This window comes from Mesorhizobium sp. M0410 (genome assembly GCF_040321435.1).
Taxonomy (GTDB): domain Bacteria; phylum Pseudomonadota; class Alphaproteobacteria; order Rhizobiales; family Rhizobiaceae; genus Mesorhizobium.
Genome location: NZ_JAMYRN010000017.1, coordinates 1 through 54,318, shown reverse-complemented (window position 1 = coordinate 54,318; position 54,318 = coordinate 1). Strand labels below are relative to the sequence as shown.

Annotated in this window: 63 protein-coding genes (1 of these 63 only partly in view); 11 read left to right on the top strand and 52 right to left on the bottom strand. The window is 62.1% G+C overall.

The window, feature by feature from the left end; genetic code table 11:
* From NKI63_RS22975 to NKI63_RS22905, 15 genes are all read right to left on the bottom strand, one after another.
* Positions 1–986 carry the 5' portion of a DHA2 family efflux MFS transporter permease subunit gene (locus tag NKI63_RS22975; protein WP_352505664.1) on the bottom strand. Its footprint begins 454 nt before the window's first position, so only the first 986 of its 1,440 coding nucleotides appear in the window; it begins with the start codon at positions 984–986; its stop codon lies off the left edge, out of view.
* Between the two features lie 226 nt (positions 987–1,212).
* The gene (locus NKI63_RS22970) at positions 1,213–2,013 is read right to left on the bottom strand and encodes a 3-methyl-2-oxobutanoate hydroxymethyltransferase (protein ID WP_352687462.1); all 801 of its coding nucleotides are present in this window, start codon (positions 2,011–2,013) and stop codon (positions 1,213–1,215) included.
* 37 nt (positions 2,014–2,050) lie between these two features.
* A complete protein-coding gene (locus tag NKI63_RS22965) occupies positions 2,051–2,365 on the bottom strand; it encodes a MocE family 2Fe-2S type ferredoxin (protein WP_352505512.1) in 315 nt (104 codons plus the stop codon).
* Positions 2,366–2,407: 42 nt separating this feature from the next.
* Positions 2,408–3,496: a fatty acid desaturase family protein gene (locus tag NKI63_RS22960; RefSeq protein ID WP_352505511.1), complete on the bottom strand. Its 1,089-nt coding sequence runs from the start codon at positions 3,494–3,496 to the stop codon at positions 2,408–2,410.
* Between the two features lie 91 nt (positions 3,497–3,587).
* Positions 3,588–4,769, bottom strand: coding sequence for an aldose 1-epimerase family protein (locus NKI63_RS22955; RefSeq protein ID WP_352686245.1), 1,182 nt, complete (start codon positions 4,767–4,769; stop codon positions 3,588–3,590).
* A gap of 34 nt (positions 4,770–4,803) precedes the next feature.
* The gene (locus NKI63_RS22950) at positions 4,804–5,586 is read right to left on the bottom strand and encodes an ATP-binding cassette domain-containing protein (protein ID WP_352505663.1); all 783 of its coding nucleotides are present in this window, start codon (positions 5,584–5,586) and stop codon (positions 4,804–4,806) included.
* A complete protein-coding gene (locus NKI63_RS22945; RefSeq protein ID WP_245274659.1) occupies positions 5,583–6,587 on the bottom strand; it encodes an ABC transporter permease in 1,005 nt (334 codons plus the stop codon). The genes NKI63_RS22950 and NKI63_RS22945 overlap by 4 nt, the downstream gene beginning before the upstream one ends.
* A gap of 61 nt (positions 6,588–6,648) precedes the next feature.
* On the bottom strand, positions 6,649–7,590 hold the full coding sequence (locus NKI63_RS22940) for a sugar ABC transporter substrate-binding protein (RefSeq protein ID WP_023675781.1): 942 nt from the start codon (positions 7,588–7,590) through the stop codon (positions 6,649–6,651).
* 37 nt (positions 7,591–7,627) lie between these two features.
* The gene (locus tag NKI63_RS22935) at positions 7,628–8,542 is read right to left on the bottom strand and encodes a sugar phosphate isomerase/epimerase family protein (protein ID WP_352505508.1); all 915 of its coding nucleotides are present in this window, start codon (positions 8,540–8,542) and stop codon (positions 7,628–7,630) included.
* A gap of 26 nt (positions 8,543–8,568) precedes the next feature.
* Positions 8,569–9,657, bottom strand: a complete 1,089-nt coding sequence (locus NKI63_RS22930) for a Gfo/Idh/MocA family protein (protein WP_352687650.1) — start codon at positions 9,655–9,657, stop codon at positions 8,569–8,571.
* A 50-nt stretch (positions 9,658–9,707) separates the two neighbouring features.
* Entirely contained in the window at positions 9,708–10,769 is a 1,062-nt protein-coding gene (locus tag NKI63_RS22925; RefSeq protein WP_352505507.1) for an ABC transporter ATP-binding protein, read from the bottom strand.
* A gap of 1 nt (position 10,770) precedes the next feature.
* On the bottom strand, positions 10,771–11,862 hold the full coding sequence (locus tag NKI63_RS22920) for an ABC transporter ATP-binding protein (RefSeq protein ID WP_352505506.1): 1,092 nt from the start codon (positions 11,860–11,862) through the stop codon (positions 10,771–10,773).
* Positions 11,862–12,821: a carbohydrate ABC transporter permease gene (locus tag NKI63_RS22915; protein WP_352505504.1), complete on the bottom strand. Its 960-nt coding sequence runs from the start codon at positions 12,819–12,821 to the stop codon at positions 11,862–11,864. Before NKI63_RS22915 ends, NKI63_RS22920 begins: the two co-directional genes overlap by 1 nt.
* Positions 12,818–13,678: a carbohydrate ABC transporter permease gene (locus NKI63_RS22910; protein WP_254820511.1), complete on the bottom strand. Its 861-nt coding sequence runs from the start codon at positions 13,676–13,678 to the stop codon at positions 12,818–12,820. The genes NKI63_RS22915 and NKI63_RS22910 overlap by 4 nt, the downstream gene beginning before the upstream one ends.
* A gap of 79 nt (positions 13,679–13,757) precedes the next feature.
* The gene (locus NKI63_RS22905; RefSeq protein WP_352823380.1) at positions 13,758–15,371 is read right to left on the bottom strand and encodes an extracellular solute-binding protein; all 1,614 of its coding nucleotides are present in this window, start codon (positions 15,369–15,371) and stop codon (positions 13,758–13,760) included.
* 124 nt (positions 15,372–15,495) lie between these two features.
* Between NKI63_RS22905 and NKI63_RS22900 the strand changes: the two genes are divergently transcribed.
* The 3 genes from NKI63_RS22900 to NKI63_RS22890 all read left to right on the top strand — a co-directional run bounded on the left by NKI63_RS22900 (position 15,496) and on the right by NKI63_RS22890 (position 17,090).
* Entirely contained in the window at positions 15,496–15,735 is a 240-nt protein-coding gene (locus NKI63_RS22900) for a hypothetical protein (protein ID WP_352505502.1), read from the top strand.
* 6 nt (positions 15,736–15,741) lie between these two features.
* Positions 15,742–16,773, top strand: a complete 1,032-nt coding sequence (locus tag NKI63_RS22895) for a LacI family DNA-binding transcriptional regulator (protein WP_352505501.1) — start codon at positions 15,742–15,744, stop codon at positions 16,771–16,773.
* Between the two features lie 107 nt (positions 16,774–16,880).
* Positions 16,881–17,090 (top strand): hypothetical protein, encoded by a 210-nt coding sequence (locus NKI63_RS22890; protein WP_352752319.1) that lies wholly within the window; start codon positions 16,881–16,883, stop codon positions 17,088–17,090.
* Here the strand turns inward: NKI63_RS22890 and NKI63_RS22885 are convergent.
* The 3 genes from NKI63_RS22885 to NKI63_RS22875 form a co-directional block, all read right to left on the bottom strand.
* On the bottom strand, positions 17,087–17,509 hold the full coding sequence (locus NKI63_RS22885) for an aconitase X swivel domain-containing protein (protein WP_352505499.1): 423 nt from the start codon (positions 17,507–17,509) through the stop codon (positions 17,087–17,089). The genes NKI63_RS22890 and NKI63_RS22885 overlap by 4 nt on opposite strands.
* Positions 17,506–18,753 carry an aconitase X gene (locus NKI63_RS22880; protein ID WP_352505498.1) on the bottom strand — a complete coding sequence of 416 codons (1,248 nt, stop codon included), beginning with the start codon at positions 18,751–18,753 and terminating at the stop codon, positions 17,506–17,508. The genes NKI63_RS22885 and NKI63_RS22880 overlap by 4 nt, the downstream gene beginning before the upstream one ends.
* Positions 18,754–18,938: 185 nt before the next feature.
* Positions 18,939–19,193, bottom strand: coding sequence for a hypothetical protein (locus tag NKI63_RS22875; RefSeq protein WP_352505497.1), 255 nt, complete (start codon positions 19,191–19,193; stop codon positions 18,939–18,941).
* 275 nt (positions 19,194–19,468) lie between these two features.
* Between NKI63_RS22875 and NKI63_RS22870 the strand changes: the two genes are divergently transcribed.
* A complete protein-coding gene (locus tag NKI63_RS22870; RefSeq protein ID WP_352505496.1) occupies positions 19,469–19,801 on the top strand; it encodes a hypothetical protein in 333 nt (110 codons plus the stop codon).
* Positions 19,802–19,944: 143 nt separating this feature from the next.
* Here NKI63_RS22870 and NKI63_RS22865 read toward each other — a convergent pair whose 3' ends face one another.
* From NKI63_RS22865 to NKI63_RS22845, 5 genes are all read right to left on the bottom strand, one after another.
* The gene (locus NKI63_RS22865; protein ID WP_352823374.1) at positions 19,945–20,622 is read right to left on the bottom strand and encodes a hypothetical protein; all 678 of its coding nucleotides are present in this window, start codon (positions 20,620–20,622) and stop codon (positions 19,945–19,947) included.
* A gap of 457 nt (positions 20,623–21,079) precedes the next feature.
* Positions 21,080–21,298 (bottom strand): DUF2934 domain-containing protein, encoded by a 219-nt coding sequence (locus NKI63_RS22860; RefSeq protein WP_352505494.1) that lies wholly within the window; start codon positions 21,296–21,298, stop codon positions 21,080–21,082.
* 81 nt (positions 21,299–21,379) lie between these two features.
* Positions 21,380–21,592, bottom strand: coding sequence for a hypothetical protein (locus NKI63_RS22855; RefSeq protein WP_254820502.1), 213 nt, complete (start codon positions 21,590–21,592; stop codon positions 21,380–21,382).
* A gap of 124 nt (positions 21,593–21,716) precedes the next feature.
* Positions 21,717–22,022 (bottom strand): DUF1236 domain-containing protein, encoded by a 306-nt coding sequence (locus NKI63_RS22850; RefSeq protein WP_352475486.1) that lies wholly within the window; start codon positions 22,020–22,022, stop codon positions 21,717–21,719.
* 364 nt (positions 22,023–22,386) lie between these two features.
* Positions 22,387–22,680 carry a hypothetical protein gene (locus NKI63_RS22845; protein WP_352505493.1) on the bottom strand — a complete coding sequence of 98 codons (294 nt, stop codon included), beginning with the start codon at positions 22,678–22,680 and terminating at the stop codon, positions 22,387–22,389.
* A gap of 168 nt (positions 22,681–22,848) precedes the next feature.
* On the opposite strand from NKI63_RS22845, the gene NKI63_RS22840 reads away from it, so the two are divergent.
* Positions 22,849–23,124 (top strand): hypothetical protein, encoded by a 276-nt coding sequence (locus NKI63_RS22840; RefSeq protein ID WP_352505492.1) that lies wholly within the window; start codon positions 22,849–22,851, stop codon positions 23,122–23,124.
* A gap of 59 nt (positions 23,125–23,183) precedes the next feature.
* Here NKI63_RS22840 and NKI63_RS22835 read toward each other — a convergent pair whose 3' ends face one another.
* From NKI63_RS22835 to NKI63_RS22810, 6 genes are all read right to left on the bottom strand, one after another.
* Positions 23,184–23,483, bottom strand: a complete 300-nt coding sequence (locus NKI63_RS22835; protein WP_254820498.1) for a hypothetical protein — start codon at positions 23,481–23,483, stop codon at positions 23,184–23,186.
* 171 nt (positions 23,484–23,654) lie between these two features.
* Positions 23,655–23,978 carry a hypothetical protein gene (locus tag NKI63_RS22830; protein ID WP_352505661.1) on the bottom strand — a complete coding sequence of 108 codons (324 nt, stop codon included), beginning with the start codon at positions 23,976–23,978 and terminating at the stop codon, positions 23,655–23,657.
* Positions 23,978–24,181 (bottom strand): hypothetical protein, encoded by a 204-nt coding sequence (locus tag NKI63_RS22825; protein ID WP_254820497.1) that lies wholly within the window; start codon positions 24,179–24,181, stop codon positions 23,978–23,980. The genes NKI63_RS22830 and NKI63_RS22825 overlap by 1 nt, the downstream gene beginning before the upstream one ends.
* A complete protein-coding gene (locus tag NKI63_RS22820) occupies positions 24,166–24,435 on the bottom strand; it encodes a hypothetical protein (protein WP_352505491.1) in 270 nt (89 codons plus the stop codon). Before NKI63_RS22820 ends, NKI63_RS22825 begins: the two co-directional genes overlap by 16 nt.
* Entirely contained in the window at positions 24,435–24,647 is a 213-nt protein-coding gene (locus tag NKI63_RS22815) for a hypothetical protein (RefSeq protein ID WP_352823368.1), read from the bottom strand. Before NKI63_RS22815 ends, NKI63_RS22820 begins: the two co-directional genes overlap by 1 nt.
* Position 24,648: 1 nt before the next feature.
* Positions 24,649–25,452, bottom strand: a complete 804-nt coding sequence (locus tag NKI63_RS22810; RefSeq protein WP_352505489.1) for an N-acetylmuramidase family protein — start codon at positions 25,450–25,452, stop codon at positions 24,649–24,651.
* 151 nt (positions 25,453–25,603) lie between these two features.
* On the opposite strand from NKI63_RS22810, the gene NKI63_RS22805 reads away from it, so the two are divergent.
* The 5 genes from NKI63_RS22805 to NKI63_RS22785 all read left to right on the top strand — a co-directional run bounded on the left by NKI63_RS22805 (position 25,604) and on the right by NKI63_RS22785 (position 27,813).
* A complete protein-coding gene (locus NKI63_RS22805; RefSeq protein ID WP_254820493.1) occupies positions 25,604–25,789 on the top strand; it encodes a hypothetical protein in 186 nt (61 codons plus the stop codon).
* Between the two features lie 173 nt (positions 25,790–25,962).
* Entirely contained in the window at positions 25,963–26,112 is a 150-nt protein-coding gene (locus NKI63_RS22800) for a hypothetical protein (protein ID WP_352505488.1), read from the top strand.
* Between the two features lie 176 nt (positions 26,113–26,288).
* The gene (locus tag NKI63_RS22795; RefSeq protein WP_352505487.1) at positions 26,289–26,456 is read left to right on the top strand and encodes a hypothetical protein; all 168 of its coding nucleotides are present in this window, start codon (positions 26,289–26,291) and stop codon (positions 26,454–26,456) included.
* A gap of 167 nt (positions 26,457–26,623) precedes the next feature.
* Positions 26,624–26,797, top strand: coding sequence for a hypothetical protein (locus NKI63_RS22790; RefSeq protein ID WP_352505486.1), 174 nt, complete (start codon positions 26,624–26,626; stop codon positions 26,795–26,797).
* A gap of 269 nt (positions 26,798–27,066) precedes the next feature.
* Complete coding sequence (locus tag NKI63_RS22785; protein WP_352475728.1) at positions 27,067–27,813, top strand: hypothetical protein; 747 nt, start codon at positions 27,067–27,069, stop codon at positions 27,811–27,813.
* A 91-nt stretch (positions 27,814–27,904) separates the two neighbouring features.
* On the opposite strand, the gene NKI63_RS22780 is transcribed toward NKI63_RS22785, so the two are convergent.
* The 13 genes from NKI63_RS22780 to NKI63_RS22720 form a co-directional block, all read right to left on the bottom strand.
* The gene (locus tag NKI63_RS22780) at positions 27,905–28,489 is read right to left on the bottom strand and encodes an acyltransferase (RefSeq protein ID WP_352505485.1); all 585 of its coding nucleotides are present in this window, start codon (positions 28,487–28,489) and stop codon (positions 27,905–27,907) included.
* Between the two features lie 33 nt (positions 28,490–28,522).
* On the bottom strand, positions 28,523–31,264 hold the full coding sequence (locus NKI63_RS22775; protein WP_352752325.1) for an SGNH/GDSL hydrolase family protein: 2,742 nt from the start codon (positions 31,262–31,264) through the stop codon (positions 28,523–28,525).
* Between the two features lie 141 nt (positions 31,265–31,405).
* Positions 31,406–31,756, bottom strand: a complete 351-nt coding sequence (locus NKI63_RS22770) for a hypothetical protein (RefSeq protein ID WP_254820487.1) — start codon at positions 31,754–31,756, stop codon at positions 31,406–31,408.
* 290 nt (positions 31,757–32,046) lie between these two features.
* On the bottom strand, positions 32,047–32,667 hold the full coding sequence (locus tag NKI63_RS22765; RefSeq protein ID WP_352752327.1) for a DUF1851 domain-containing protein: 621 nt from the start codon (positions 32,665–32,667) through the stop codon (positions 32,047–32,049).
* A complete protein-coding gene (locus tag NKI63_RS22760; RefSeq protein WP_352752328.1) occupies positions 32,630–35,338 on the bottom strand; it encodes a hypothetical protein in 2,709 nt (902 codons plus the stop codon). Before NKI63_RS22760 ends, NKI63_RS22765 begins: the two co-directional genes overlap by 38 nt.
* Positions 35,338–35,829, bottom strand: coding sequence for a hypothetical protein (locus NKI63_RS22755; protein ID WP_352752330.1), 492 nt, complete (start codon positions 35,827–35,829; stop codon positions 35,338–35,340). The genes NKI63_RS22760 and NKI63_RS22755 overlap by 1 nt, the downstream gene beginning before the upstream one ends.
* Positions 35,830–35,831: 2 nt before the next feature.
* Positions 35,832–36,491 (bottom strand): hypothetical protein, encoded by a 660-nt coding sequence (locus tag NKI63_RS22750; protein WP_352752332.1) that lies wholly within the window; start codon positions 36,489–36,491, stop codon positions 35,832–35,834.
* Positions 36,492–36,689: 198 nt separating this feature from the next.
* A complete protein-coding gene (locus tag NKI63_RS22745) occupies positions 36,690–39,146 on the bottom strand; it encodes a phage tail protein (protein WP_352754535.1) in 2,457 nt (818 codons plus the stop codon).
* Positions 39,143–39,745 carry a phage connector family protein gene (locus NKI63_RS22740; protein WP_352687431.1) on the bottom strand — a complete coding sequence of 201 codons (603 nt, stop codon included), beginning with the start codon at positions 39,743–39,745 and terminating at the stop codon, positions 39,143–39,145. Before NKI63_RS22740 ends, NKI63_RS22745 begins: the two co-directional genes overlap by 4 nt.
* A gap of 287 nt (positions 39,746–40,032) precedes the next feature.
* Entirely contained in the window at positions 40,033–40,284 is a 252-nt protein-coding gene (locus NKI63_RS22735) for a hypothetical protein (protein WP_352687429.1), read from the bottom strand.
* Between the two features lie 207 nt (positions 40,285–40,491).
* On the bottom strand, positions 40,492–41,481 hold the full coding sequence (locus tag NKI63_RS22730) for a Coat protein (protein ID WP_352687427.1): 990 nt from the start codon (positions 41,479–41,481) through the stop codon (positions 40,492–40,494).
* A gap of 24 nt (positions 41,482–41,505) precedes the next feature.
* The gene (locus NKI63_RS22725; protein WP_352687425.1) at positions 41,506–42,414 is read right to left on the bottom strand and encodes a hypothetical protein; all 909 of its coding nucleotides are present in this window, start codon (positions 42,412–42,414) and stop codon (positions 41,506–41,508) included.
* Between the two features lie 218 nt (positions 42,415–42,632).
* Positions 42,633–43,205: a hypothetical protein gene (locus NKI63_RS22720; protein ID WP_352705229.1), complete on the bottom strand. Its 573-nt coding sequence runs from the start codon at positions 43,203–43,205 to the stop codon at positions 42,633–42,635.
* A gap of 250 nt (positions 43,206–43,455) precedes the next feature.
* Here NKI63_RS22720 and NKI63_RS22715 point away from each other — a divergent pair, with 250 nt between their 5' ends.
* Positions 43,456–43,770 (top strand): YMGG-like glycine zipper-containing protein, encoded by a 315-nt coding sequence (locus tag NKI63_RS22715; RefSeq protein ID WP_352687421.1) that lies wholly within the window; start codon positions 43,456–43,458, stop codon positions 43,768–43,770.
* A gap of 170 nt (positions 43,771–43,940) precedes the next feature.
* On the opposite strand, the gene NKI63_RS22710 is transcribed toward NKI63_RS22715, so the two are convergent.
* The 10 genes from NKI63_RS22710 to NKI63_RS22665 all read right to left on the bottom strand — a co-directional run bounded on the left by NKI63_RS22710 (position 43,941) and on the right by NKI63_RS22665 (position 54,078).
* Positions 43,941–44,198 carry a hypothetical protein gene (locus tag NKI63_RS22710; RefSeq protein ID WP_352691822.1) on the bottom strand — a complete coding sequence of 86 codons (258 nt, stop codon included), beginning with the start codon at positions 44,196–44,198 and terminating at the stop codon, positions 43,941–43,943.
* Between the two features lie 8 nt (positions 44,199–44,206).
* Entirely contained in the window at positions 44,207–44,506 is a 300-nt protein-coding gene (locus tag NKI63_RS22705) for a DUF7716 domain-containing protein (RefSeq protein ID WP_164759187.1), read from the bottom strand.
* Between the two features lie 174 nt (positions 44,507–44,680).
* Positions 44,681–44,869: a hypothetical protein gene (locus tag NKI63_RS22700; RefSeq protein WP_352475512.1), complete on the bottom strand. Its 189-nt coding sequence runs from the start codon at positions 44,867–44,869 to the stop codon at positions 44,681–44,683.
* Positions 44,870–45,664: 795 nt separating this feature from the next.
* Positions 45,665–46,093 carry a hypothetical protein gene (locus NKI63_RS22695; RefSeq protein WP_352823356.1) on the bottom strand — a complete coding sequence of 143 codons (429 nt, stop codon included), beginning with the start codon at positions 46,091–46,093 and terminating at the stop codon, positions 45,665–45,667.
* Positions 46,093–48,582, bottom strand: coding sequence for a hypothetical protein (locus tag NKI63_RS22690; protein WP_352823353.1), 2,490 nt, complete (start codon positions 48,580–48,582; stop codon positions 46,093–46,095). The genes NKI63_RS22695 and NKI63_RS22690 overlap by 1 nt, the downstream gene beginning before the upstream one ends.
* 271 nt (positions 48,583–48,853) lie before the next feature.
* Positions 48,854–49,174: a Bbp19 family protein gene (locus NKI63_RS22685; RefSeq protein WP_352691827.1), complete on the bottom strand. Its 321-nt coding sequence runs from the start codon at positions 49,172–49,174 to the stop codon at positions 48,854–48,856.
* Complete coding sequence (locus tag NKI63_RS22680; protein WP_352823350.1) at positions 49,171–50,922, bottom strand: portal protein; 1,752 nt, start codon at positions 50,920–50,922, stop codon at positions 49,171–49,173. The genes NKI63_RS22685 and NKI63_RS22680 overlap by 4 nt, the downstream gene beginning before the upstream one ends.
* 181 nt (positions 50,923–51,103) lie before the next feature.
* The gene (locus tag NKI63_RS22675) at positions 51,104–52,267 is read right to left on the bottom strand and encodes an acyltransferase family protein (protein ID WP_352691831.1); all 1,164 of its coding nucleotides are present in this window, start codon (positions 52,265–52,267) and stop codon (positions 51,104–51,106) included.
* 465 nt (positions 52,268–52,732) lie between these two features.
* On the bottom strand, positions 52,733–53,326 hold the full coding sequence (locus NKI63_RS22670; protein WP_352752343.1) for a hypothetical protein: 594 nt from the start codon (positions 53,324–53,326) through the stop codon (positions 52,733–52,735).
* Complete coding sequence (locus NKI63_RS22665; RefSeq protein WP_352823347.1) at positions 53,323–54,078, bottom strand: phage terminase large subunit family protein; 756 nt, start codon at positions 54,076–54,078, stop codon at positions 53,323–53,325. Before NKI63_RS22665 ends, NKI63_RS22670 begins: the two co-directional genes overlap by 4 nt.
* Positions 54,079–54,318 lie beyond the last annotated feature (240 nt).

The window sequence follows — 54,318 nt, the reverse complement described above, 5'->3', positions numbered from 1 at the left end:
ACCGCCTTCATGCCGAGATTGCCGAAGAAATAGGCCAGGATCATCACGCCCGCATCGATTGGGCTCAGTCCGAAGCCGACCTGGAACAAAAGCGGCAGCAGGAACGGCGTGGCGTTGATGGCGATCCGGAAAATCGTGCCGGCCGACAGCGTCGAGATGGCGAAGGTCTGCACCTTGAAAGCTGTGAGATCGAGCAGCGGATGGTTGGCGCGTCGCAGATGCCGCACAGCCAGCCAGCCGACCAAAATGCCCGTGCCGAGCAGTGCCACGGTTGGCAAGGCACCGTCTTGCGGATGCGCGATGCGCTCGAGGCCGTAGAGCATCGAGGCGAGCCCCACCGAGGTCAGCAGGAAGCCCGGCCAGTCGAGCGGCTTGGCTCCGGCTTCGCGGTCGCCGGGAATAAAGCGGGCGACCAGCGCCAAACCGGCAACCCCAAGCGGGATGTTGATGAAGAAATTCCAGTGCCAGGAGAAATAAGTGGTGATGAAGCCGCCAAGCACCGGCCCGACCACCGGCGCAAACAGCGCCGGCCAGGTGATCAGCGCCGTGGCGTTGAGAAGCTCGGATTTCGGCGCATTGCGCAGCACCAGGATGCGGCCGACCGGCGTCATCAGCGCGCTGCCCAGGCCCTGCACCGCGCGGGCGGCAACGAACTCGGCCAGGTTCTGCGAGATGCCGCAAACGAGCGAGGCCAATGTAAACAGGGCGATCGCAACGAGGAAGATGTTGCGCGCGCCAAAACGGTCGGCGAGCCAGCCGGACAGCGGCACGAACACCGCCATGGTCAGCATATAGACGGTGATGCCGATGCTCATCGCCACCGCCGCCACGCCGAAGGATTCTCCCATCTGCGGCAGCGAGGTCGAGATGATGGTCGAATCCAGAAGCTGCATGAAAAAGGCGACGGCGACGATCAGCGCCACCCGCCGGGCTTGCCGCGCCGTCGCGGTTTCCGGCAAGGCTTTGTTTTCGGGAATGGCGGTCATGCGCAGAACTGTCCGAAGGGGAATTTTCACCCGCTCCATCAGCAACCGCGCAATTGTCCGGCAAACCGATGACGCACCGGTTTCAACAGCATCTGGCCGGTGCCGTCCAGACCTGGTCCAACAAACTTTCGTGTGGCATCGCAGCCGGCCAAGCGATGACCTGGCCCTGGCGCCGAACCGGCTTTTTACGATCCGCGATGGCGCTTCGCGCCGCAGGCGGCGTGTCTCATGCGGCTTCGATCTTCTCCATAAACAGGCTGAGCTGGTCCGGGTCCATGTGCACGACGTGCCTGTCTTCGGGATAGGCCAGGCTGTTCACATCGGCGACATATTCGGAGAAGGCAGCGACGCGTTCGGCCTGCAGGCGATCGTATTCGGCGGCGAAATTGCGATAGACCTTGGAATGGCGCGGCATGTGGCCACGGTTCTGGCCGAGGATGTCGTCGGCGAACAGGTATTGCGCATCGCAGCCGGTGCCCGCCCCCATCGACAGCATGATCAGCGACGTCCGCTCCGAAATCGCCTTGGCCACCTCGACCGGCACCACCTCGATCTCGGCGCCGATCGCGCCGGCGGCCTCCAGTTGCTTCACCGCGTCGAACACCTGCATGGCGGTATCGGCGGTCTTGCCGACGGCCTTGAAGCCGCCAGTCCAGGTGGCGCGTGACGGGATGAGACCGACATGGCCGATTACCGGAATGGCATCGTCGGCCATCCGCTTGATGGTGGCGTAGCCGGCGCTGCAATAGACCGCATCGGCGCTGGCCTTGTAGAGCCGAAACGCCCAGCGGACGAAATCATCTGCTGTGCCGATCTCGAAGAAATTCTCGCCCGGCATGGTGAACAGGCTGGGTGCCGCATCGCGGTATTGCGGATTGAGCACGAGCTCCGGCGGCACCGAGACGATATCGACGCCGGCGCGTTCGGCGGCCTCGGCCTCGTCCATCGTCAGCACGCGCAGCATCGTCAGCTGCCGCTTGCCCTTCATGGCACGCAGGTCTGCGACGGTCGGTCTTTTCCGGCTCATGGATTCTGGTCCCCTTTGCTACGTGACAGAAGGCCGGTCAGGCGATCTGGATCATCACCTTGCCAGCTTCCACCTTGACGGGATAGGTCTGCAGATTGACACAGACGGGAGCCCCTTTGGCCTGGCCGGTTTTGTAATTGAAGCGGCCATTGTGCTTTGGGCATTCGATGATGTCGTCCATCACAAGCCCGTCGGCCAGATGCGCCTTCTCATGCGTACAAAACCCGTCGGTGGCGAAGAATTGATCGTCCGGCGAACGGTAGATCGCGAAGGTGCGGCCGCCATGGTCGAAGCGGATGACGTCTTCCTCGTCGACATCGTCCACGGCGCACGCTTCGACCCAATCGGCCATCTCTGCTTCTCCCGAAATTTCTGCGTTGCGCTGCTGCGGTGCCTATTCAGCCGCCGCCGACATGTTCACTTCGTGGAACTCGCCACGATAGGGCCTGGCCGTTGGCGGCAGTTCGCGCTTGAGGAAATAATCCTCGTACTTGAGCTGCCTGAGCAGGACAGGCCAGACCTCGCGATAGGCATGCCATATCGACGGGTTCGGCTCCGGCAGATCGTGCTTGATCAGTTCGTGCAGCCTGGGCAGCGCGTGGTAAGGCACCATCGGAAACATGTGATGCTCGACGTGATAATTCATGTTCCAGTAGATAAACCGGCTGATCGGGTTCATGTATACGGTCCTGGTGTTGAGCCGGTGATCGACGACGTTGTCGGCCAGACCGATATGCTGCAGCAGGCCGGTCATCACCATGTGCCAGGTGCCGTAGAGGCGCGGCACGCCGATGAGCACCACCGGTATCCACGACCGCATGAAAAGGGCGAGTGCTATCGTGGCGATGTAGATGGCAATATGCCAGCGCGCCGCGATGACGGCCTTGTGCTGTTCCATCTCGGGAACGTAGCTTTTCTCGTCGGGCGTCAGCTTGCCGAACGCCTGGCGTACCAGTGCCGGAAGCGAATAGCGAAAATCGAGGATGCCGGTGAAAGCCAGCGCCGCACGCAAAAGGTCCGGCGGGCGCATCACGGCGATCTCGGCGTCGCGCCCGACGATGATGGTGTCGGTGTGGTGGCGGGCATGGCTCCAGCGCCAGGTCACCGGGTTGCGCATCAGCATGAAGCTGGCGATCTGGTAGACGACATCGTTCATCCAGCGCGTGCGGAAGGCAGTGCCATGGCCGCATTCGTGCCAGCGCGAGTCGCTGGACGAGCCGTAGAGCACGCCGTAGACGAAGAAGAACGGCACGCACCACCAGGTACCCCAGAAAAAGATGGCGCCAGCTGCGGAGCCGAGGATGGCGACGATCCAGATGATCGTGTCGCGGATCGCCGGGCCGTCCGAGCGCTGCATCAACTCCTTGATCGCCTTGCGGGGGACATCCGTGTGGTACCACTCCGCCGAGGCCAGTCCCGTCTCGATCGCCCTGCGCGTGCTTTCGCCGACCAGGCTGTAATCGCGCTTTACCGTGCCAGCCATTGTGACCTCCAATTCCCGATCGGCCGCCAACCCTCCCCGCTCCGGCCGGAACCAGCCTCCCAACTGGTGTCCCGTATCGTCTTCGCCATTATCACGACCTGCCTCCAAGAACAGGAAAACGGCCCGACGGCTGCGGATAATCCTGCTGCGGCTGCCTGGCGATTGCAGCGATCCGGCTTTCGGCGGCGGCGATCTCGCCGGCGCCGTCGAGGACCCGGAACGCCGCATCGTAGGAGCGGCTCTCGCCATGCTCCAGCCAGATCATCTCGCCGCGTTCGCGCGCCGCCAGATTGCCCAGCACATGATGCGTCGACGGCTCGATGCCCAGCGCGTACTGCCCGGCCTGGAAATTCTGCCATTCATAGGCGCAAGGCAACTGGTCCTTGCGCGTGACCACCTCGAAGCCAAGGCCGAGCCTGTCGTTGACCACCGCCACCGGGACTTCGCCGGTGCTGTCGGCGCCGAGTTCATGCTGCCAGACCTGTTCCTTGAATCCCGGTTGCGGCGCCGGCACCGTGCGGTAGCCGACCTTCTGCGCTTCATAGCGCTCGCCGGCATGCCCGGCCCAGACGACGTCGCGGATCGGCGCCAGGTAGCGCGATCCCTCGTCGAGCACCGGATGACTGACATTGATGTGGTAGAAATACATATGCGGCGTACGGTTGAAACCGTGATTGACGACACGGTCCGAAAGCCGGATCTCGTTGCCGCCGACATCGGCCTCGATCCGCCGCAGCAGGTGCAGATCCTCGCCGAATACAGTCGATTGCTGGACGATGCCTTCGGCCCACAACACGCAGCGGTCGCCGTCCCAGGTCTCGCCATAGCCGGTCAGCCGCGCTGGAATGGTGCTGACACGGCCGTGCAGCGAATGGCGTACCGTCTTCTTCGGCGGGTAGTTGTAGGTGTCGGCGGGTACCTCGTTCATGAACAATATATGGTCGAGGCCGCAGGTCAGCAGAAGGCCGGAAAACGACCGCGCCCACGCCAATCCCTCCTCGCCTTCATATTCGTGCAGGCCGGGATGGCGAAAACCGCTCGGCGAGTGCCAGCCGATCGCCTGGCCCCTGAAGTCGCAATCGGCGATATCGAGCGCCCGGTCGACCAGCGCGGTGAAGCGCAGGCCGGAGCCGGTGCGGAATTCGAGCATGCGGATGCCGCGCTCGACGCCGTCGCCAAGCGTCATCAGCCGCACGCCGGCGAACTGCGACAGCATGCCCGAGCGTTCCGAGACCTGCCGGCGCGACAGCGTCTTGCCGTAAAGCTCTACCATGTGACGGCCAGTTCTTTCACTTTGCTCCGGTCCTTCACTTCGCTCTCGTCTCCTTGAGCAGGGCCGATATGTCGGCACCGGTGATGATGCTTTCCACGGTCAGCAGATCGGTATCGGCGACCGTCTGCTCGGCGACGATCTCGCCGCGGCGCATGACGATGATGCGATCGGCGACCTGGAAGACGTGATGGATGTTGTGGGTGATCAAAAGCACCGAGTGACCGGCGTCGCGCACTTCCTTGACGAAGCGCAGCACGCCGTGCGTTTCCTCGACGCCGAGATTGTTGGTCGGCTCGTCGAGGATGATGACCTTGGCGGCGAACTGCATGGCGCGCGAGATGGCGATCGACTGACGCTCGCCGCCTGACAGCGTGCTGACCAGCGCATCGGCGTCGAGTTTCTTCGAGATGCCGACGCGCTTCAATAGAGCCGACGCAGCATCGCGCAATCGAGCGAGATCGAGCGGCGCGAACACGCCAAGCCATTTGAGATTGACCGGCTCGCGGCCGAGGAAAAGATTGCGCGCAATGCTGAGATCGGGAGCCAGCGAGGTGTCCTGGTGGATGGTCTCGATGCCGAGATCCATCGCATCGCGCGTCGAGCGGATGGAGACCTTCTGGCCGCGCACATAGATCTCGCCGCGATCGACCGGAAACACGCCCGAGATCGCCTTGATCAGCGTCGATTTGCCGGCGCCGTTGTCACCGAGCAAGGCCACCACTTCGCCCTCGTTGAGCGCGAAGGACGCGTTCTTCAGGGCGCGGACGCTGCCGAAGGATTTTTGCAAATTCTGCAGCCGAAGCACTTCCATGGTCAGCTCCTGGCGGCGTTCTTCTGCAGCAAAGCGTGCAGGATGAGCATGGCAAGGATGATGACGCCGACGAAGATGTTGTAGGCGAGCCCGGGCACGCCGATCAGCACGATGCCGTTGCGGATGCTGCGCAGCATCAGCGCGCCGACGATGGTGCCTAAAATGGTGCCGCGTCCACCGGTCAGCGCGGTGCCGCCAACCACCACCATGGCGATCACTTCGAGCTCGTACCCGGTGCCTGCCACCGGCGAGGCGGCAGAGATGCGGAAGGCGCTGATCATGCCGGCGAGACCGGCCAGCACCGAGGTCAGGATGAACAGCCAGATCTTGACCGCATCGGCCGGCACACCGCGCGCTACGGCGGCGTTACGGTTCGAGCCGATAGCGCTGATCCAGTTGCCGAGCTTGGCGTAGTGCAGCACATAGATCGCCAATAGCGACAGGCCGATGAACCACCACAGCGAGGTATAGAAACGGAACGTTCCGATATTGAAGCTGCCGGCCAGCAGCGTCACGAAGAAGCCTGGCTGGTTCCAGGATTTCAGCGGAAAGCCTTGGGTGATGTAAAGCGCTGCCCCACGCACGACGAGCAGCATCGACAGTGTCACCAGGAAGGACGAGATCCCGATCTTGGTGACGATCAGGCCGTTGATCGCACCGATCGCTATGCAGAGCAGCAGGCCGGCCAACAGCGCGACGCCAATATCAAACCCGCCGTTCTGCACCAGCAGCATGACGACGACCGGCGCCAGCCCGAACACGGCACCGACCGAAAGGTCGAACTCGCCCGCCGTCAGAAGCAGCGTCATGCCGAGTGCGATGATGCCGAGCTCGGGCAGGAACGCCATCATGTTGGAGATGTTGAGCGGCGACAGGAAATTCGCGTCGGCGATCGCGAACACCGCCAGCAGGACAATCAGGATGACGAGCGAAGAGAACTGCGGCGAGCGCATCAGGCTCGACCTGCGTTTGGCACGCGGCATTTCCTCTTCTGCGGCAATTGTCATGACAGTTCGAACCATACGCCAGGGTGACGCTCGCCGCCTGCGCGGCGAGCGTCAGTTTCAATCATTTGTTGTAGAGTTTCAGGATCGGTTCGACGCTCGAGGCGTCGTAGAGGCTGAACGTGTGAATGTCGTAGCCGATCGGTTCGCCCGCGGCGGCCAACCCGAGCAGCGCCACCGGCATGAAGCCCTGCGCTGACGGGAACTGCCAGGCAGCCGCGTTGATGAACCCAGACTTCACTGACTCGGCGGTTTCCTTCGAATTGCCCCAGCCGACGACCGGAATCTTGCCGGCCGGCACGCCGGCGCCGTCGAACACCCGCTTGACGCTGGCCGCGACGGAATCGCCGAGCGCGATGATCGCCGGCGGGTTGTTGGCGACCATGTAGTCGGTCATCTTGGCGATGATGCCGGCCGGATCGGTGCCGCAATCGACCACATCATATTTGATGCCGAGCGGATCGAAGACGCTGGCGATGCCTTCGGTCTCGAGCTGCTGGTAGCTGGCGCCCGGCACTTCGACCGGCAGGAACACTTTGTCGCCCTGCTTCACCATCTTGTGGTCGACCAGATATTTCGCCCAGATGACACCGGCTTCCTTAAGGTCGGCGCCGACATAGGCCTGCCGGCCGGTTGCCGGATCGTCGGTATTGAAGAACACGATCGGGATGCCGGCCGCCTTGGCTGCCTTGACCTCCTCGGTCCACAGGCCGGGCTGCGCCGAGGTGGTGGCGATGCCGTCCGGTTTGGCGGCAAGGGCCGAGTTGAAGGCCTCCTTCTGCGCCGCCATGTCGCCGCCGCTGAACGAGATCTTGCAGGTCACCTTGAGCTGGTCGCAGGCCTTGGTCGCGCCGGCATTCCAGTCGATCCAGAAGGCATCCGACGGGCCGCCATGCGACAGCAGGTAGAACGTCTTCTGGGCGTCCTGCGCCAGCGCCGGTGTACCCAGCGCCACACCGGCGAGAACCGTCGCCGCGGCAGCGATTTTCAACGCGAATTTCAACATTTCTCTTCCTCCCTTGTTTCGTAGCCGAACCGCGCCATCACAGTCCGTTGGCGCGGAATTTTCCGTCGAGGAATTTCTTGGCACGGGGCACGTCGTCTTCCGAAAGATGCTCGATGATGACCGGGATGTTTGGATGCTTTTCGGCCAGCCGCTTGAGATAGAGGTCGTAATTCAGCGAACCGAGGCCGGGGGCCGGCAGCTCGATCTCGCCGACGCCGCGGAAGGTGTGGCTCTCCAGCGCGTCCTCGTCGCCGATGTCTGCGTGTTTTTCCGACTTGTCGCCGCCGGAACGCTTGACGTCCTTGGCGTGGGCAATCTTGATCTTGTCGGCCAATGTGTCGAACACCTGGTTCAGGATCTGGTCCATCCTGTCGATGTTGTGCGTTTCGAAATAGTTGGTCGGGTCCATCAGCAGGCCGAGGCCTGGGTGGTCGACCTGCGCGAACATCCTCACCGTCTCTTCGACCGAGCCGACGACATTGTTGACATAGGTTTCGAGCAGGAAGACCGCGCCGTGGTCATAGGCGGTCTGGGCAAGGTCGGCGATGACCTTGCGGCATTCCTCAAAACCTTCCTCGGTCTTGTTCTTCGGGTGATGCACCCAGTCGGACTCGGTGTTGTAGGTACCGGTTTCCGAGATCACGTAAGGGGTGCCGAAATGGCGTGCGTTGCGGATGATCTCCTTCAAATAGCCGACGCGCCTCTCGCGCTCGCCCATATCCGGATGGATGATGTTGGTGTAGCCCGATACGCAGCAGATCGGCAGATTGTGATCGCGAAACGTATCGCGGACGGTCTTGGCCTTGTCCCTGGTGATCTGCCCGGCCGACAGATCTATGTCCTTGAAATGCAGGTCGAGCTGCACGGTGTTGAAATCGAGCGCACGGATCTTCTGCGCGGTTTCCTTGAGGCTATACGGGAAATAACCCGTGAAAATACCTGCCTGCATCATGGTGTGAAGTCCTCCCTGTAAGTAATTCAGTCAGTTGATATTTCGGAAAGTTTGACTGTCCGGCCCTTGTCGATCGAACGATAGCCGGCTTCGACCAGCGCCATAGTCTTGACGTTGTCGGCGACCGACAGCGCCGGCGGCTCGCCCGTCTTGACCGCGTGCTGGAGCTGCTCCATGACGCCGATGAAGGCATGCGGGAACCACATCGTGTCCCAGCTGGGTGTCACCCATTCACCACCGGTGGTCTCGGTCGAGGCGTAGGTCAGCGTCGAGGCAGCGCCAGTCGGCCAGCCGATGGTACCCTTGGCGACGCCCTTGGTGCCGTCGACGCGCCAATTGATGTGCTGGTCGTCCTTGTAGCCCTCCTGGCGCGGCCCGGACCAGACATCCTCCAGCGATACGGCGAGCACGCCGGACGGGAACTTGATCGTCGACACGGTGATGCCGTCCGAATGGTCGAAGCGGGTGCGCGGGTCCCTGCGGGTCAGGGTGGTGATCTCCAGGGGATCGCCGAACAGGAAGCGCAGTACGTCGAGATGATGGACGCTCATATTGGCGAGCGTCAGCCGGTCATAGTCCTCGAGGAAGCTCTGCCAGTGCGGGATCGCATGCATGTCGATCTGGGCGAAAACGATGTCGCCGAGCGCGCCGCTATCGATGACCTGCTTCAAGACGCGCATCGACTGGTCGTAACGCATGTTCTGGTTGACCGAGAGGATCTTGCCTGCCTTGGCCGCCTCGTCGCGAAGTTTGACGGCCTCTTCAAGGGACAGCGCCAATGGCTTCTGCGCCAGGATCGCCTTGATATGTGCCTGCTTCAGAGCATGGCGGATCAGCGCCGGCTGCTGGTCGGGCGGAAAGGCAAGGTCGATGATCTCGACGTTCTTGTCCTCGATGAGCTGTTCCGGCGTGTCATGGACGGTTGGGATATCCCAGCGTTTGGCGACCTTCTCGGCGCTGGCCTTGGTCCGCGAGGCAATCGCCACCACGGGGAAACCGGCTTCCTTGTAGGCGGCAAGGTGACATTCGGCCATGATCATGCCGGCGCCGACGCAGCCGATCCTGTATTCCCTGGTACGGACTTCGACGTCCGGCTCGAAGCCGTTGCCCGCCATTTCTTGGCTTGCCATATGTTCCTCCCGAAGCTCGTTCCTTGCCGCCGCCGTCATCTTGCCAGCGCTCCCCCGCTCTGTCCGAAATAATGCACCCTGCCGGGCTCGCAGGATATCGCCACCATCGCGTCTGGCCTGATGTCTGGCTGGCCGCGCAACAGCGCCCGCAGACGCGCCTGCCCGGCGGCGAGCGTCACAACGGTGTAGCCGCCGAGCGGCTCGACCTCGAACACTCGCGCCGGGCGGCCCGCGCCCCCCTCCGACCAGGCCTTGACCTTGATGTCTTCCGGCCTGAGTCCAATTTCCACGGCATCGGCCGGGGCGCCGGTATCCGCGATGCGGATCGTGCCTTCCGCCGCCTCCACGCCTTCGGCGCCGTGCACCGACTTCAATATGTTCATCATCGGCGACCCGAGCAGCCGCGCCACATAGGTGCTGGCTGGCCGGTCATAGATCTCGGCCGGCGCGCCGATCTGCCTGATCTTGCCGTTCTCCAGAATGGCCATTCGGTCGGCGACCGACATCGCTTCTTCCTGGTCGTGCGTGACATAGATCAGCGTCTTGCCGAGCTCGCGCTGGATGCGCTTCAGCTCGACCCGCGTTTCCTCGCGCAGCCGGGCGTCGAGCGCCGAAATCGGGTCGTCCATCAGATAGGCGGCCGGGTCGCGCACCAGCGCACGGGCGATCGCCACGCGCTGCCGCTCGCCGCCTGAAAGCTGTGCCGGCGGCTTGTGCAGGATATGGCCGATATGCAGCTTGGCCGCGACGTCGGCGACGCGCTTTTCGATCTCGGCTTCGGCGACCCGGCGTTCGACCAGCGGAAAGCGGATGTTGGCGCGCGCGCTCATATGCGGAAACAGCGCCAAATTCTGGAACACCATGGCGACGTTGCGCTCGGCCGGCGACACCGTGTTGACCGGCTTTCCGCCGATCAGGATCTCGCCCGCGTCCGGGGTTTCCAGCCCGAGCACCAGACGCAGTATCGTCGACTTGCCCGACAGCGGCGGCCCGAAGAAGCAGAAGAACTCATTGTCGTTGACAGTGAACGAGGCGTCGTCGACGGCGAGCGTGTTGCCGTAGCGTTTTGTCACATTATGGAAAACGATATCGGCCATCTCAACCTGCTCTCAATGCAAGACCGGTGGCGGCGTCGAAGACGCGCACCGCCTCCGCCGCCGGCGCGACGACAGCTGTCTGCCCGATCGCCAGCCCGACATCATTGTCGAACACCGCCTTCACCGCAGTCTCGCCGTCGCCAAGGTGGATGATGGTGCGCGCGCCGATCCGCTCGACGAAACTCACCGGCATGGACAGGCCACGGCCACCTTCAGCCAGCGTCACCTGCTCCGGTCGAAAGCCATAAAACACCTCGCCGCGCATCCTGCGTACGGCATCGGCGATCTCGACCGGCAGCGGCGGTGTCACGCCGAGCGGGCCGAGATCGATGACCAGACCACGGTCGCTTTCCGCCGGCCTGCCCTTGAGCAGGTTCATGCCCGGCGCGCCGATAAAGCGGGCGACGAAGACATTGGCCGGATTGTTATAGACCTCGAGCGGCGTGCCGACCTGCTGCAGCACGCCGTGGTCCATCACCGCGATGCGGTCGGCCATGGTCATTGCTTCAAGCTGATCGTGGGTGACGTAGACCATGGTCTGCCGGAACTGCCGCTGCAACTGCTTCAGTTCGGTCCGCATCACCGCCCGGAAGGCGGCATCGACATTGGACAGCGGCTCGTCGAGCAGGAAGATCGCCGGCTCCATGATCGCCGAACGGCCGATCGCCACCCGCTGCAATATGTTGACCGACAGTCTGTCCGCCTTGCGGTCGAGCAGCGGCGTCAGTTGCAGCATCTCGGCAATGGCGCCGACACGGCGGCCGATCTCGGCCTTTGGTGCGCCGCGCATTTTCGGCCCGTAGGCGAGGTTCTGCCGCACGCTCATATGAGTGAAGATCGCATAGTTCTGGAAGACGAAGCCGACGCCGCGCCGCCCCATCGGCACGCCGGCCATGTCGCGCTCGCCGAACAGGATCTTGCCGCTGGTAGGCTCTTCCATGCCGGCGATCATGTTCATCGTCGTCGACTTGCCGCAGCCGGACGGCCCCAGCAGCGCCATGAACTCGCCATCGGCAATGGCCAGATCCATCGTCTTCAGCGCGGTGAAATCGCCAAATTTCTTGACCAGGTTCTGCAGATGGATGGTGCTCATCAGGCCGCCACCTCGCGTACCCGAGCCATGCGTTTCATGGCAAACACCGCGGCGATGGACAGCACGATCAATATGGCCAGCGCGATTGCCGCCACATAGCCCCAGATCAGGTCCTGGGTGGTGAGCTTGTAGATGTAAACGGAGATGGTTTCGGTAGCGACGCCAGGACCGCCGCCGGTCATGATGTAGAGCGTGTCGAAGATCTTGAAGTTCTCGATCACCCTGATCGCCAGCGCGATGATGATGATCGTCTTCATCTTCGGCAGCACGATGGTGATGAATCGCTGCCAGGGGTTGGCACCGAGCAGCGTCGCCGCCTTGATCTGGTCCTCAGGCACGCCGACCAGGCCGGCAAGCAGGATCAGGAACATCAGCGGCGTCCACTGCCAGATATCGGCGACCATGACGGCGATGAGCGCCAGCGTCGGGTCCGACAGCCAGGCGATGGTGACGGGAAAGCCTGAGATCGCCGACAGGATGTCGTTGACCGGGCCGCCCGACTGAAACAGCATGAAGAACATGTAGCCGGCCACCGCCGGCACCACCATCATCGGCATCAAGAGGATCGAGTAGAAGATCCGCTTGCCGGGGAACTCGTCCGCAAACAGTGTCGCGAGCGCCAAGCCGAGCAGGAACTCCGCCGGCACGCAGACGATCATGACGATGGCCGTGCGCTTCAGCGCACTCCAGAAGCGCGCATCGGCGGCAAGATCGGTGTAGTTGGCGAAACTGTTCCACATCGACCAGGCGTTCCACCAGCCGGTGCCCGACAGCGGCGACCAGTCGGTCAGGCTGATGTAGAGCTGCATCAGGAGCGGAAAGACGGCGATGAACAGCACCAGGATCTGCGCCGGCAGCGTCAGCCGAAAGCCGAGCTTTGCGCCCTCGTCCGGCAGCACCGACGCCGCTTTGGAGGCTTGCATGTCGCCCTCCGAAATCGTCGCAGTCACCGCGCTCATTGCTTGAGCGCCCCGAAGGTCAGCCCGCGCACCAGATGGCGCTGGATGGCGATGCCCATGATGACAGGCGGCACTGCGGCTATCAGGCCGAGCGCTGCCTTGGCGCCGTAGAGTTGGCCGGTCATCGAGGAGGACAGCGAGGCCATGTAGACGGGGACCGTCACCCATTCGCGCGTCGTCAGAAGCAGCGCAATCAGATAGTCCGACCAGTTGAGGATGAAGACGAACAGCGCGGCACTGGCCAGCGGCGCGCGCATCATCGGCAGCGTGATGCGCGTGAAGACGCGCCACCGCGAACAGCCCTCGACCAGTGCCGCCTCCTCGATCTCGCGCGGCATGTCGTCGAAGAAGGTCTTCATCAGCCAGAAGGCGAAAGGCAGCGTGACGATGCCGTAGATCAACGACAGCCCCCACCAGCTGTCGGTGAAATTGAGGAAGGCCCACATGATCATCACCGGGGTCATGACCGCCATTGGCGGAAACAGGCGAAGCTGGATCAGCGCCAGCGGCAGGTTCTGGCCCGAGCCGAAGCGCGACAGCCCGTAGGCCGCCGCGGTGCCCGCCGACATGGCGATTGCCGTACCGAATGTGGCCGACAGCAGCGACGACAGGATCGGCTTCAAAGCTGTGCGGTCGAGGGCGACGATCAGATTGTTGGTCGACTCACCGAAGACGAAGCGGAAATTGCTGAGTGTCGGGTTCTTCGGCCACCATGTCAGGTCGGCGCCGGTCGCCGACCATTCGGCGATCGGCTTGAACGCCATCGACACCATCCACAGGATCGGCACCAGCGTCACCGCCATCGCCGCAAGGATCGCGGCATAGCGGAATATCTCGAAAGGAACTGAACGCTTCATCTTGCGGCTTTGCTGGGTCCTTCGTTGCCGAGGGGAAGAGCGACCGCTCCTCCCCTTCTTGGTAGGATCCTTGGAAGGATCAGGCGATCGGATCGAGGACGGTCGGCCAGGCCTCCTTGTTGGTCTTGATGGCTTCGAGAAGCTTCTCCTCGCCGGTCCGGCGGGCAATCTTCTTCCACTCGGCCTCGGTGTCGGCCATCGCCTGCTCGGCTGTCTTGGCCTTGGTCAACGCGGCGACGAGGCTCTCGTCCAGCGCGTTGTGGAAGGCGGTGGCGCCGGGATAGTTGATGGTGGGCACGGTGCGGGCGACCGTCTCGCGCACCACGTCCATGTGATAGGCGTGATAGGTCTGGCGAACCAGCGGATCGGAGAAATCCGACAGCCGGAACGGATCGAAATAGCCGCCCGGATTAGCGGTCATCCAGGCGTAGATGCGACTTGAACCCAGCCACTGCAGGAACAGGTAGCAGGCTTCCGGATTCTTGGCTTGCGAGGACACCGACGCCGACAGATTGAGCCACAGCACCGAACGGCTGACCAGTTTTCCGTCGATCTCGCGGCCGGGCGGCAGCATCGAGCCGATCTTTCCAGTGACAGCTGAATCCTTGTTGCCGGCATTGTCGAGGAATTTCGGCAGGTTGGAGAAGGCACAGGTCATGGCCGCACCGCCCTTGGCGAAATTGCCGTACTGCTCCGGCCAACCCCAGGAGATCGCATCCGGCGAATGGTGCGAAAGCGAAGCAATGTACTCGTTGGTCGCCGCGATACCTTGCTCCGAATTGATCAGCGGCTTGCCGGCATCGTCGAACAAAAACTGATTGGGCGAAGCCATTGAGACATAACGCTGATACCAGTTGGTGTAGCCCCAGCCCTGGTTGCGCAGATCGGTCGAGCCGAACAGGCCCTTGTCCGGGCGCTGGAAGAAGGCTGCGATCTCGTCATGCTGCTTCCACGTCTTCGGCGCCGCCAGTTCATACCCGTATTTGTCGGAGAAGGCCTTCTTCTCGGCTGCGTCGCCGAACAGATCGGTGCGGTAGACCCAGGTCTGGAAATCGCCATCCAGCGACACGCCGTAGGTCGAGCCGCGATACTGGTTGAGCAGCGAGACGCCCTTGGCGCCGTTGACGTAGCCACGCTCGGGATCGTCCCATTCCGGCTTATATTGTGCAACGAAGTCGTCGAGCTTGAGGATGCCGCCGGTTTCGGCGAGGTCGCCAAGACGGTTCCATTCGACCGCGTAGATGTCGTAGGCTCCACCCTTGGTGGAGATGTCCTGCATCGTCTTGGTGAATTCCTGGCCGTTGGGCACACCGACGATCTCGAGCGGAATACCGGTTTCCTTCTCCCATAGATCCTTGATCGACGGCGCGCCCGCCGGAAACGGCTGCGTCAGTTGGCCGATCGAACCGTCGGACAGGCCGAGCACGATCTTCGTCGGCGCCTTGCCGGCGCCCTTCATCGCCTTGGCTGCCTCGATGGCGCGGCCCTCGGGTGTGTCGGCGCCATACTGATAGCGCTCCGAGCCGTCGAAGCCGGTCGGGCCACCGATCATGCCGGGCGCCAGGGCATCGGCCGCATAGGCACGGCTTGGGCGAATGAATTTCGGCGCGATACCTGCGGCGGCAACAAGCACTGCCGCCTTTCCACCGGACGCCAGCAAACGGCGCCGCGACACGCGGATCAAATTCGACATTGGAACTCCTCCCTCAGGGCCTTGTTCCTCCACGGCCCTTATGATGGATATTGACGGCACCACACGAAGGCTGTCAACATCATAAATAATCAAGACACATCATAATATCTCAAGGGAGAGGAAAATGGCGTTCATCAAGGCTCTCACACCGAAGCCGGTGCTTGAATTTGAGGGAACCAGGCCTGCCCACCTCGCCGCTTTGGTCCGCTTCGGAATTGATCTAGCGCAGCGACTTGCGGATCGGCCAAGGCCGGTTACATCATTTCCCATCAGAATCGCGAGCGGCGATGCGGCCGCTCTTCGACATCGGACCTATGAAATGCGTAATCTCGATGCGCCTTTGGCACATTTTGGAATGAGGTGATCGACAGTGCGGTCCACCCTGACAGACATAGCTCGGGAAGCCGGCGTTTCCGCCGCTACGGTCGACCGTGTGCTCAACAACCGCGCCGGGGTCAGGGCGCGCACTCGCGAGGTCGTGCTCGAAACGGCACAGCGGCTTGGCTATATCGCTGAAAATTCAAATAATCCGAGCTCGCTCAACGCGCTGCGCGGTGAGATCATACGGCTCGATTTCGCCCTGCCCGCCGGCACCAATTCCTTCATCAAGATGCTGCACCGCCAGATCGAGGCGCAGGCGCAGTCGCGGCCTGACCTCGACGTCCGCGTCGCCACTATCGAAGGCTTCAATCCGGATCGGCTCGCCCGTCTGCTGCAGGAACTGCACGGGCAGACGCAAGGCGTTGGTGTGATCGCGCTCGACCATCCGACGGTGCGCGAGGCGATCCGCTCGCTTTCGGCCAGCGGCGTCAAGGTGGTTACCCTCGCTTCCGACATCCTGCATGTGCCGAGGGTTGCCTATATCGGCATCGACAACCGCGCCGCCGGCCGGCTCGCCGGCTACCTGCTCAACCGCTTCATGGGCGCAGAGCGTCCGGGCAAGGTCGCGCTGTTCGCCGGTTCGCTCTCCTACCGCGGCCACGAAGAGCGCGAGATGGGCTTCCGCCACATACTGACGGAAGAATCGCCCAATCTGCAGATCGTCGAGATGCGCGAAATGCTCGACGATCGGGAAAAAGCCTACTCTGAGGCCTCCGCCCTGCTGGACCGGCACCCGGACCTGGCCGCCGTCTACAATGTCGGCGCTGGCAACACCGGCATCGCCCGCGCGCTGAAGGAACGCGGGCGCGCGCTGTCGACGGTCTTTCTCGGCCATGAGGTGACGGAAGGCACCAAGGAGCTCTTGCTCGACGGCACGCTCGACGCGGTCATCGACCAGAACCCGCGCGTCGAGGCCCGCGAGGCGCTCAACACCTTGATCCACGCGGTCAAGGGCTTGCCTTACGAACTGCACCAGCCGAGGCTGCAAGTGATCTTCAGGGAGAGCATCCCGGAGATCTGAACCCAGGTGAGTGGCTGGGGTTTCGTGAATCTTGCGGGCGCGCTCTATTCCGGCCAGCCGCTGAACAACACGCCGCTCGACCGCTCGCGGCGACCGTCGGCTTCTGGATGCTGGAAGACCAGCTTACCGTTGGCGCGCAATATCTCAGCGTTGGCAAGATCACGCGCACCAACCGCAGCAAACCGGACGAACCGACGCTCGTCGATGACGGCTTCGATCTGGTCAACGTCTTTGCCAACTGGCGCATCAACGGCCACGCCAATCTCGATTTCAGCGTCGACCTGGCGGCGGGGCGCGGCGGGACGATGGCCGGCTAGAGCTTGCTCACCATCGCTTGCGCATCTTCGCCCAGACCGATAGCGATCCGGTCGCCGGAGGCAATGCCTGATATGTCGCAGACGACCAGCGGCATGCTGATTTCGTAGAGGAATTCGGCAACGATGGCGCCGATGGCAAGGATCGGGTCCGGCCGCTCCAGGATAATGCCGGCCGGCCCCGTCCCTCTGCGAATCGCTTCGGCCAGAACCGAAGACGAGGACGACGACCCCCGCCCGCTCGGCATCACCAGGATCCTGCCGGCGATATTGCCGCCCAGGTCCGGATGCGAATGGTCGATGATGTCGCCCGTTTCGACATCGATCCCGCCCCAGAAGCTGAGCGCCTGCGAAAGCACCAGCGCCGGGCCCTGTGCGGAGCCGGCAAGGTGGAATGTACCGGTTCTGGCCGGCGCCTTCATGGCGCGCCTCGCACGACGCGGCCGGCCGCGGCCGAGCGGACGCAGTCTTCCATGTCACCGAAGGCCACCGAGACACCGATATTGCCAGGTGCGTAATGCGCCCATTTGCCGGAATTGGTCATCACCACGCCGTCGAGACGCTCGAGGATCGACGTGACATAGGTGCAGGTGTCGGTGACCGGGACAAGGCCGAAGGCTTCCATGCCGGCCAGTGCGCCTTCGTCCTCCAGTCGCGTCAGCGTGGCACGCCCTGTGTTGACATAGATCGGGACGCCCCTGCCCGGCGCAACTTCGCGCAGCAGCGGCAACAGGCGCATCCACTCTTCATGGGAGAAATGCGGCGTGCCTAACGACACGGCTGCAAGCTGCACGCCGTCGGGGACGCTCGACAGCCTGGCCAGCGCATGGCGGACATCAGCGCTAGAGATCCGGATTTTTTCCTCCGGCACCAGGCCGTGCAACGCCTCATCCAGCGTCGTCGCCTCCGGCGTAATGCCGACCGCATGAAACAGCGCCACAGCGCCCGTCGTTGCCGCCGCCGCCCCCAGCGCCTTCAGTTGGTCCTCGTCGCGCGGCTGCGGCAGGCCTGATATGACAGGAATGCGGTCGCCGCTCTTTTGCCCGACAAGTAGTCCGACACCCACGAACAGGGCGTCGCTGGGCTCGAGACCGCCAGTCAGCTCGAACAGGATCTGGCCTCGTCGATTTTCACTCAGATGCAGCCCCCAGGCCGGCGCGCGTCCGGTCATTGCGCAGCATAAATCGATGAAATCGCCATAACGGTTGGTTCGCGCCCCGATCACCGAATTGGCAAAGACGATGGCGTTGGACTCACCCCAGGCGATCTGCTCGCCGAACCTTGGCCGGAATCGAGTCTGATAGGGTGCGCAGGTGAAGGTCGCCTGGCAGCCGAGGTCCAGATGCGCCATCATCAAGCGACGCGCCGGCGCTTCTTGCGACATCGGCATCTTCACCAATCCGGGATGGATGAGGTCGAACGAACCGACATTCAGCGTCGTCGGCACCCGAACGCGGCCGCCGCCCTCGATCAGCCTTTCGACGAAATCGAGGCTAGCCTGGCCGTGATAGAGGCAGCCGTCGATATGGGCACCGGCAATATTCAACAACTTGCGCGCGCCGACCGCCTTCGCGAAGGCGACCAGGATCTTCATGGCGGCAGCCGCTGCCGAGCCTTGCTCGCCATGCAGCATCGACTGGTCGCCGGCCGTCAATTCCAGCGTCATCGGCAAATTCCCGAGCCCGCACTATGCCGATCAAGCACTCCCTGATTGCGGAGCGTCTGGCAAGACAGAGCTTCGGATCTCTTCTACTTCGCGGCGATCAGCAGACCAGACGTTCACAGCTCATCGCAAAGCGAGAGAGACGCGAAGCACGGTCGGAGAGCGGGCGATCCACGGCGGAAACGGCGCTATTCCTTCTGCGACGGTCGGTCGGCCGTGCTGCGGTCGCCATCTGCAGAATGCGGCAGGATGCCGAAGTCGCGCGACTTGGTCCCATGCGCCGCCGTCAGGAAACCATCGGCTGTGAGACCTCGCCTCAAAAGCTCACGTACCGCGGCCGACCGGCTCGGCATGTGCTTTTCGAAGCGCCAGTTCTCCAACGCCGCCAGTTCATCGACAGTCAGCATGATCTGCAGTCGTTCCGGGCGTTCCAGTTCGGACATCTCGGCCTCCAGTCATACCAGCCTAAGCGCAGCTGAGTTAGTATGTTCCTGATTTTGTGTAGAATTAGGTACGTGAGCAGAGTACGTCAAGACCTTCAGATGTGTGACTCATGCAGAAGTCCGATGAAGCGGATCAAGCATCAAATGGGCAATCAACAAAATACGCTAACTATTTGACACGAAGCGATTTTTCAAGGGTCTTCGCTTGCCAATCACGAGCCCTGGGCGCATGGTAGAACACGAGGGACAAACCGCCCCTGAAAGGAAGGTTTTCCATGCGCTACGGATTTTCGGTTCGCCTGCACGAAGACGTCGGTTCCCGAATTCGAGCTACATTGCGGTCCGGGATTGCCATCAATCTGACTGCTGTCGCCGAAGCCGTGCGACTGCAAAACCTCGCCGAGAATATTGCGCGCGAAGACATCGAATGGCTCGTCATGCAGGCAGCCCAGCTCCAAGGCGCAGCTATCGAGTTCGACGGCTTCGCGGAAGCCGATCTGGCGGAGTTTGCGTGCACTCAGCTGATGCAAAGCAGCCCCGCATTGGGCTGGGACGCCCTGGAAGGCGGGGTGGCCGTTTCGCCGGATCTTGGCCGTCAAACACATTGAAGCGCGTGCTCTTGTGAGCCCAGCCATGCTGCCGCCACGTGCTCGGCAAAAAAGCCCGCCGCAATGGCGGGCTTTGGACTGCTGGAGGTCTGGTGGACGAAGGCCTTTCGGCCCGGTCCGACATTTCATCCGATGTATTCGCCTTAGCGGCGCGCGATAAGCAGGCACAATTGGCGCAGATCGCTATCGTAAGTGCCTTCGCTACTCAGCACGTCGACGCAGCGCTTCTTCATCCTGGCCAACTTGTCGCCCGACATGTCGGCAACGACCTGGGGCAAGTTGGGATTGCTGGGATTGGGCGGGCTGCCCGGGTTGGACGGATTGCTCGGATTGGTACCACCGATCCCGACACCGGCGCCGACATTGATGCCGCTGCCGACCCCGACCCCCGCGCCAGCCCCAACGCCGCAGCCGATACCTACCCCCGCGTCGGCGGCAATGCCGCTCGAACCGCCAACCGTTGCGCCGGCACCAGCGTTGATGCCGCTTCTGCCCCCGACCGACGCGCCGGCGCCCGCGGCAATGCCGCTCGAACCCCCAACCGTTGCGCCGGCACCGGTGTTAATGCCGCTGCCGCCCACCAAGGCACCGAGGCCTGCCTTGATGCCGCCGCTGCCCCCGACCGTTGCGCCGGCACCGGCGTTGATGCCGCCGCGACCGCCAACCGTCGCGCCGAGGCCGGCTTTGATGCCGCCGTTGCCGCCGATGGATGTTCCAACACCAACGGCAATTCCGTCCGCTGCATTCACGGGCATCGAGAGCATGAAAAGCCCTACGCTGCCTGCCACTGCACCGGTGATTGTTTTGATGTTGATGGTCATAACATTCTCCCTGCTGTAGTTTCGCTGAGCAACCCGCGAACTCGCCGGTTGCATTACGCCCTAAGTGCAAGGAAGAAGATCGGTTTCTTTGCCGATCAACTTGCTGGTCCCATGGTGTATTTTCAAAGAACAGCCGCGTGAAATTTATATTGAAATTTTCCGAAAGTTTGAAGCGATGCGAGAGTCAGCTGGTCGGCGCCGCAACAGACGAACATCGCAACGGGTCGGCGGCCGAAAAGGCGAATTCCTAATCTGCAAACCACAACATCAAACCGACCCCTCGGCAATAGAACAATGGGCCGATAAGATCCGCTCTGCGCGGGTTTGCTTCACCGTGCTGCGTCATTTTTGACCTGTCTGGACTGTCTCTGCTGCCGACCGCGGACGAAAGTACAAAGCGCCGAACCGCGAGATCCAGCGATGGAATCAAATCCGCTCGAGTTCACGCTTTGCGTGGTCACGCCTTGGATTTGGTTTCCTCCTTGGCGGCGGGCGCCGTCTTAGGCTGACGTGGTGATGGCTTCGGCCGGCTGGCGGTCTTCTCTTTCGTGGCGATTTCTGCGTCGATTTCGGCGGTAGCCTGATCCCAATGTTGCTGATGCGCCCCGTCGGGCCTGCCTGCCCGTTCCCAGATCGCGTGTGCACGCTGGCGAATCCGTTCCTGTCTGTCCCTCACCGTTGCCTCCGTCGGTTTATGCGTAAGCAACTTTGTTCTAGCTGAAATTTCGACCGGCGTCTTGATCCCCAGGCAACACCGTCATTGAACCTCTCTGTCACACAGGACGGCGACGCCGAGGAGCGCCGCCTTCTTGATGATCAGCCCTTCAAGGTCGGCGTCCGAGCGCTCGGTTCCGGTGCGTTCGCGCAACAGTGCAATCGCCGCCTTCATCGACAGCAGCCCATCGCCTCGTTCAGCAAGCAGTTTGTCGACGGCGGCGGCCACGTTGGCCCGCTCGACATGCGGCAGCATGGGAATGGCTCCTTTCCTTGTTTCGCGACGACAGCGGCTCCATCCCGATCGCTCGGGATGGAGCTCTTATTCGATAATTTAGACCGTGACCTTTCCAAATCCGGTTCGCGGTTTGGAACGCCGATCACTCGATGACGTGCACGATCTTGCGGGTGCCTGGGTCGACGAGCACGGTGCGATTGCCGACGACGACGTATCTGTACTTCACGTCGGGAACATCGATCGGTTGCAGCTCGACCGTATCTGGCACCGTGGAACCGATATTGAGCTCCACGCCCAGAAGATTGATCGACGCCAACGGGTGCTTATGGACGTATTCGCGGATGACCGTCTGCTGTTCGGGCGTGACAATCACCTGGTCCGCGGTGGCCACGCCGACGCCGGCGAGCAACACCAATCCCGCCGCAGCAGGAACAAGGTGGATTTTCATCGTCTACTCCTGTTGTTACGGGCCTCGCCCTTACAGTTGCGACGCGGCTTTCCGGTCGAAGCGGCGAACCCTCTAGGCAAACGCCCACGCCACCTTGTTGTTCCGTAAGTGGCGGCTAATCGAATGGCGGTGAAGTGCCCGCGCGGTGCGGCGAATGAACTGCAAATGAGCTACGGTGGCCCGCGTCGCAAGACGCGGGCCGATCGGTTTCCCGATCAGCAGCGACACCGGAGGGGGATGATATCGGCTGCGTCTGAAACAACGTTTAGGACAAGCTAATGTTCCTGAGAGAGGGCAACAAACCTGCCGGTACAGCGCGACGTTACCGCCCATGGGCAAGCCCCTGTGGCCGCAAATGAAGCGGCTACTGCTTTGGCGGTTGTGGCGGCACCTCGCCGGGCTTGAGCACCGGGGTCTTGCCCTCGTTCGGCGGTGGCGCCGCCATGCCCTGATCGCCCGTTGGCGGCGGCTTCAGGACCCCACCGCATGGCTCGAGCGTGTCGGACAAATTGCTGCCGGCCGGCTTCTGCTGCTGGTTCTTCTGATCCTGCGGCTCAACCTTGCAGCGGTCGGATTGCGCCTGTTCGCCCGGCTGCGCGGCCGCCGGCGCCGCCAGCAGCGCACCTAGCATATACGGCAAGAAAATGAGCGGTCTCATGTCGAGCTCCTTTCGCGCCAGTATCTTCTGAATGTGAAGGCGGGCAGGCGCGATTGGTTCCGTCGTGCGGCAATGCGCCCGGACCGCAGCGGCCCGGAACCGGCCGCCAGACTTATGAGTTCAACCACTGAGCCAGTTCAGGGCCGCCGACATTATGGAGAACCAGCGATGGAACCGCGCAGGAAAGAACGAACCGACGACGAGACCGAGAGCCCGACGATCCAGCAGCAGGACTGGGATGCCATCCGGAGCGGGAAAATTCTCCCAGACGGCGTGCCGCAAAACGGCGACATCCGTTACGACGTCGAGAAAGACGGCGAACTGCCGGAGGAGGACGACGACAACGCCTACCAGGACAGCGACGAGGCCTTGCCGGACGATACTGAGGAACGCGTTATTTCACGCGATCTCGCACGCGAAGGTGGTCCTTTCGACGAGGAATGAGCGACTGCCTTTCGCACTGCGCTCGCTATCCGGGTAGACGGTCGGATGAGCCTCTGCTTTCAATTCGGGAGGTCGAAGACCGGCTCCTGGCAGCGATAGACCAGACATTGACCATCACGCGTCTTGATATACGCGGAGCGCGGCACTTGCGGCCAGTCGCATTCATTGCCGAATTGGCGGACGTAACGGTCGTAGGTGTTCTGGCCGGTGGTCAGCACCACCGAGCGATGCCTCTGGATCAGAAGCTGCGTCTGTTCGCATGTCATCGCGCGGCTGTCCGGCCGGGCGTCGGCCGTCGCGGCAAACAGAAGCGCCCCGGCTGTAAGGACTGCCGCTTGTGTCAGGACTCTGCCAAGCATGAGACCATCTCCCGTGAAGCCTAACGCGCATCTTGGTTTCGCAAGCGCCGGATCGAGCCGCCCTCGCAAAGAAAAGATCGTACAGATTGCCAGGAAAAATGCAAAAGCCCGCCGCACCTTTCGGCGCGGCGGGCTTCAACTGAACGTCACTCTTAGTCAGGCTTGGGCGGCTTACTCCTCCTTCACCGGCCCGAACCGGCGCACGATCATTTCGAAGACGATATCCGAGATCCACATCGCCGATACGCCAATCAGAAAGGCCGCGGCCAGCGTCGTGGTGTCGTCGTCCGGCGAAGGAAAGGGCAGGCCGGCGGCGCGGAAATAATGCACGACCGGCAGCGTCAGATAGGCCGCCGCCAGCGCGCCGCAGATCGGCGAGGCCACCATTTCGCGGACCTTGTAGCGGTGACGTGACAAGGCCCGCAAAATGCCGCCGGACAGGCCGGCGACCAATACCGGCGCCTTGATGCCCAGAACGTCGAGCAGCTCATGCATCATGGCGTCCACCCGCACCATCTGGCGCCCTGCCCGTTGAAGGCGTTCATCTCGTCGAGCTCGGGCCGGGTCATGGCGGCGACGACCGGGGCGGATGGCCGGCGTGGCTGACTTTGGTCGCACCAGACTTGCCGCGGATTGCCGGCCGGCGCGGTTGTCGTGCAGCCGGCCAGCACCAGGCAGAGGATCAGCGCCTTGCCCATTTCTCAGCCTCCGCTCTTGCTGCCGCATCGATCATGCCGGCGGCCTTCCGCCCTTCGGCGGAAGCCTCGCGGTTCATTTCGAGGCGGTCCTCGGCGGCCGCGATTTTTGCCTCGACCTGTTTGACCGCCTCCTTCTTCGCCCGGTTGAAGCCGCCTGCAATGTAAAGGCCGATGCCGCCGGCCACAGCAGCGAATACCGTCATGACGACCTTGTTGCCGATGATGGTGCTGAGAATGGCGAGGAGCGCGGTCATCACAAATCCTCGGCGCGGCGGCGGCGCAGGAACTCGGTCAAGCCGCCGTTGATCACAAGAAACCAGGGGAACCATTCCCCTGGGATGACCGGCGAAAGAACCTGCGGGTCGACATAGGTGACGATGCTCGCGATGATGCCGATAGCCGCCTGAAGCCGCGCCCAGACAATTGTTTCGCTGTCGCGGAAGAAGCTCTTGATCCGGGTCCACATGTCATTTCCTTCCGAATAGTTTGAGGATTGCTGATAATTTGAGGATGGTGGCGATCAGCGCTGCCCAGAAGCCGGGCTTGGCGGCAGGCACAGGAGGCCCAGGAGGCGCGTGCGTGGCGGCCGCTTGTGGAACGGGAATTGGGCTGGCTGGCTCTGGCGGAGTTGCAGGGACGACCGCCGACGACAGCGGGCCGGCAGACGGCCAAGGCGTGTCCTTGATGCGCGACCATTTGCGATAGGCCTCTGCGAGCCTGGTATCGTAGGCGTTCTTGCGATAGCCGGCGCCGTTGTAGCCCTTGGCGAAGCCTGCCCAGTCATGGTTGCGCAGATTGTCGTCGAGCTTGTTCGTCTTGATGAAGTTGAACGCGGCCTCAAGCTGGGCTTCCTCGTCGGCCATCATGGCTTCCACCATGGCCTGCACTGTCGCGAACCCGGCGGCGGCGTGGTTTTCGCCGAGAACCTGGCCAAGACCCCATGACGCGGATTTGAGCGCCGCGGTTTCGTCGATCGCACAAGCTGCCTTGAGCCGTGGGTAGCCATCCCTGGGATAGGGCTTCTCGCCCCACTTCGAATAGGCGAGGCCAGCGGCTACCGCTCTTGCCCGCTTGGCACCCGACAGGTTGCGATAGAAGACGTGCGGCTCGAACAGGATGACCGGCCGGCCAAGGGCGTCGAAGCCGTGCCCGCTCGTTTCAACATCGAGGAACGCGTGCATCTCGTCCTCGCCGACGCCGATCCGGGCGCCGAGTTTCGGCAAGTCCATATCATCGAGGCGCCTGGCGGCGCCCTTGAACAAACGGTCCATAGGTTTCCTTTCCGCCCTCGCGGGCAGAGTTTTGAGCTTGAAACGGCACGTGCGTGGCGGCAGAGCAGAATTGGGCGGCAGCGCGCGCCGATGTGGCAAGCAAGGTTGATGTTTTCGACCCGCCATGTGAAATGGCCGCGGGATGGTGCACATGTCTGATGACGAACAAACCGCTGCGGCGCGCTGGACGGTGAAGTCCGAACTCCGCGCCGTCGGTCGCGACAAGCCGCTGCTGCTGGTGCTGGCGGCGATCCTCTGCCTCTATTGTGCGTTTATCGCCGGACCGATCGTCTACGCGGTGCTGGCCATCAACGGCATTGCGGATTTCTTCAAATGAAGCCGGTTCCGGCGATCTCGCTCCGGTCCCGGTTCCTGCGTCCACCGCGCCCGAAATTGCTCGACCTGGATGAAATTGCTTAGCCGGGATGAAACCGTTCCCGTCTATCGTTCGTACCTGTAGCGGGTACGGGAGGACACGTGACGATAAGAATCAGGCTTCCAGGCGGGACTTTGAAGATCAAGAAAAGGGACGAGCTGCGGCGGCGCGAGCAGAAGCGCGAGGTGCCGGTTTGGCAGGTCGGCAATTATTTCGTCATCTGGTGGCCGAGCGGCATGTCCGATCGCCGATCGTCGCCCAACAAGTCCTCGCCCAGGAAATAGCCCGGGCACCCGACGATCCCGACCCGGCACTGATGCCTCGGTGCCGGATCAGGAACCGCCGTGCGCGCCAAACTTCCGAGACCGCTCGACAAATCCCAGAAAAAGTCAGCGGACAGGCGTTGACTCTTCCGCCACGGAAGGTTTTGATGCTGCATTGCACAATCAGGCGGGGGCCGATGGCAGTACGTATCAGAATGCTAGGCGGCACGCTGAAGGTGAAAGTGTACCGCGAATTGCGCGATCGCGAACGCGCCCGCCGCATACCTGTCGTCAAGATCGGCCGGGTTTATTTCACCTGGTGGTCGAACCGCCAGCGACTCATTGACGACCAGTCGCCACGGTGAACGTCCCAATTCTTCCGACCTGGCATGCGCCTGGGAAGCCCGCTCAGCCTCCGCAGGCGAGCTCGCAAGATAAGTTGATGAGGCTGCTGTTGACTCTTCCGTGACGGAAGGTCTCTACTTACCGCATTGCACGAAAATTGCTGCGTTGCACAACGGGAGTTGGACCGATGGCGGTGCGTATCAGGTTGCCTGGCGGCACTCTGAAGATGAAGACCTATCGTGAGTTGCGAGCCCGGGAACGCGACCGCCGCGTGCCTGTGATGAAGATGGGTTCGCTTTATTTTATCTGGTGGTCGAAACGCCAGGAACCTCACCAGAAGCCGCAGGACAGCAGACGGTAGCGGCTCCGCCGGCGACGGGTCCGCGTCAGCGATGAACCCTGACAATTCCGAAATACAACTCCAGCTGTAGGAATTTTTGGTCGGCCGGGTGTGCCATTGTTGGTGCGCACAGCATCCCGAGCGGCCCTCGCAGAGCAATTCTTCCGACGTCTTTTCGGCGATTTTCAAACGGCGTCCAGACTGGCGGGCGCGGGTGTTTGCAACTTGCAAACCGTCGCCGCTTGTCGCAAATAATTGGCCGCGGGCGGGCGATCAGGAGTCATCCATTGATGAATGTCCAATCGCGCATGCATGCTTTCCTTCGCTCAAGTCCGCTCCGATATTATTTTCACCTCGCAAAGGCTCGCCTTGCCGGGTCTCCGCAATCAGACGAAAGTGTGATCCTGTCGCAGATTGTTGGCCAAAGCCCGAAAACGTTCTTGGAATTTGGTTTCCATCCGACGGAATACAACTGCATTGGGCTTAGTGAATTCAGGGGTCTGCTCGTCGACGGCGACGCAACGACCGTGCGGTTAGCGCGCTCGCTGCTTCCAAAGCGGATTGAAGTGCGCCAGAGCTTCATTGATCTCAACAACATCGAAAGTCTCGCCACGCATTTTCCGCAACTTGGAGTGCTTTCCGTCGATGTCGATGGAAACGACTACTGGTTTCTGCAAGCCTTGCTGCCAGTGCGGCCGGCCGTCATTGTGGCGGAGTACAACGCCAGTTTTGGTCTCAATCCTATCACAGTGCCGTATGATCACGCTTTCGATCGCACCGCCAAGCACGACAGCGGCTGGTATCACGGTGCATCGATCACCGCCCTGGCCAATCTCTGCAAGAAGTACGGCTACAAGCTCGTTGCCGTCTCGTCCGCCGGCGGGAACGCGTTCTTCTTACCTAACGGTTCGGACATGCCGGGATTGGAGCCGGCTCAGTCCTATCGAGAGAGCACCCTGCGCAACCGCTGGTCTGGAACTACCGCTAAGGATCAATGGGAGCGTATCAAGCATATGCCTTTTGTCGAAGCGACCTGAAACGGAGACGAGAAATGTACGCTGGATAACCGCATCGACATGTAGCCATATACGATGGCACGACGCTCATTGATGAGCGCGGCCAAAGGCATCACTTCACTAGGTCTGCTGGCCGCACCAACGAATCGGCCGGGACGTCGTGTCGAACAATCGACCCGGCCGAGATAATCGCCCGATCGCCGATGGTGACACCCTTCATGACCATAGCGCTATTGCCGATCCACACGTCATCTCCAATAGTGATCGGCGCCGAACGAATGCCCGGGTCGACACGCGGATGGCCCTCACGAAAGATGGCTTGCATCTGAGCAAAACGCTTCTGCGGGTCCATCGGATGCGAATTGGTGTCGTGGATCGCCACGCCCCATGAGACGTGCACTCGCTTGCCGATCTTGATCCCCACCGGGTCTGACGACCAAATCGTCGAGCCTGGGCCAAGATAAAACCAATCATCGATTTTGATCCGACCCTCGTGGGCAAAGACCTGCAAATGCCCATCCAAATGGCTGTCCGCGCCGATCGAGACGCGAGACCGGTCCCCGCGGATATTGAAAATTTCCGCCCCGGCGCCAAACTTCGTGCGCGGCCCGATGACGGCATTTTCCCTAGCGGCGCCAGTGGCGATCCATGACCAAAAGCGGCGGCGAAGAGCTAGAACGGTGGAGAAGACGCGCATTCGCGAACATCTGCCACACAGGATCACTCCAGTCTAGGCTCCGAAGAAGCCCCGGCGCGAGAGACGACGAAGTTCCTCTGCATCGAAAGTTCCGTGCCGCAGGCTGCCGGCAGCAGTCGGATGAAGCTCATCGCTCATGTAAGCCAACGAGGTCAGGTAGCCGATACCGCTCTCGCCTCCTACATCAATTAACGGTATGGACAGCATATCGGCTACCTCCCGCTCCGCCTTCATGAACTGGACCAGCGTGTTGCCTTGACCGTTTATTCTTCCTATCCGGTGCGTCGCGTGTCCAGGGCCGCCGCTGTAGGTACCAATCATGACGATCTTGGCATTCGGCGCGCGCGCTCGGATGGCGGCGCAGGCCGCCCACAGCGAACCATAGTGAGTGGCGTAGGTCGTGTCGCCGAGAGCGCCTAGGGGCGTCTCCTGCGCGCCAAAGGCGTTCGGGCCCGGCTCCAAGATTACCAACTCCGCGTCGACTGGAATGTTGGCGATCGCATTGGACATTCCGTAGCTCGGATAGGCGGTGGTGCTCAGCCCCAAGGCCGAGCCACTGACCGCTAGATTGGTAGGAACCATACCGGTCAGACCGACGAGGACGGGAACGTAGTAGGCTCCGGCCGAAATGCTAGAGCCGATCAGGGTCAATTTTTTGCCAACCAGGGCGGCCGAGCCGTCGTCATATGGGTCGCCGCCGATGTTGGCCGGATCCGACAATAGGCCAAGATACAGAGCGCCATTGGCGACTGCCGTCACGCCGGCGCTTTTGGTCCAGGCCGAGTTGGAGAGGTTTTCCGAAGACGAGAAGACATTCGGCCCACCATTGATGCTTAGAGCCGACCTTTGGACATAGAATCCAGACACACCATCGCCGACATACGGGTGACCGCCAGCAGACGGGAAAATACGCTGTTGCCAGTTCGTCGCGGCCGTGGCTGTTGCCGTCTTCGTAACCGTGCATTCGTACCAGCCGTTGCCAAGAGCGACGATGCTCGCACCTGTGCCGGTCGCGGTCCCGGTGTCGAGATTGAAGGTGCAGTCGAAGATGACGGCGTTGTTGGAGTAGAGATTGAGACGATTGCGTTCGCCCTTTTTGGCGGTGACTTTCCAGACGATATTGTCGCCATTGACCACGGACCTGCCCTGATAAACGGAAGGATTGCCAGAGCCGACCATTTCGACAAGCTTCGATGCCGTCATTCGGCCTCTGACGGTCACGTCGAGGCCATCGACAAGCGGAGGCAGGGAGATCAGCACCGGTTCATAAGGGCTGACCGTGGTGGTAACCGTCACGTTCTGCTTCGTGAAGGCTGCGTTGGCGGGGTCGCTGCTCGGGAACAGGTTAGCCGGCAGGCCCTGCTTGCGAAGCACGACACTGCGAATGTACATACCGCTGGTTCCATCGCCGGTGAACGGAAAAACGCTAGCAGCCGACATACGTGCCTGCACATTGTTCGTAATATTTGCCGCAACCAGGACGACAGCCTTGCACTCGTACCAGCCGGAGCCAATATCTGTGATGGCAGCGCTGACGAGGTTCGCGCCTGAACTGCTTGAGACGATACCCTCCTCAAGATTGAAGTTGGCTGTATAGGCCGCACCAGGCCCCGCGTGGATAAGCTGCAGAATGCTTCGCTCTCCAGCTTTGGCAATGGCAATGTGCTCGATCGTGTCGCCCGACACAAAAGAGTAGGATCGATATATAGATGGGCTGACTGATCCGGCCGCCTCTGTTAGCCTGGCGGTCGGAACGCTAAGGCCTTCGATCATTGCTAGGCTATCGACGCTCGAAAGGAGAGCAGCCGTTGCCGCCCGGACACCCGTATCAGCTGCTACCGGTCCGGCCCCAACATTGAACAACCCCAAAGAACCTGTCGAAACTTCGGTCCAGAAATACTCACCGACATCGACATTCCTGCCCAGCACCGCCGCGGCGGCGGCGCCGGCCAGTCCTGCCGACGCCGCAAAGCTGAACGTCGGCGCCACTGTGTAGGAGCCCGGCGCCGTGATCAGTATCTGCGTCAGCACCCCGCCCGCCACCACGAAGCGGCCGGCAGCGCCCGACCCGGTGCCGCCGGTAAACGCCAGGTCGAACATGCCGTTGGCGCCGCCCGAGCCTGGCGTGATCGCACCGTTGCCGGCGACGCCGAAGCCGATTGCCGCGGCAGTCGTCGGGAAAATGCCCTTGCCGTAGAGCGAAGCGTCGCGTGCAGCCTGAGCGCTGATGACGGCCGCCGCGGCCGCGACGGCATCGGAATTAGTCGCAGCCCGGTCGGCTGTGGTTTGCCCGGCATTCGCTGCTGAAGCGGCAGCACTCGCGGATGCCTGGCCGGCGCTGGCTTCGGCAGCATCCTTCAGCGCCTGGGTTTCATCGCGCAGCGCTTCGACCTCATCGACCATCTCCGCGATGTCGGGCGGAACGGATGCGGCGACGGTGATGGCATCGGCGCCGACGGCCGGCTCGTCGGCCGTGAACTCGAACACGCGGCCGGCATTGACCGATCCGATCTGGGTATGGACGGTGGTGCCCTTCTGCAGGGTGCGCGTAGTGCGGGCATCGGCGGCGCGGAACCATTCGCCTGCGCTCGCGGTGTAGATGCCGTTTTGCGTCGGGTCGGCCTGGTCCTTGACCAGCACGCGGTCGCCGACCTCGGCCGGCACGCCGTCGATCGCCTGCAGGCCATGCAGGAGGATGTCGGCCGTGGTCGCGAGGCGCACGGGTTCGCGTTCGCCGGTCAGGAGACGAACGGCGGCAGTTGCAGGTCGGGACATGAGGGCTTGCTCCATAAAAAAAGCCCCGCACAAGCGAGGCTGGAAGGGGTTCAGTGCTGTCGGTGGGAAACTTAGCTACGCGGCCGGACACCGCCCTATCCGGCGCAGCCGGCGATTTTCCGGACAGAGAGCGGCAACGGGCTACAGCAATCCGCCAATGAGCCTTCTTGTGCCGCCCATTGCCGCCAGTCCGCAGGCCATGCCGGCGCAGTCGGCGACCCAGTCGAGGATATCCATATCGCGCGCGATCAGTTGGGCGCCCTGAAGAAGCTCGATCGCCGCGCCGGTGATGGCGAGGAGCAGGACCAGTCTCGTCTTGTGTTCCGGCCAGCCGAGGCTTCCCAGCGCCGCCAGCACCGCGAATGCCGCGGCGTGGTTGAGCTTGTCGTGGTGGAAGGTGAAGCCCAGGTCCAACTCCTGCAGGAAGCGCACCGGCGAAAGCGCGAGCAGGAGAACGCCGGTCAAGGTGAGCAGAAAAACGATCCTTGCCATGGTCGAAAAAGAGTCCGTGCGCAACAGGTCAATCCTTCATCTGAAATCGGAGACGATCCAGAAGGCACCACCGACTGGACCGCTCTGCGGTTATCAGGCCATAAGCCAGCATCGTGACCACAATCAGACCGCTGGCTACTTGCGGCACGCTCTACCCGGACCGTCCGGCCACAAAACGGATAGCGCATCACAGACCGCGGGGGTCGCACCCCTTCGGACCAGAGGCAAATACCGCTTCTAGCCATGCTTCGAACGGGAGTCCCGAGTGGCAGATCAGCGGAAACCCTGTTTTAGAGAAGGTCTCGGATATTGACAGGTGTTCCCGGTGGCAGGTCTTTCACCTTCGCAATAAGTTGGCCCATTATGTGCCAATAGACTTCCAGGTCCGACAGCTCCTGGTTTTTGATTTCGTCCTTCCCGTTGAGAAACAGCGGTATCTTATAGCCGACGCACTGGTTAAAGGCTGGCTCGGCGCCGCCGGCCTCACGCCAATCTGAGTAGAGATTGGCGGCCAATGCTGCATCTTCGTCCTCGATGACATCGACTTCGTGGAAGGTCCGGATGTTGGCAGGCACCTGAAGAGCCTCGCCCATGCCCGGCTCGAACATCACGACACCAGGTTCCCCTTGTTCCAGCCTTTGGCTATCGACTGCAAGCGCCGTCCCCAGCCAATCATAACCAAAGCAGGTGATTCGGCCGGTGAATTCCGGAAAACCCAGGCAGACACGTGCGTTCCAACGTGCCACGTCCTGCGCCCGGATAATCCTGTACAAACCGTGCTTGAACGAAGCACCGCCGAAACTGGCCAGCAGCTCGCTTAATCCAGGTACTTTCGTATCCAGGGAGATATTGCCGGTGTCCGCGGGCACCCTACTATCCACCGGGAAGTTTTGGCGAAATGTCTCGAACATTGCGATCTCCAATCGTTACTTTGTTAATTTTGGTTCCATAAGGCAAATGCTTGATCCGCTGCTGTATCTGAGAACCAAGGCTGGTGTTAACACTCGCATCCAATGTGGCCATATTGGATAGCTGGTCAGAACCTCCTAGTTGCAAATCAATTGTATGATCAACATGGCTGCTAGCGGGGACTTTATTACCGGCGGCAATAAACTTCATACGAGCTCCCTTGATGACCCGAACCGCGCGGCTCACGACGGTTTCAGCAGCAGTTAACAGCTGCACTTTGAGATCCGCGGCAGCCCGTTGCGCAACGTCCCATTCAGGCATGTAATATAGATGCAGGTCTTGACCAACAGAGATTTCGCTGGTGCCGCCACCGGTTGCTCCCACATCTGTAGCAAGCGGGTCTGGCATTGCCTCGGATATCCGAGGACCCGAGGCTTCTGGAGTTACAGCAGAACCAGCATTCGCAGGACGCTCCGCCAGCCTTGCCACCACCTGGCTGCCAACTGCACTGAGTCCCTCGGCAAGGACATTGCCGCCCGCCCCCCAAAGCGCGCCGTTGGCAATTCCCCAGGGAACGCTCTGTCCTGTGTTGAAGGCGTATGCCCCGCCATAAGTGCCACCCGCCACACCCGCTACGCCGGTTCGGGCACCAAGACCGATCACGCCGTTCTCCGCCGCCGCGCCAGCGCTTGCCCGACCCAGCAAACCGAACAAACCCGTCGCCAGGGCATATCCGCTTAAGCCTGCGCCGAGGGCCTCTGCCACCCAACCGGCCGAGGCGGCCCGGTCCTCGGCGTCCTCTGTCTCGGCCTGCTCATCTTCAAGAAGGTTCTCGTAGTTTCCGCTCGACCAAACGGAGTCCAGCCCGGCGGAGATCGCGTCCGCACCGTCGGCAGCCACGCCCTTAGCCGTGAGGCGGCCGACATCCGACAATGCCAAGCCGAATTGCTGCAGCAGCGGCATGGTGCTGTACTGGGCTCGGGCCGGATGTTCCCCGATCCACGCCAGCCCGTTCTTGAGCACTGCAACCTGGGCTTCCAACGACTCTGGCGCGAGGTTCGGATATTGGGCGGCCTTGGCTCGCCACTGGGCTTCCGCCGCCACAGAAATCTGTTGGGTTGTCGCCTTGCGGGCATCCGGATCGCGAACCGCCAGGACGATCGAACTCAACTCGGCAAAGCGGTTTTCGAACGGGACGCCTTGGTCGATGTATTTCGCCGCCTGCTGGCCAGCTACAGCCCAAGGCATTGGCAGTATTCGGTCGAAGCCCAACTCCTGCTGAGCAGCGACGGCCCAGGTGACGGCGGCCTTATAATCCTCAGGAGCTGTGATCTTGTCCCAGTCCGGAGCACGGTTCGGGAACAGTTGGCCGACGTAACCGGCGGGATCGGCGCGCCTGGCACCAAGCACCAATTGCGCGGCGCCGGCCCTTATCTCATATTGCTTGCGCTCTTCCGGCGCGCCGTAGCGGCCGGGCTCAAAATCCCGAATCTGGGCGTGTATCGCCTGGTTCGGGACGGGTCGCATGTCGAAAACCGCGCGACCGATATCAGCCGTTATGTTGAAGGCTCGGAGACGCTTGCCGCCATCTTCGGCGCCGTATACGGCAGTGAAGTCTTCGGCACCCGGGGTCTTGCCAGAATAGCTGCCGGTATTGGCAATGGCAGCCGGCGCATTCTGGTAAGCAAGGTCGATGTTGGTACGCGCATCGACCAGGCTTGCGGCAGTCGCTACCTGCGCCTTCTGGCCGAGATCCTGAATCGCGTCCGGCGACAGGTCGGCAATCCAGGGTCCTGCGGCAGCCCAGGCTCTATTTCCGACAGGCTCCATGGAACCCATGCGGATAGGTGGTTCGTCGGATGGAAGGCCACCTACGGGCGCTTCGCGCGTCGCCAGCACGCTGGACCCACTCGCCCGAGGTCCGCCCACAGCCTCGATGATATCGTCCTTAGTCCTGCCGTCCGTTGAGACCGGCCCAGTCCCCAGCATCCCCGCAGCGCGCTTCGGGTCTTGGGCGATCATCGCCTGGACGAGCGCCTTGGCCGTGTTGCTGCGCCAGGCGGCCTCGGCGGCCTGCCGGGCCACCGGATTGCCCATCTTGCCGATCAGGTCGAGCCCGCTCTGCCTGATCGCCTCGAATGTTTCTGTGTCGTTCGGGTCGCTTTGCGCGATCGAGCTGGTATAGATTTGCTCGACCTTGCTCCACTCGGCCTGCTCATAGGTCTGGCGCCGCGCGTGCTGCTGCGCGGCCATGCGCGCCGAGCCGGCCAGCCGCAACGCCTGCTTTTGCGCGAGGAAGTTGGCGCGTTCGCCCTCCGGCACTTTCGCCACGGTGTCGTCGAAGATCTGGTCGAACAGGCCGGGCTTGACGACGCCGTCGCTGCGCGGATCGAGCTGGCCATACATGAAGTCGTGCAGGCCGCCGCCGTCGGCCGGCGCGGTCTGCACCGCCACGGCCTCGGCGTGCGCTATGCGTGCGTTCAGCTCGCGGCCGATAATGCCGGCGTCGAACGCATCCTGCTGCTGCTTCTGCTGCCGGAAGCGTTCGGCAATCGCCGACAACTCGTCGCCAAAGCCTTGCATGGCGGCGCCCACCGGCGAGCCGTTGGGATAGGAGGCCACAGTGCCGGTGTCGAGGCGGCGCTGGGCAAGCTGGAGCGGGATGGTGGCCATCAGTAGAGGCCTCCGCCCGGCGCCGGCGGGAAGGCGCTTCTGCCGAACGTCACCGTCTTGGCCGGGTCGTAGAGGCCGGAGATGCCGGACACGAGACTGCCGCCGGCCTTGAAGATCGAGGCGCCCACCGCCTGCCTGCCGGAAAAGCGCGCGATCGCCGCTTGCGTGGCGAGACCGTTCTGGCGCAGCTGCGAGCCGTACCGGATCGCCTTGAGGTCGAGCTGGCCCTGCCTGGCATTGGCGGCCAGCACCTCGGTCGGCGAACCAGAAATGGCGACGCCCGAAGCGCCGGCCTGGGCACGCGCCTGGGCCTGCAGCAGATCCTGCTTATGGCGCTCCTGGCCCTGCTCGAAGGCCGAGCTTTGGGCGTCGGCCCGCGCCTGCTGTTCATAGGCCTTGGCCTGGTAGTCGGCCATCTGCCTGGACTGCTGGCCTTCCGCCAGCGCGCCGCCGACCGAAAGCGCCGTACCGATAAGAGCTAGTGTGCACATGGTCAGCCTCGTTCGCCGGCGGGAATGAATTTGCTTTTGATGCCGTCGACCGGCGCACCGATCGAAGGGCGCCGGTCGAGCACGCCGCCGGGGCTGAGGAAGGACAAAAGCAGCCGGTCGGCCTGGATTGCCGGGCGGCTGAGACGCGATGGCGGGGCGGCGCGCGGACCGGCCATGGCAATGCGCCGGATGGTAGTCAGGTTGACCTTCAGCCCGACGGCGCCGTCGGCATCGAAAAGGCCGTTGGCGGCGATGATGGCGCGGCTCAAGGCATCGGCCGCGAACAGCTCCTGCCGCAGCTGCTCGATCAGCTCGTGAACGCTCTTCCAGCGCTCACCGAGGGAAGCCGCCTTTGTTCGGATCTCGGCGCCAAGCGCTTCAATGTCGACGCGGGCTTCGCTTCGGGCGGCGGCGATGCGGCGCTTGTCCGCTGCCGCGATGGTCCTCTCGACGAGCGCAATTGCATCGTTGCAGTCGTCTAATGCGGCACGGGCTGCTGCCAGGTCGCCCTCGCCGAAAATCGCGCGATCCTCGGCCTGTTGCAGCTCCTGCTTGCGGGCGATCGCATTGTTGAGGTCGGTGTCGAGCAAGGCGCGGATGGCAGCGAAATCGGCAGCCGTCCGCGCCTTGCCGAGTTGCTCGGCATGGGGGATTTGAGTCACGGTAGGTTCCTTGGTTGGGGAAGCGATGGAGGACAGAGAAGTGATCTCCCCCCTCGAGGGGGAGATGGCCGGTAGGCCCGAGGGGGTCGTCTCGCGTGGAGCGCCAACCCCTTCAATTCGCGATGGGAGGCCGCGTCAGGACGTGCCGACCCCCTCTGTCGTCTTCGGCGACATCTCCCCCTCGAGGGGGGAGATTAACTAAGGCTCGGCGTCGAACACCGGCGTCATGGCCCTGATCGTGCAGGGCGTTGGATTGAGGTGGCGGATCTTCACCCGCCCCTGCCCTTCCCAGCTGTCGTCGATCGGCACCTCGACATTGCCGGTGAACAATTTCGCCATGCCATCGGGAGCAATCACGGACGGGATGCGAACCTGCTCCCAGCGGCCGCGGATGAACGACTGGACCTGAAGCCCGGTTGTGTCGGTCTCCAGCAGCGAAAGAATGAGCTTGGCCACCTTCTTGCGCCGGCCGACGATCGATCCGTCGCGGCCGCCGACATCGAGCTCCAGCGTGTTGGCTTCGGACTGGTAGCCGAGCCCGACCTGCCATTTGGCTGCCGTAGCTCCACCGGGCAGCGAAACCGCGCCAGCGGCCACAGCAAGGCCCATGTAGACCTTGCCATCGGCCAGGACGTCGACTGTTTCGCCGTTGAGATGATCAAGCCCTGAGACCGTGCCCACAGCGACGCCATCATAGGTGAGGCCGCAGTCGACTTCGAATGCATCGCCGATCCTGCCATACTCGAACGGCGCGGTCTTTATTTCGATATAGCGCCTGGTCACGCCGCCGATCGTGCGCTTGACGATCAGCCAGAGATCGTCGTTGCCGTCCTGGCCGGGCGTCACCACGGCGCTTTCGACAACGGCCCAGTTCGATCCTGCGAAGCTTCCGGCGATCTTGTGGACATGCATGCCGCGAACGTCTTGCGACGGCTGGTGCGTGTAGCCGCCGAGTTCGCCATTTCCGAGCGGGAACCACAGCAGTGGGTCGGGGTCGGTCTGGAAGGCGAGTTCAACGACGCCTTTCTTCGGAATGTGCTCGGAAATCTGCCCGACATCATCCGAGGTGAAGCGGCCGGTGGCGTTTTGCGTCAGCTCGGCAATCGATTTGCGGGAGCGGGTCACATAGAGGAACGACTGCCCGGCATCGACGGGACGCAGCGGGGCACAACCGAAAGTCCGGGACCGGCGGTTCTTGAACGAGGACGGCGTCAGCGCCTCGTCGATGCCGGAGCCCGACAGCGCCCTCACCCCGCCAAGCGTTCCGATGATCAGCGCACCGTCCGATTCCGCCACCCACGTAATGTCATTGGCCTGGCCGCCACCTGCCTGCACGAATTCCAGCGCGTCGGTGTCTTTCTCACCGGTGGCGAAGTTATCGAAATCGCCGGTTTGCGAGGCATAGACCGAGAATTTTCGGCTGAACGCCAGGCGCTCCTCGTAAAGCGAACCGCTCTGGACGTACTTGCCGGGCACGAACGTGCCGAGACGCCAGCGGATGATCGGGCTGAGATCGGGCAGAGCGTGCCCGTATAACTGGACCGTGACTACCGTCGTGCTGGGCCGGCCAACGACCTTGGCCCAGCGCCAGAAGCCATCCGCGCCAAGCAGACGAATGGCGCGACCGATATCGCTGGTCTGGAAGCCGATGCCGTCATTGATGCCGACGATCGAGGATGCCGAAAGATCGAACGGCGTTTGCGACGGCGCGTATTCGTGCAGGGCCAGTTCGGCGATAGCGGTTCCGTCGCTGCCGCCACCTGAAAACAGCAGCTGATAATATTCGTAGGCAACCGTGTTGTTGAAGCCGTCGAAGAAGCGGGTTTCCGACTTGGACCAGCCGGTCTCTCCGTCCCGGCTGTCGAGCGTCGTCCAGTCGGTGCCGTTGTGCGAGGCCTGGAATTGCCACTGGGTCGGCGATGCAGTGTCTGAGTGATCATTCGTGGCGGTAATCCAGTAGGCGTCGACCGTCTTGGTCCCGCCGCCGCCGAACTGGTAGCGCAGATACCCGCTCGGAAAGCCCGCTATATTCTCTCCCTTCTGCTTGTCGCCATCGAACACCTGCCACACGTCGGATGAGCCGTTGCTGTTGCTGACCGTGCCGCTTGGCAGCGTATTCGAGGCCATGACCGGCATGGCGTTGCCGGTTGCGGCCGGTGTCAACGTCGTGGCGGTGGTGTTGATCTTGTCGTATGGGCCGTCGAGAAAGACGAAATCGGCGAGCGTCCAGGTCGTGTGCGCGGTGCGCGTCAGCACTTTGACCGGATGATCCTTGTGGGTGATCCACATCTGGTCTGCCGACTGGACGAATTGCAGGTCGAACAGATCGGCCTCGAGATAAGGCGAAACGACTTCGACCGTGCCGACACGCGCACCATAGGCATAGACGCGGATGTAGAGATCGCCGAATTCGAGCGCATAGGCCTGGTCGGCCGAGAAGATGAACGGGATCAGCCGTGTCGCCTTTGACGGAGCCTTCACCTCAGCGCAAAAATACGTGCCGCCGCGCTTCCTGATGCCGCCATGCGGCAGCGTGACGAAATTGGTGCATTTCGACAGCGCCGCCCGGTAAAGCTCGAGCGAGGCGCGAGCATGCAAGCGGGGAGAAATCTCACCGCGGATGAAAGCGTCCTGGACCGGATAGAGCGTGGTCATCGGCCGACGAACCTGTTGTCGCCGCGCTGGAGAGCCCAGGAGGATCTGCAAAATCTGCCCCCGCGCTGGATGGCATTGGCCGAGTAGGCGGCATCCAGCGCCCTCTCATAGGCGCTGCGGGCGACGTCGATCATGCCGGCCTTGTGGGTCAAGGGATGCGCGATCTTGACGGCGAGCGCCGCCACCATCACTTCGCTGAACAGCGCATCCCAGTCGTTCGGGTCGGTCAGGTTGGCGACATAGCGGATGATGCGCGGGCCGGCCTGATCGGAATAGATCAGCCCGGCCTCCTGCCGCCATGAGAGCGGAACGCCGTCCGGCTCGCCATTCCCCGTCAGCGGCAAGGGCCGCAGGCAATCGGCGGGAAGCTCATAGGCAAAGTTCAGCGTGCCAGCACCGCTGCCGGTGTCGAAGCCGGCGACCGAGGCTGCCAGGATGGCGAAGACAAAGGCATGTTTGGTCAATTCGGCCTCGCGGGTCAGGTCGAAATGCAGATTGAGCAGGCGCGCCGCCTTGGCGTCCTGGTCGAGGCTGTCGATCGGCGCCTCGTCGAGCACGGCGAGCGCCATGTTGGCGATGTCGAGCGGGGTGATGGCCATGGCTCAGGCCTCCGGCTGTGTGATTGGTCGGGGAAAACGGGACATGGTGCCTCCACGGCAAAAAGGCCGCTTCGAGGCGGCTGGGGATTTCTTGTGATTTGTGGCTTGGGCAGATGTTGCACGTCTCGTGCATGAGGCCGTCACGCCACCAACCGCCCATCAGGAAATGGCGTGGCAGACGCTTCGTCAGTCGTCTTTTCCCATCGAGCAAGGAAGACGGCAATGCTTGGGCTATTGCAGTTTCACGACACCGCCGCGCAACGCGGCGATGTCTTGCCTTGATTGTGTCAGCCGACGCGTGCGCTGGTCGCGATCCACTGCCCTGTTTCGGCTGACTTGACAAAGGCGCCTGATTTCACCCTTCCGGCACCTCCTGCCATGGCCAAGCCCTTGTCCAGGGCATTCTGAAGACTTGGTGTGTAGTAGGCGGTGTTTTCCAGACCGCTGAAGAAGTTTATGCGATGAACGTTCCCCTTCTTGCTCATGACAATGCCCGCTTTTCGGAGCACTTCCTGAACTGTCTTGTACTTCATGTTCATAGTTACCTCCCTTGCCGAGACAGGCAGCATCGCCCTTTCTTGTAACTGTTTGGTGCCGTCGATTGACCAGAGGGCAACATGAATGTTGTAGCGAACCCCAAATTCACATCACTCTGACGCAGCGCGGCGGGTGAACTTGGGATTCGCCACAGTGGCCGACCTGGCGTCCCGAAGGGGCGAGACGTCGGACGCCCGCCCCTTCGCCGATCAGGACTCGGTCGTCTTCAGCGCGATGAACGTCATGTGCTTGACGCTCGAGGCCGTGCGGTCCCAGTTTGCCGCCAGTGCCAACTCGACATCGGTGGCGAATTCGCCGGCCGAGGACGCGTCGAGAAAGCGGGTGCCCGGCACATGCGGCACGAAATGCCGGCGGCCGACCATTTCAGTGACGCCGCCGCCATGGCCCTGCCGCGGCTTGCGGTCGAACTCGAGCGGCCCGCCTTCGGTGTTTACCGGCAGCTCGTTCCACAGAATCGCCTTATCCTTGAACATGAACGCGGTGTAGACGCCGCCGGCAACCGGAATGTCGTCATCGACGACGGCCCTCAGCCCCATGTAATAGGGGATCAGCGGCCCGCCCTGCTCGGACGACGGCACATAGTCGATGAGGTCGGCGAGTTTCAGCGCCTTCATCTGTTTCGAATGCATCCAGATCGTCTTGAACTTGTCGGCGCGGTCGCCCATCAGATAGGCGGCCTCGATGATGTCGGTGTCGACGATGGAGGCGCCGGTGACGCGCACCAGGTCGCCGGCGTCATTGGCGATGTTGTCGGCCAGCACGCCTTTCAGGATGCCGAGCAGCGTCAGCTTGTTGGCGCGCTGCCAGTAGTCGGTCTGGCGACGCACGATGAGCTTCTGCGGATCGTCACCGGCAAGGATCGAGGTCAGGTCCGGGATGCCCCAGGCCTGCGCACGCACATTGCGGGCCGCGACTTCGCGGCGCGCGCCGATCTTCTTCATCTCGATCGAGTCGGCCGGGTCGTCATTGACCGGCTCGGAGGGATCGTTGCCGAGGTCCTTCCAGCCGGGCATGTCGACCGAACGACCGCCCAGGCTGAGCTTCGAGGCGATCGACGGGTCGGAAAACAGGATCCCGGCCTGGTAAATCTCCAGCGACTGGACGTGCTCCTCGAACGAGTATTGCGCGTAGACGGACGGAACGATCGCGTCCGCGATACGGGTGTAGGCGTCTGCCATTTTTGTCTTCCTTCAGGTTTGGGGTCAAAGAGGGTTGTTGGGCATCCACAGGTCGGGGTTTTCGCCGGCCTCGCGTGCCAGCCGCCGGGCGCGGGCGGGGTCGCTTTTGACCAGGGCCGAGATGCCAGTCAGGTTGCGCTCGCCGGCGGCATTGCGCTTGAAGGGGTTGCCTCCGCTCAAGGCAGCATTGCCGTCGATCGTGTCTTCGCGGAACATCGCCTCGCCGATAGCGTGGAACGCCTTGGCGATCTGCGGGTCGGTCAAGGCGCCGTCCGGCAGAAGGATGCCCTTCGCCTTGTAGGCATTGACCAGGCCGAGCTTCTTCATCGCCCGGTTGGCGACCTCGAGCTTCTGGCGAAAGCCATCGCTCCCGGTCGGTCCCCAATCCCGCACGAGGTCGTCGTGCGTAGTCTCGACCGAGCGGGCAACGGCGATTTGCTGTGCCTTGGCCTGCTCGGCCATGTAGCCGACGAAGCGGTCGTGATAGGCCTGTGCAACCTTCGGGGTAGCACCTGCCTCGACCGCCCAGGCCTTGGACGCATTGGCGAGCTCGTCCGAATAGGCGAAGTTTTCGGGGAGCCCGTCGGGGCGCCGGTACTCGACCTTGTCGGGCGAGGTCAGCGGACGCATCGCCTCGGGCAGCCGGGCATGGAACCTGTTCCAGTCTTCCGCGGCTGCATCGGCTGCCGGAACGCGCAGGCTCTCACCCTGCTGCCGCTCCAGCTCCGCATAGGAGGCGAAAACCCGATCGAGGCTTTCAGGCTTGGTCCAGCCCTTGGTTTCAGCGAGCTTGCGGTTGCCTTCGGAAAGACCGTCAAACCAGCTTGCGGCCTTAGGCGGGGCGGACCCGTTGTCCCCGTTGGCCGGTGGCCGTGCAAGGTTGCCCGCCGGTGGCGCCGCCACCACGGACCCGGCGTCTGCCAGATCTGTCATGAGAAGATTCCTTTTGCTGAGAGTTTGAAGGCCGGTGATGAGAGCACTGGCGGTGAAACTTGGTATCTCCCCCCTCGAGGGGGAGATGGCCGGCAGGCCAGAGGGGGTAGCCGCGCGTGGAGCGCCGACCTCATCTGTCGCCGGGGGTCGCGCCCGGTCGAACCGACCCCCTCTGTCGCCTTCGGCGACATCTCCCCCTCGAGGGGGGAGATTAGCGCCTACGCATTGTCGCCCCAGTTCTCCCAGAGCAGCGTGATCGTGCCGGTAACGGCAATCGTGCCGTCGGCATCGATGTCGGTGCCGGTGGCAAACGCCAGATTGAGATAGAGGTCGACCGGCGTCACGGTGCCGTCGAGCGTCAAGGCTGCGGCAACATCGGCAATCGACGCGCTCGACGGCGCGGCACCGGCGCCATCCAGCGTGCGGCCGGTCGCGCCCAGCACATTGACCATGGTTCCGGCAAGCACAGCGCTCGACCCTGCCGCCGAGCCGAGCGACCAGGTCAGCGCGGCATTGTCGTTGATGGTCGACGCGCGGGTAGTCAGCACCGCAAACTGCAGCCGGGCCGTACCGCCCTTGATACGGATCTTGCCATCGATGAAATCGAACAGCTTCTGGCTGGCAAAGGCCTGCGCATCGGTGACCGGCACCGGCATGGCATTGAATGAAAAGACCGTGCGGTAGGTGCCGCCCTGTCCGCTCGTCCTGGCGGAAAGTCCGGCCCTGGGCGGGGCAAGGCCGGCTTCTCTGGCGGCGGCACGCGAAAGCGTCCGGGCAAGACCTCGGGTCATTTGGTTTCTCCATTTTTGGGATTTGAGGAAGAGTTAGCCGCTGCGTAGAAAAAGCAGATCGGGCACATGGGCCGTCAAAGATTAGTCTCGTTTGGGCATCGTCTTGCCGAGCCGTCGTCTCCGGCCGTCAGACAAAAACAACCATGTCTTATTTCGTGAGGCACGGTGCCTATGTTCCGCCGCAAATGCGACCCTACTTGGCAAAATCAGCCTGCGTATTAGTTCATAGACTTCAAGGGAGTATCAGACGATGACCGTATCCAGAGCCATTGCCGCCATGTTCGTAACCGCCGCGCTGGCAGGCTGCGCGCAGACCGAAGCACAGCAGAGAACCAGCACCGGTGCGCTGCTCGGCGCCGGCGCCGGTGCGCTCGCCGGCCAGGCCATAGGCGGCAACACCAAAAGCACGGTTATCGGTGCAGCCAGCGGCGCCCTGCTCGGTGCGGTCGTCGGCAACGCCACCACCCCGCAACCGCGCGGCGAACAGCTCTGCCGCTATCAGGATCGCTACGGCCGCATCTACACCGCGCCCTGCGACGACCGTTATTATAACGGTAATTATTGAGCGTAACGAAGCGCCGGCGGCAGCCGATCTCCCCCCTCGTGGGGGAGATGTCCGGCAGGACAGCGGGGCGCCGTAGGCGCCAGCCATAACAGCAATTCCAATCAATGCAGAACATTCAATCCACGAAATTTTCGTCCACGAACATCTCGGCAAATTTCTGGGGTGGAGGGTTACGCCATTGACGCGAGCGATTTCGAGATTCCTTGCCACATATCCCGGATTGCTGCCGGCATCCCCTGCGGTATGTGGATAGCCTGGGCAATTGCGTCATGCCATTGTCCCTCGCCGCCATAGATAGATTGCAGTTTGGGGGCCATCCTTTTCAAGCCATCCTCCGACTCTTGAGAAAGTTCTCCGATCGCCCAGAGCACATAAACATCGAGCAGCCTAAGCAGCGGCTGTCCGTCATAACGTGGGTTAGTCAACATTTAACCTTTCACGCATCATAGGTGGCATAATAAATAACCCGTTCGCAGATGGCAGAAATGCTTGGCTTTTCTTTCTGCGATGCAACCAAAGCCTCGGTAATCTCGATCGCAAGGTTGATTTCGAGAAAGTATGCCAGGCCCTCTTTAGCTGCCTCGGGTGGTACCAACACCCCATCCTGCTGAGGCAGAACCATCGCGTCTGAATCCTCTGTCCAAGGCTCCGCCGCGTAGATTGTGGGCTCCGCTGCGTAGACCGGGTCCTCCTCGTCAAATTCCGACAACCGCCCAACGATATCCAGCAACTTCATTTTTTTCCCCATAGGGAAAATCCTCCTCGGCCATTCGGATGCAGTGCTTTCTGGAAGATACTCCCTCGATCATGTTGAGATCTAGGGACGAGTTGCATTACACCGGGTTCGTAAACTTGCACAATGATCGGCCGAAAGCGTCATGGCCTCCGCAAGGTCAGTGCTCCCCGCACCCTACCCATCCGCCGGTGCCGCTTTCTCCGGCGCCGCCTTAAGCAGAATCCCGATAGCTCGATTCCAGTAGCGCACCGCCTCAAAATGCCCTTGTCTGGTCAACCAGATCTTATTCTCCAAACTGACTGGATCGCCGATCTCAAACAGCTCCATGCCCTTGGGGCGCAAATATCTATTTTGGTCGGGCATTTTCAGTCCACCAACCGAGCAAATAGATCGGCGAGGTCACGCGCTATCGTCTCAGCGGATTGCCGATTCATACCTATGAATGGGATGCGTACGATTGGCATGGCCGCATCTTCAGTGTCGAAGCCATAGCCTTCACCTCCTCCGTCAGATGCGAATAAGAAGATGCCTGGCGCATATTTTTCAACCTCATATCCGCGGTTGAAGTCAGCCAGTTCTTCGGCTTTAAAAAAATAGTATAGTTATTGCCGATGAAACCTTCGCCTCCATTATGCTCTTTGAGGAAATCATGTAATCCTTGGCAGCACGACTCCCAACCGTGCGGACAGGCCGTCGACGACTGCGGATTCAGCCGGTGCGTCGAATGTCCCTCAGTTAAATATGTCCCATTGCTATCGTCCCAGGTCGCTCAGCAACTGGTTCCACCACGGCATACCCCTGTTGTCGGTGAACTGCCGCCAAACTTCACTGGATTGATTTCATGCACATCCACTACGGCGCGAACTATGGCAACAATAGCACTACCGACCGTCGTAGGGCTCAATCGTCGCTGACGGAATACCAAAGCGGTCGAGTAGATTCAGCACACGCTCTATATGACCACACGCAGATCGCCAGCAATGATAACATCGCCGAACCATCCTTCCATCTGGTAGGTGAGTTTGCTCACAACAGGGGGTGAACGCTTGTGTCCATGATGGTGCCACGGCCTATTCCGCCGGCGACATTGGGCTTTATGTAAAAATAGTCCACCATTCACCTAATGAGGATCAAAAAAATGAAAGCCCAACCTCATTGCTACTTACCATCGTAAGGCTCGATGACAGCAAACGGTATTCCCAATGATTCCAGCAAATCAAGAATGCGTTTCGAGATGACGAGGCGATAGTCCGCTGCGATCCCGAAATCGTCCCGGCCGGCCTTGCCATTCACTTTAAGCCAGACGAAGGGTGGAAGTTCCTGCCCAGGTTGATCCTCATGAAACTCTTCGGATGTTGTCACTTCGGCGTCGGCGAACGTCGCGCCTGAAAAACCCATCTTTTGCAGTGCGCGCTGGGTGTCTTCGGCGACGAGGTAACACGGGAACGTCGTAACGATCACATCGCCAAACCAGCCCTCTATAACGTAGTGAAGCTTGGTCACGATTGGCGGATGGACACTCGAGTCAAGAACGGTGTTTTCACCAAGTCCACCAGCGACGTTCGGCCATATGTAAAAATATTGCATCACTCACCTATTGGAGGATTGAACAGATGTCCGTATTGTTTGTCGATATAAGTCACGTAGTCCAGCACCTGCTGACGCGTTGGCTGGGGGTGCGACGCATAAAATTTATCCCATTCGAATCGGAAAACGATCTTGTGCAAAAGGTTATCTAATCCTTTTGGTATGCCGCGAAGATTTTGAAGAGAGTGCATCTCATCTTCAGCAACAAGGCTTGGATATCTGGTCCATATCTGTTGCTCTGCAGCGTGATGGACGACAACCTCTCCCTTTAGATTCGGGTTCGCATCAAGAAATGTTTTGCGGTAATTTTTTGAAAGAGCTTTGCCAAACGATGCTCCCGGATGCCTAATCTTAGAGGGGTCTCTGGCGATCGACTTTATTATCGCAAGAAGCTCAGCCTTGTCAGGCTTGACGCCGGTGCTCAAGAGGTAAGCGGCCTCTTTTGCTGCATTTATTGCACGAGACTGAACCTCGGTCGTCTGGCGAACCGCCGCTCCCTCAACGGCGAGTTCTGATGTGGCCCGCGACCCACCGGCCGTAAGCTCCTCTAACGGCTTGGCAAACTTGCCCGTCCCGGCGCGGACAATGGCCAGTCCTTTTGCAACGGCTTGGCCGAGTGACTCGAACGCCAGGCTGCCCTCTGCAGCTAATCCGGAGGCAGAAGTGACCGGCAGTTGACTGAGCGCGTCCAAAGGATCGTCGCGCAGATCCTGAAGAAACAGCCCAATGTCGTGCGGGGCTCGGCCTAGGCCTTCAAAACCTTCGGTGAGGTAGTTGCCGAAGTCCTCCGCGGCGAGTTCCAGTTTCGATTGAGGCTTCCTGCGGTTTGAAGGAGCAGGCGGTTGATTCTGCTTCCCGGCGATCACAGGTGCAACAACGGGCCTAGCCGGTTGGCTTTCGACCGATTGAGGAAGCCCGGCTTGGACGAGCTGTTGGGATAAGGCTGCTCGGACCTCTGGATCGGACGCCCCACCAACGAGGCTGTACAGGATGGTGTGCTTGTCCGCCTGTGGCACGCTCCCGTCTTTGAATGTCGTGGCGATGTTCTTGAGAACAGACCATGGGAAAGGTTGATAGTTCTCGATGCCCAGTTGCTTTTGTGCTGCAACTGAAGCGGCGATTGCTCGGACATAAGTTCCTCGGTCGTAGGTGTCCGGCCCTCCTTCACGATTCCATGACTCGCTGTCGGGAGTGGTGATCTCGCTCCAGGCTGCGTCGACGCTCGGAAAGACCTTGCGAACGTATGCGGCAGGGTCCGTCCGTCTGGCGTCCAGCGTCTGAAGCGCGGCGGCGGCCGTGACGTGATACCGCGCCTGCTCCCCTTGGGAACCTGCAGGACCAGGTTCGGCATCGCGTAGCGCCGCATGGATTGCTTGGTTCGGCATGGTGCGCATGCCGAAGGCCTGACGACCAACATCAATCTTTCTGGCAAAATCCCCGTACTGCTTGCCGCCCTCCTCGACGCCATAGACAGCGATGAAGGCGTCCCGACCAGGCATCTTGCCGGAATAGGCGCCAGTCTGTGCGATGGCGCCCGGCGCGTTCTGCTCGGCGAGACCAATGTTGGTGCGAAACTCAACCTGCTGAGCAATGTTGGCCGCCTGCGCCTGTCGGATCAGCGCTGCCTGTTCCTGTTGCGGAAGGTCGTCCCTGAACGCCTGCGCCAACCTTTCATCCGGGGTCTGCATGCCGACGCGGTCACCCTTCGCTGCCGCCGCATTGGGCGCACCAAAGGCGCTGGAGCCGCCAACGACTTCGGTGGTGTCGTCCTTAGTTCGGTTTCCAGCCTGCGCGGCACCCAGCATCTCTGCAGCACGTTTCGGGTCCTGGGCGATCATCGCCTGGATCAGCGCCTTGGCCGTATTGCTGCGCCAGGCGACTTCCGCCGCTTGTCGGGCAAGCGGGTTGCGGAATTTGGCGATTAGGTCAAAGCCGTTCTGCCGGATCGCGTCGAAGTTCTCGGTGTCCTTGGGGTTGCTTTGCGCGATGGCACTGGTTGAGATGTTGTCGACCTTGGTCCACTCGGCCTGCTCATATTCGTCGCGCCGCTGAAGCTGCCTCGCAGCCATCCGTAGTGAGCCGGCCTCGCGCAATGCCTCCTTCTGCCTGGCGAAATTGGCGCGCTGGCTTTCGGGCATTTTCGGCAGGGCATCGGCGAACAGCGTGTCGAAAAGGCCGGTCTTGATCATCCGGCCGGTGCGCGGATCGACCTGGCCATACATCGCGTCATGCAGGCCGGCACCATCGGCCGGCGCGTTTGCCGCCACCTCGTCTTCCGCCTGCCCGATCTGGCCGTTGAACCGACGGCGCGCGAGGTCGGCGTCGAACGCCTCCTCCTGCTGCTTCTGCTGCTGGTAGCGTTCGGCGACGGCAGAGAGCTCGTCGCCAAAACCCTGCATCGCCCTGCCGACCGGCGATCCTTCGGGATAGGAGAGCACATTGCCGGCATCGAGCCGGCGCTGGGCAAGCTGGAGAGGTATGGTCGCCATCTATTTGTGTCCTGCCATGAGCGCGCCGGGGATCGTGGCGCGGCGCTGCCGCGCGCCGGCCCCGTGCCGCCGCCTTCGTCGGGTCATGAATTTTGGAGAGGTCGCCAATGAGAGTGTCGCCGGCACTGAAGATGCTGGCGGTCTGCGCCGTCGGCTAAATGCCTCGGCAAAATATTGTCATTCCCTTAAGAGTTGGCCGGGCTCGCGGACTCCCGCGAACGATCGGTCGGAGCAGGCCATGACTGTGGCAAGGCCGGCGCTCCTAAAGTCCCTACCCCTCCAGCCTCGCCGCCTTCTCCAGCGCCACCAGCTGCGCTTCGTCCAGCGTCAGGAAACCCATAATGTGCTGCACCACTTCGGCCCGCGCGTTGCTGAGCGCGCTGTGCAGCTCGAAGCCGATCGGCGTCTTGGTCTTGGCCAGCCATTCACCGTAGGACGGGCGGCGGTAATAGCCGGTCGCAGCCGTCAGGTCGGCCAGCACCATCTCGCCGTCCTGGCCTGAGAACACCCTGAGATAGGCTCTGGCCAGCGCATCCCGCGCCTTGGCCGGGCCGCCGGCCTGGCTGGAATGGGCGAAGCGTTTTTGGCTCATGCCCCGCCACCCTGTACGTCGCCACGCTGCACGTCACCGCCCTGCGGCATCCGCCCGCCGAGCCCATCGAGCAGGCCGCTGTCGCGCGCCTGCACGGCCGCCGGCACGGCATCCCTGGCCAGCTTGCCGGCGGTGGCGACCGCCGCCATGCCGGCCTGCGCCTGCTGCGCCTTGGCTCTGGCATCGCGGATGCCCGCCACTTCGTCCTGGCGGCGGAAGATGCGCTGTGGGCTGCGGCCGGCGCCCTGCACGATCTTCAGCGCCTCGTCGCCGTCGATATTGTCCATCACGCCGGGGTCGAACTGCGCCATCTGCATGGCGGTGGTGACAACCTGGATGGTGTCGCGTGCCTCGGCCGAGCGGCGCAGCACGTCGAGCGGGCCGGTGAAGGTCGGCCGCAACGCCTTGCCAGCAAGGCTCGCCGGCGGCAGGAAGCGGCTGTCTTCCTCGTAAAGTCCCTTGTCTTCCAGAATACCCAGCTCGCGGTCGAGATTTGAGGCAAAGCCGGCCTGGATAATCGAGCCGGAGGGGCCGAGCAGCGCGCCCTTTTCCTCTTGCCGGATCAAGGCCTCGGTCGCCGTCATCTGCGGGTTCTGTACCAGCGTCTGGAACAGATTGACGAACATCATGTCGCGGATCTCCTCGGCCCGGCTGTCGGCGTAATTGAAGGCATAGGTCGGGTTCTGGCCGGTGGCGATCGGCGCGATCAGCGGCCGGCCGGCATCGTCGATCAGGCCCGGGTAATTCTCGCCGGGATTGAGCACCGGCACATAATCGAGCCTGGCTTTCGAGGCGGTCGCCGGATCGGTGATCTGCTGAAGCGCGCGCAGGCCGGAGCGCCGCACGGCGTTCTCTTCGCGCACCGTCGTCAGTGCCTCGATGGTTGGCGAGATGCCGTAGGGATCGCCCTCATAGCGGCGCCAGTTGAAGCACGATACCGGGAAGGAGCGAAAACCGCTCTCCCTGACGATCGCCTCTTCGTCCTCGATCACATGATAGGACGCGAACGCCGTGTCGAGATACTGGTAGGAGCCGCTCAGGCTGTACATCTTGCGCTCGTCGCGCGGCTGGATGCACTGGATCAGCGAGATTTTTGTCTCGCATTTGGCGGGGTCGTCGACCAGAACCTTGATCCGCGCCGGCAGTCTGTCGTAGCCGAGCAATTGCGCCGCCTGTCTTGCGGTGCGCTCGTAGCGGCGGTGGAAGATATCGACCTGGCCCCAACGGTTGCGCGAGAGATAGCCTTCGACCACGGGGATCGAGGCATAGCGGATCAGCGTGCTGCCAAAACCCTCCTCGGCGTAGAGATAGGCCGGGCCGTAGCGCACGACATTGCGCAGGCAGGCCTGCGTTGCCGGCACGAAGTTCGAGTTGGCGGAGTAGCGCAGCGAGAACAGGAAATCGCGCAGCGCTTCCGCCCATTCCTTCTCCTCGTCGGTCTCATCGTCGTTGATGGCCGCGGTCGACAGACCGTGCCATTTCTCGGATTGTGGAATGATCAGGCTTTCCAGTCCGGCGGCCAGCCGGTTGGCGGCCGAGTTGATGGTATTGGCGTAGACACGCGAACCGCGCCGCTCGTGCCGCTCGGCCTGCGAGTCCGCGCCGGCCTGCCGGCGGCCGCTCCACATGTCGGGCGCATCGGGATCGCAGAATTCGGACACCGCCTCCCAGACATGCTCGTACTGGCTGCGTTCGCTCTCCAGTTCTGCCTGTCGCGACAGAATATCGCGAGCACGGGAATCGCTCATGGTCAGCCTCGCTTGATGGAATTGATTGAAAAAAGAAAACGGCGGGACGCCGAAGCCGCCGATCTCCCCCCTCGTGGGGGAGATGTCCGGCAGGACAGAGGGGGTCGTCTCGCTTGGATCGGCGACCCCCTCTGTCGCCTTCGGCGACATCTCCCCCTCAAGCGGGGAGATTGGAAGCGCCTTATTCCGCCGGCGTCGTCTCCAGCGCGGCTTTGCGCCCAAAACGCTGGACCACGAAGCGTCCCATCTTCTGGCCGGGCACTTCGATCAGCGTATAGGTGATCCAGGACAGCAGGCACACCACCGGCAAGACGACGACAGTGACGATCGCGAAGCGCAGCGGCGCCGACAATTCGTGGCCGAACTGGGTGATGACCAGAGCCGCGACCGGCTGGAGAACAAGCAGATGGATCAAATAGATACTGAAGGAAAGCTCACCCATCAGATGAAAGAACCGGTTGGCGAGCGTCATGGCGATCTTTCTGGCGACGGTGCCCGCCATTCCCGGCAGCATCCGGTAGAGAACCAGCGCAAAGAAACCCACAACGAGCGCTTCCCGCATCAAAAGCTTGCTCAGCCCATAGCCGCCGCCGAACGGCAGCGCGGCCAGCAGCATAGCCAATGTCAGATGCACGAAAGGCCGCTTTTGCCTTTGATGGACGATGCCCGCCAGCAGCATCCCGCAGAGGAAAATCTGCATCTTCAGCGGCAGGAACGACGGCATCGGAAAATGCACCGACAATTGTCCCATCAAGAACACGATCGCGCTGCCGGTCGCCGCGACCAGAATGGCGCTCCATACCCAGTCAAGCCTGCGGACCAACAGCATAATCGCCGGGAACACTGCATAGAATTGCATCTCCAAGCCAAGGCTCCAGTCGGGCAGCGGCGTGCGATAGGCGAAATTCGGCACCAGGCCAAACAGGAACAGCAGATGGGCGCCGATGTTTTTCAAGCCGCTGTCGAGATAACGTTCGGGCGCCTGCGGCGACCGCAGCAGGAACTCGTCGATGACCATCCTGGACTGGTAGAGATAGGGGCCAAGCGCCAGGGCGGCGAACAGCATGACGTAGAACAGCGGCGCAATCCGGAAATAGCGGCGGGTCCAGAACTTCAGCCAAGTTTCCGGCCTTTGCCAGGGCTCCTTGTCCTGGCGCAGCTGGTAGTGGAACACCATCAGGAAGCCCGACAGCATGATGAAGAGGTCGACGCCGAGATCGGGCTCGCCGAGAATAGGAATATTCCAGCCGGTCAACAGCAGGCAGTGTCCGATGAGCACCCAGATCGCGGCGAGCGCCCGAAGCCCGTCCAGGCACTCGATGCGCGATGACCGGGCTTCTGTCATGCCGGACTCCTCGATAGCCATGTTGCATTGCAGCATGGCTGCTGAGGAAGGAATGTCAACCGTGCCGAAGGAACACGAATTGCGCTCGGCTGTTACGGAAAACGCGGAAGCTGCGATCTCCCCCCTCGTGGGGGAGATGGCCGGCAGGCCAGAGAGGGGCGCGAAGGAACGCCAAGCTCAGTTTCGTCCCCACCGGAATGAGCTGATGGCGGCAATGCAAATTGATCACCAAGGCCGGTGGGGTAGCGCCCCCTCTGCCTGCCGGGCATCTCCCCCACGAGTGGGGAGATCGGCAGCTTCACCGCTTCTTCACCAACCTTGCGTGCCGGCGCCAGTACCACCAAGCCAGCACCCGGTTGCGGAACACTCGTCTCATGGCGCCCATGTCAAACCCCCAGCAGCACGCGGCGCTGGCCGGTCAGATCGCCGGGCGACAAATCGGTCTTCACGGTTCCTGCAGTGCCATCATTGGCCGCAAGCTGAGCCCGTAACGCGGCTTCGCGCGCCTGCACGTCCTTGTCGGCAATGGTCGGTGTCGGCGGCAACGGCTTCAGCGCCGGCGGCTTTTGAAAAAGGCACATGGTTTTCTCCGAAATCAGAGCTTCTTGTCCAGTCGTAGAGCAGAAAGTCCTCGCCGTTCCGGCCATAGCCCGGCAGGCGGCAGCGTTGCGTCGCGCCCAGCCTTGCAAGCCAGCGCAGCGCCAAACCGTTGGCGGCCAAGGCGCGGGCCTCGACCCGCCAGGCGCCGCGCGCGGCAACCTCCGGCCCGAGCACCGCGTGAAAGAACTCCGTAATAGCAGGCACGCAGCGCCTCATCCGGCGCGTGCCCCAGCTCCAGGCGATCCAAAGTCCGCTCCGCTGTTCGGCAGCGCCGAACCCGGCCTCCGGATTGCCGTCGAGCTCGACGACATAAGCAAAGCCCTGCAGCGCCGTCAGCGCCAGCAGCGCCGGCGACCAGTTGTCCAATTGGCAGTCGATTTCGGCCCGATCCTCGGGGCGCAGATTGGCGGCGATGTAGGAGAGGTCGCGCAACGTGGCGGGAATGATGCGGAGGGTCACCTGAACAACCCCAGCGGATCGGCCTGCCCGGCCTTCCGCCGCGCCGCCTTGAATACCGCCGGATCGACCACCGCCTCCCGCAGCATCATCACGCCATAACGGGTCGCGGCCATCAGATCGTCGCGCAGCTTCACCACCTGGCCGTCCCTGCGGTGATAGAGCCGGAACTCCTCGAACCAGGGCAGAAGCGTCGAGAACACCTTGAAGCGGCCGCTCTGCATGCGGTCCAGCATGTCCATCAGTCCGGCCTCGACCGAGACCGACCCGTCGGCGAACTGCGCATGGCTGGCGAGCATGTTCAGCCCATGTGCCGAATATTGCCTGGCAAGTGCGGTGCCGGCACCTTCCAGCGTCTCGCGGCGGCCGTCGCGCGGCCAGGCCCAGGGCAGCCATTCGCCCCACGGTTTCAGCGTCAGCGCCTGCATGGCGGGAGTCTGCTGCGAGGCACGGCAGGCCTTCGTGACATAGACGACATCGGCTTCCGTATCCCAGGTAAGCTCGACCGCGGCCGAGGGATGGTCCCAACCGAAATCGAGTGCGCCGAGCCGCGGCCAATAGCGCGGCAGCCGGAACGGCTCGCAGGCGATCAGCTCCTCGGCCACCGGAAAGATGCGGCCGGAGCCGAGCACCGGAATGCCCTTGGCCCGCGCCTCGCGCTCATGCGCCGGATAGGCGGCAATGATCTCGGCGCGCTGCTGCGGCGTGTAGTGCTCGGCGTCGTCGATGGTCATGAAGGTGACGTGACGGGTCATTGTTTTCACCCTCGCGGCATTGAATCATGGTGGCAGGTGGGACGTATGCTGCTGTTCGGTAAGATGTTTTCATGATGGTGGGACAGCGCCCCCCTCTGTCCTGCCGGACATCTCCCCCTCAAGGGGGTGTTTGGACCGGGGACATCGCGAACAGGTGTGCGAGGACATCGCGAACAGTTTGGCGCGCTTTGCGCTGGGGGGTTCGGGATGCCATTCGAGGACACGAGCGCGATGAAACAG

What these genes read in the sequence shown, in the direction of transcription:
- NKI63_RS22970 (WP_352687462.1), bottom strand. Translation starts at nt 2,013, where the DNA reads ATGAGCCGGAAAAGACCGACCGTCGCAGACCTGCGTGCCATGAAGGGC.
- NKI63_RS22965 (WP_352505512.1), bottom strand. Translation starts at nt 2,365, where the DNA reads ATGGCCGATTGGGTCGAAGCGTGCGCCGTGGACGATGTCGACGAGGAA.
- NKI63_RS22960 (WP_352505511.1), bottom strand. Translation starts at nt 3,496, where the DNA reads ATGGCTGGCACGGTAAAGCGCGATTACAGCCTGGTCGGCGAAAGCACG.
- NKI63_RS22955 (WP_352686245.1), bottom strand. Translation starts at nt 4,769, where the DNA reads ATGGTAGAGCTTTACGGCAAGACGCTGTCGCGCCGGCAGGTCTCGGAA.
- NKI63_RS22945 (WP_245274659.1), bottom strand. Translation starts at nt 6,587, where the DNA reads ATGACAATTGCCGCAGAAGAGGAAATGCCGCGTGCCAAACGCAGGTCG.
- NKI63_RS22940 (WP_023675781.1), bottom strand. Translation starts at nt 7,590, where the DNA reads ATGTTGAAATTCGCGTTGAAAATCGCTGCCGCGGCGACGGTTCTCGCC.
- NKI63_RS22935 (WP_352505508.1), bottom strand. Translation starts at nt 8,542, where the DNA reads ATGATGCAGGCAGGTATTTTCACGGGTTATTTCCCGTATAGCCTCAAG.
- NKI63_RS22930 (WP_352687650.1), bottom strand. Translation starts at nt 9,657, where the DNA reads ATGGCGGGCAACGGCTTCGAGCCGGACGTCGAAGTCCGTACCAGGGAA.
- NKI63_RS22925 (WP_352505507.1), bottom strand. Translation starts at nt 10,769, where the DNA reads ATGGCCGATATCGTTTTCCATAATGTGACAAAACGCTACGGCAACACG.
- NKI63_RS22920 (WP_352505506.1), bottom strand. Translation starts at nt 11,862, where the DNA reads ATGAGCACCATCCATCTGCAGAACCTGGTCAAGAAATTTGGCGATTTC.
- NKI63_RS22915 (WP_352505504.1), bottom strand. Translation starts at nt 12,821, where the DNA reads ATGAGCGCGGTGACTGCGACGATTTCGGAGGGCGACATGCAAGCCTCC.
- NKI63_RS22910 (WP_254820511.1), bottom strand. Translation starts at nt 13,678, where the DNA reads ATGAAGCGTTCAGTTCCTTTCGAGATATTCCGCTATGCCGCGATCCTT.
- NKI63_RS22905 (WP_352823380.1), bottom strand. Translation starts at nt 15,371, where the DNA reads ATGTCGAATTTGATCCGCGTGTCGCGGCGCCGTTTGCTGGCGTCCGGT.
- NKI63_RS22900 (WP_352505502.1), top strand. Translation starts at nt 15,496, where the DNA reads ATGGCGTTCATCAAGGCTCTCACACCGAAGCCGGTGCTTGAATTTGAG.
- NKI63_RS22890 (WP_352752319.1), top strand. Translation starts at nt 16,881, where the DNA reads ATGCTGGAAGACCAGCTTACCGTTGGCGCGCAATATCTCAGCGTTGGC.
- NKI63_RS22885 (WP_352505499.1), bottom strand. Translation starts at nt 17,509, where the DNA reads ATGAAGGCGCCGGCCAGAACCGGTACATTCCACCTTGCCGGCTCCGCA.
- NKI63_RS22880 (WP_352505498.1), bottom strand. Translation starts at nt 18,753, where the DNA reads ATGACGCTGGAATTGACGGCCGGCGACCAGTCGATGCTGCATGGCGAG.
- NKI63_RS22875 (WP_352505497.1), bottom strand. Translation starts at nt 19,193, where the DNA reads ATGTCCGAACTGGAACGCCCGGAACGACTGCAGATCATGCTGACTGTC.
- NKI63_RS22870 (WP_352505496.1), top strand. Translation starts at nt 19,469, where the DNA reads ATGCGCTACGGATTTTCGGTTCGCCTGCACGAAGACGTCGGTTCCCGA.
- NKI63_RS22865 (WP_352823374.1), bottom strand. Translation starts at nt 20,622, where the DNA reads ATGACCATCAACATCAAAACAATCACCGGTGCAGTGGCAGGCAGCGTA.
- NKI63_RS22855 (WP_254820502.1), bottom strand. Translation starts at nt 21,592, where the DNA reads ATGCTGCCGCATGTCGAGCGGGCCAACGTGGCCGCCGCCGTCGACAAA.
- NKI63_RS22850 (WP_352475486.1), bottom strand. Translation starts at nt 22,022, where the DNA reads ATGAAAATCCACCTTGTTCCTGCTGCGGCGGGATTGGTGTTGCTCGCC.
- NKI63_RS22845 (WP_352505493.1), bottom strand. Translation starts at nt 22,680, where the DNA reads ATGAGACCGCTCATTTTCTTGCCGTATATGCTAGGTGCGCTGCTGGCG.
- NKI63_RS22840 (WP_352505492.1), top strand. Translation starts at nt 22,849, where the DNA reads ATGGAACCGCGCAGGAAAGAACGAACCGACGACGAGACCGAGAGCCCG.
- NKI63_RS22835 (WP_254820498.1), bottom strand. Translation starts at nt 23,483, where the DNA reads ATGCTTGGCAGAGTCCTGACACAAGCGGCAGTCCTTACAGCCGGGGCG.
- NKI63_RS22830 (WP_352505661.1), bottom strand. Translation starts at nt 23,978, where the DNA reads ATGCATGAGCTGCTCGACGTTCTGGGCATCAAGGCGCCGGTATTGGTC.
- NKI63_RS22825 (WP_254820497.1), bottom strand. Translation starts at nt 24,181, where the DNA reads ATGGGCAAGGCGCTGATCCTCTGCCTGGTGCTGGCCGGCTGCACGACA.
- NKI63_RS22820 (WP_352505491.1), bottom strand. Translation starts at nt 24,435, where the DNA reads ATGACCGCGCTCCTCGCCATTCTCAGCACCATCATCGGCAACAAGGTC.
- NKI63_RS22815 (WP_352823368.1), bottom strand. Translation starts at nt 24,647, where the DNA reads ATGTGGACCCGGATCAAGAGCTTCTTCCGCGACAGCGAAACAATTGTC.
- NKI63_RS22810 (WP_352505489.1), bottom strand. Translation starts at nt 25,452, where the DNA reads ATGGACCGTTTGTTCAAGGGCGCCGCCAGGCGCCTCGATGATATGGAC.
- NKI63_RS22805 (WP_254820493.1), top strand. Translation starts at nt 25,604, where the DNA reads ATGTCTGATGACGAACAAACCGCTGCGGCGCGCTGGACGGTGAAGTCC.
- NKI63_RS22795 (WP_352505487.1), top strand. Translation starts at nt 26,289, where the DNA reads ATGGCAGTACGTATCAGAATGCTAGGCGGCACGCTGAAGGTGAAAGTG.
- NKI63_RS22790 (WP_352505486.1), top strand. Translation starts at nt 26,624, where the DNA reads ATGGCGGTGCGTATCAGGTTGCCTGGCGGCACTCTGAAGATGAAGACC.
- NKI63_RS22785 (WP_352475728.1), top strand. Translation starts at nt 27,067, where the DNA reads ATGAATGTCCAATCGCGCATGCATGCTTTCCTTCGCTCAAGTCCGCTC.
- NKI63_RS22780 (WP_352505485.1), bottom strand. Translation starts at nt 28,489, where the DNA reads ATGCGCGTCTTCTCCACCGTTCTAGCTCTTCGCCGCCGCTTTTGGTCA.
- NKI63_RS22775 (WP_352752325.1), bottom strand. Translation starts at nt 31,264, where the DNA reads ATGTCCCGACCTGCAACTGCCGCCGTTCGTCTCCTGACCGGCGAACGC.
- NKI63_RS22770 (WP_254820487.1), bottom strand. Translation starts at nt 31,756, where the DNA reads ATGGCAAGGATCGTTTTTCTGCTCACCTTGACCGGCGTTCTCCTGCTC.
- NKI63_RS22765 (WP_352752327.1), bottom strand. Translation starts at nt 32,667, where the DNA reads ATGTTCGAGACATTTCGCCAAAACTTCCCGGTGGATAGTAGGGTGCCC.
- NKI63_RS22760 (WP_352752328.1), bottom strand. Translation starts at nt 35,338, where the DNA reads ATGGCCACCATCCCGCTCCAGCTTGCCCAGCGCCGCCTCGACACCGGC.
- NKI63_RS22755 (WP_352752330.1), bottom strand. Translation starts at nt 35,829, where the DNA reads ATGTGCACACTAGCTCTTATCGGTACGGCGCTTTCGGTCGGCGGCGCG.
- NKI63_RS22745 (WP_352754535.1), bottom strand. Translation starts at nt 39,146, where the DNA reads ATGACCACGCTCTATCCGGTCCAGGACGCTTTCATCCGCGGTGAGATT.
- NKI63_RS22740 (WP_352687431.1), bottom strand. Translation starts at nt 39,745, where the DNA reads ATGGCCATCACCCCGCTCGACATCGCCAACATGGCGCTCGCCGTGCTC.
- NKI63_RS22735 (WP_352687429.1), bottom strand. Translation starts at nt 40,284, where the DNA reads ATGAACATGAAGTACAAGACAGTTCAGGAAGTGCTCCGAAAAGCGGGC.
- NKI63_RS22730 (WP_352687427.1), bottom strand. Translation starts at nt 41,481, where the DNA reads ATGGCAGACGCCTACACCCGTATCGCGGACGCGATCGTTCCGTCCGTC.
- NKI63_RS22725 (WP_352687425.1), bottom strand. Translation starts at nt 42,414, where the DNA reads ATGACAGATCTGGCAGACGCCGGGTCCGTGGTGGCGGCGCCACCGGCG.
- NKI63_RS22720 (WP_352705229.1), bottom strand. Translation starts at nt 43,205, where the DNA reads ATGACCCGAGGTCTTGCCCGGACGCTTTCGCGTGCCGCCGCCAGAGAA.
- NKI63_RS22715 (WP_352687421.1), top strand. Translation starts at nt 43,456, where the DNA reads ATGACCGTATCCAGAGCCATTGCCGCCATGTTCGTAACCGCCGCGCTG.
- NKI63_RS22710 (WP_352691822.1), bottom strand. Translation starts at nt 44,198, where the DNA reads ATGTTGACTAACCCACGTTATGACGGACAGCCGCTGCTTAGGCTGCTC.
- NKI63_RS22705 (WP_164759187.1), bottom strand. Translation starts at nt 44,506, where the DNA reads ATGAAGTTGCTGGATATCGTTGGGCGGTTGTCGGAATTTGACGAGGAG.
- NKI63_RS22700 (WP_352475512.1), bottom strand. Translation starts at nt 44,869, where the DNA reads ATGCCCGACCAAAATAGATATTTGCGCCCCAAGGGCATGGAGCTGTTT.
- NKI63_RS22695 (WP_352823356.1), bottom strand. Translation starts at nt 46,093, where the DNA reads ATGCAATATTTTTACATATGGCCGAACGTCGCTGGTGGACTTGGTGAA.
- NKI63_RS22690 (WP_352823353.1), bottom strand. Translation starts at nt 48,582, where the DNA reads ATGGCGACCATACCTCTCCAGCTTGCCCAGCGCCGGCTCGATGCCGGC.
- NKI63_RS22685 (WP_352691827.1), bottom strand. Translation starts at nt 49,174, where the DNA reads ATGAGCCAAAAACGCTTCGCCCATTCCAGCCAGGCCGGCGGCCCGGCC.
- NKI63_RS22680 (WP_352823350.1), bottom strand. Translation starts at nt 50,922, where the DNA reads ATGAGCGATTCCCGTGCTCGCGATATTCTGTCGCGACAGGCAGAACTG.
- NKI63_RS22675 (WP_352691831.1), bottom strand. Translation starts at nt 52,267, where the DNA reads ATGACAGAAGCCCGGTCATCGCGCATCGAGTGCCTGGACGGGCTTCGG.
- NKI63_RS22665 (WP_352823347.1), bottom strand. Translation starts at nt 54,078, where the DNA reads ATGACCCGTCACGTCACCTTCATGACCATCGACGACGCCGAGCACTAC.